Genomic DNA, 57,671 nt, shown 5'->3' with positions numbered 1-57,671 from the left:
GAATGTGTTTGCATGATATATATTTTTTGTTTCCACAAAAATACATACTCATTATGCTTTAATATACTGATTTACAGGTGTTTATGGTTGTTTTAATTGTGCTAATTGTTAAAACAACTAAACAACTAACCTATATTATTGGTTATTATAATGTTATTAATTTTTTCAGGAATTGCATTTTTTTTACCTAATGGGAATTTATTTTCATAACCTTTATTAGTCTTCATATAATAGTTATCAAAATTTGTTTGTGATTGAAATTCTTTTTTGTTTTTCAAGGCTATACAAAACGCTTCTTTTATTACAATGTTATCTTTTGAAGTATCTATATACCCATTAACAGTAAGGTAGCTAATAACGTTATTTATATCTTTTGGTTTGTATTCGTCTTTGCTAAATTCATCTTTTAAACAGTCTATAAATCTTATTTTTGTGTTTGGGTGCCAGTTTTTAATAATTAATTGGTCGGCTGGTAATCTTTCGGCTGTTTTGTTTCCTGGTCCTTTTTTATTTACCACTTCTCCAGGTTCAGCCGCTTTAATTTCTTTTATAGCATCTCTTATTAAGCTTTCGTAATAAAACCCACCATCTGAACGCATCAATTTATTATTCTTATGAGCATCTAAATCAAAATCAAACCCCTCTTCTATAAGTTCATTATAATCCTCTTTAGGTATAATTCTTATTTTGTGCTTTACTTTAGTTGCAATTTTAACCATTCCAACAATGGAATTAAATTTTTCAGCCTTTAAATCATATTTTTTTACATAGTCAATAATCTCATTAATAGTATTATCTATATCAATAACCAAAGATCTAAATTCATTATCACTAATTTGACTAACATCAATATCTTTTATACAACAATCATATAGTTCTGAAAGTTGGCCGTAAGCATCATTTGTATATGTTTTTGGATACATTTTAAGCACGTTTAAATAATTATTATACAATAGGCTTTCTTTGTCGTTTAAGTCTATTCCTTTGGCTGTTTTCTCCTTTGCCGTTTCTAAAATTTGTCCGTTATCCATTGCCTTATTGATTTGATGCGTTTTTAATTACTGTAAATTGTGGTATGTTTTTCGGTTTACTTTTTTTATTATTAAAACTGTCATACGCTCTTTTTGCTTTGGTATAATCTGGCCTAACTATATAATTTAAAAATTCTTTTTCTGTGGTGTGTCCTGTGAAATACATTAAGTCAGGTGTTGGGATTTCTCCATAATTTAGGGTTGCAAAGGTTCTGCGGCCGATATGGCTTGTTGTAACCTCCCATTTTTCATAATCTCCTATAACATCTCTATAATCGCTTTTAGTAGGATTCTTTTTTTTTGGCACTATGCAAATACGCTTTTTACCTTTGCAGATTGTATTTATGCCTGCTTTTTTGCAAACTAATTTTATATAATCATTATATTTTTGGTCTGAAATTCTACGGGGGAACTCTCCATTCCGTTTATCTAAAATATTTTTTATTTCATTTCTTACCGGTAGATACATTTCATGTCCTGTTTTTACTTGTGTAAATATTATAAATGATCTATTGCTTTCGTCTGTATTAATCATGTCTTTAGTGAATCTCATAAAATCTGAAATTCGTTGGCCTGAATAAATAGAAATTAATAGCCAGTCCCTAGCATTTTCTAAATAATCATGTTCAAGTGCCGCTTTTTCAATTTCTTCAATTTCTTCAATTTCAAAATAAATTTTAGGTGCTTTCTCGTTACTTATTTTAAATTCTTTATCTGTTAAAGAATCACTAGCTTCAACTCCTTTTTTTTGAGCATAGCGGCAAACTGTTTTAATTCTGTCAAATTCATTATTTTGAGTGTTAATAGAATATTTTAGTTTTTCTGAATAAGCTATATAGTCAGCCTTAAAAATATCGTTAACATCTTTTATTTTGTATTTCTTATTCGTGAATTTTTCAAGTTTTATTAATTTATTCTTAGTTGTTGTAAATCGTTTCTTTTGGCTTTCTTTTAAATTATTTAATGCTTTTTTATCCTCTAAATAAGAATCTATAAAGTCAACTAAAAAAATAGGATATACTTTTGTTTCTACTTTTGGAGCGTAATATTCTTTTAAGATATTGCTTAACCATTTTTTATCGCATGGTTTCGGTCTGTCTGTTTCGTATTGTTTAATTATAAAATCATCTAGTAAATCGGTGTCATTGTTTTTGCTGTCTAATTCATTTTTTTGATCTCCAGTTAAGTTACTACGTTTTTTATGTCTTGTAGTTTTCCAAAATTCCTTTGATACGTGAATATCCGTTTTTGCTTCAAACTGCGAAAAAGTACCATCACTAAATTTATCTTGTAAGCGAACTGTTAAAGCTGCTTTGTCTTTTTGTGAACGGTATAAAAAATAAACTCTAGCCATAACTTAAATATTGATATTATTGTTTAGTACAAAAATACATAAGTTGTACTAAAGTTGTACTAAAAACGTGTATTGTTTTGTATTTAGTTGAATTTATTTAAACTGTTTATATGTTAATAAGTCTTTGTTTATAGGGTTTTTCGGGTGTATAGTAGAATAAGTAGATATAAAACAATCGTATTTTTGTGTTCTCCCCGCCCGCACAGTAACAAAAAAAGCCGACTAATTTTTAGTCGGCTTTTTTGTGTTTAATAGTTTGATGTTTCGGTTTTTATGGCTTCAAAATAAAACCATATTGCATTACAAATTCGATGTGTTGAAATTTGTGGTGTTGCAAATTCTTCGGAATAAGATTACATATTAGAGCGCTTCATCTTAAATTTTCCTTTTTTGGTTCAATTAAAAATTTCACGTTTATAAGAAGGTATTTCTGTGAAATAAAAATAATAAGGCTAATTATCTTTTAAATATTCAATTTAAAACTAAAATTATTAACAAAAAGCTTCATTTGTTGTATAAAACGTTACATGTTTATTATGCCTATCGTTTAATTAGATGTATTTTTACGGCGCAAAATTTAGTGTTTTAAAAATTAAGTGTTTTGTCGACACTTAATTATTTTTTAATTACTACATTTGCATCATGCTATTTTATAACGGTTTTAATTGTTTTTGAAATAGCAAACCTATTAAAGTTAGAGTTATTAAAAATTAACCATAAATTTAAAATGAACAAACAAATTGATCAACGAGCAGCAGATAATATTAGAGCATTAGCTGTAGCAATGGTAGAAAAAGCGAAATCAGGTCATCCAGGTGGTCCAATGGGTGGAGGAGATTTTATGCACATCCTGTATTCAGAGTTCTTTAATTATGATCCAACAGACATGGAATGGGCGTTTAGAGATCGTTTTTTCATGGATGCTGGTCACTTATCAACCTTAATGTATGCACAATATTACCTATTAGGTAACTATGCAAAGGATGATGTTGCTAATTTCAGACAATGGGGTTCTATTACACCAGGTCACCCAGAAGTTGATGTAAAACGTGGTATTGAAAATACATCTGGACCATTAGGTCAAGGGCACACTATGGGTGTGGGAGCAGCAATTGCAGCTAAGTTTTTAGAAGCACGTTTTGGAGATTGGATGAATCATAAAATATATGGTTTTATTTCTGATGGAGGTATTCAAGAAGAAATTTCTCAAGGTGCTGGGCGTATTGCTGGGCATTTAGGGTTGAGTAACTTTATTATGTTTTTCGATTCTAACGATATTCAACTATCTACACCTACAGATGAGGTAACTACAGAAGATACCGCAATGAAGTATGAAGCTTGGGGTTGGAATGTAGTAACTATCGATGGCCATAACCACGATGAAATAAGAAAAGCATTAACAGATGCTAATAACCAAACTGAAAAACCAACATTAATTATTGGTAAAACAATAATGGGTAAAGGTTGTGTTACTGCAGATGGTAGCATGTTTGAAGGACATTGTGAATTACACGGACAGCCTATTGGAGCTACTGGAGCAGATTACGCAAAAACCTTAGCTAATTTAGGAGCAAATACTGAAAGTCCTTTTGATATTTTCGATGACGTTCAAGAATTTTATAAAAACTTAGTTGCAGAAAAAACAGCAAAAGCTGCTGAAAAGAAAGCAGAAATAGCAACTTGGAGAATAGCAAACGAAGCTTTAGCTACAAAATTAGATTTCTTCCTTTCTGGTGAGTTACCAGAATTAGATTTTGCTTCAGTAGAACATAAAGCAGGTTTAGCAACAAGAGCTGCATCTTCTGGTATTTTAGGGTACTTAGCCGAAAATGTAGAAAACATGATTGTTTCTTCTGCCGATTTATCAAACTCTGATAAAACTGACGGATTCTTAAAGAAAACGCACGCCCTTAAAAAAGGTGATTTCACAGGGGCGTTCTTACAAGCAGGTGTTGCTGAGTTAACCATGGCTTGTATAGCAAATGGTATTGCGCTTCACGGCGGAATTATTCCGGTTGTAGCAACATTCTTTGTGTTTTCAGATTATATGAAACCAGCTATTCGTTTAAGTGGTATTCAAGAATTAGGTGTAAAATATGTTTGGACTCACGATGCTTTTAGGGTAGGTGAAGATGGACCAACACACCAACCTGTTGAGCAAGAAGCTCAAATTCGTTTATTAGAAAAATTGAAGAACCATAGCGGAAACCCAAGTTTCTTAGCATTACGTCCTGCAGATTCTGCAGAAACAAGCGTAGCTTGGAAAATGGCTTTAGAAAATAAAAATACACCAACTGGTTTAATACTTTCTCGTCAGGGTATTAAAGATATCGAACCTCAAGGATCTTCAAGATATGAAGAGGCTTTAGCTGCAGAAAAAGGTGGTTATTTAGTAAAAGAAGTTGAAAATCCGGATGTAGTTTTAATTGCAAACGGGTCTGAAGTTGCTACATTATTTGCAGCAGCCGAAATATTAGAATCTCAAAATAACTTAAAAGTGAATATTGCTTCGGTAATTTCAGAAGGTGTTTTTAGATTACAATCTAAAGCATACCAAAACTCTGTAATTCCTGCTAACACGCCATTATTTGGTTTAACAGCTGGTTTACCTGTAAACTTAGAAGGATTAGTTGGCGCTAATGGTAAAGTGTTTGGTTTAGAGCACTTCGGTTATTCTGCACCAGCATCTGTACTAGATGATAAATTTGGTTTTACTGGCGAAAAAGTAAGTAACCAAGTATTAGAGTATTTAAAAACAGTTTAAAAATTAAAGTATACCGCACCTAAAACTTATTTATGTTTTAGGTGTAGTGTATTCAATTAATAAAACAATAACAACTAACAATATGAAATTTTTTATTGACACAGCAAATCTAGGTGAAATTGCAGAAGCACAAGCTTTAGGCGTTTTAGATGGTGTAACAACAAACCCGTCATTAATGGCGAAAGAAGGAATCACTGGTTCTGAAAATATTTTAGCACATTACCAAAAAATTTGTGATTTAGTAGATGGTGATGTTTCTGCTGAGGTAATCTCTACCGATTTTGATGGTATGGTAAAAGAAGGTGAAGCTTTAGCGGCTTTACACCCACAAATTGTAGTGAAATTACCTATGATTGCCGATGGTGTAAAAGCTTGTAAGTATTTCTCTGATAAAGGTATTAGAACTAACGTAACTTTAGTGTTTTCTGCAGGGCAAGCCTTATTAGCAGCAAAAGCTGGAGCAACATACGTATCTCCTTTCTTAGGTCGTTTAGACGATATTTCTACAGATGGTTTAAACCTTATCGATGAAATTAGAATGATTTATGATAACTACGGTTTTCAAACTCAAATATTAGCAGCTTCTATACGTCACACTATGCACGTAATTAACTGTGCTAAATTAGGTTCGGATGTTATGACAGGACCTTTATCTTCAATTACAGGTTTATTAAAACACCCTTTAACTGATAGTGGTTTAGCTAAATTTTTAGAAGATTACAATAAAGGAAATCAATAATAAACTGTATACTAATTTGTTGAATTTTTACTTTTAACTGAATGATTAAATCGAACAGCACAAATAGCAACATTCAGCAAATTAAGGTAGCAGTAGATTGTATTATTTTCGGATTTAATGATAACAAACTAGAGTTGTTGTTAATTAAAAAGAAAGAAAATCCCGAAAAGGGAAAATGGTCTCTAATTGGCGGTTTTGTTGGCTTCGATGAAGATTTGGACGAAGCTGCCAATAGGATACTATCCGATTTATCTGGTTTGCAAGATATTTATATGGAGCAAATTAAAACCTTCGGAAAGGTCGATCGCTGTTCGTTCGATCGTATTATATCTTCAACCTATAGCGCCATGATTTTAAAATCACGTTATACCGAGGATAAAATTAGCAAGTACAATGCACAATGGTTTCCAATAACGGAAGTTCCAGACCTTATTTTCGACCATAATGATATGGTTGATATTGCCATTAAAAGAATGCGTCGTAGGGTTAGAAACTTTCCAATTGCCTTCAATTTATTACCTCCAAAATTTACTTTACCACAATTGCAAGTGCTTTATGAGGGGATTTTAGATGAAGAATTAGACAAAAGAAATTTTCGTAGAAAAGTCGCTCAAATGAAGTATTTAGTGAGGCTCGATGAGAAAGATATGTCGGAGTCTCGAAGGGGAGCTTTTTTATATCGCTTTGATGAAACTTTATTTGAAAATGAACAAAACTTTAATCTGTAATTTAATTACAGATTTTTTTTTGGTTAAAACTGTACGTTTTTCTGTTACATAATTTTTATGATTTGTACAAATTATCAATAAGTTATACTTGTTTTAAGCTTATAGTTGAATAAAAAAAGTATACATCAGTACGGTTGTTTCAATTTTTTTTATGACATTGTAGCGCCTATTATTTTTCTTTAAGTAAAATAATGAAACATTAACTAAACCAAACTTTAAAATATTATGATGGCTATTATCTCTTTTGCAGGATTTACTTTGCTAGTTGCGCTTATTGCGTGGTGGTCAACACGAAAAACAGACGAAACATCTTCCGATGGTTACTTTCTTGGTGGCCGTAGCCTTACAGGGCCGGTTATCGCTGGTTCATTATTACTTACTAACCTATCAACCGAGCAAATTGTTGGAATGAATGGTGTATCATTTAGAGATGGTGCACCTATTATGGCATACGAAGTTTTAGCAGCTATTGCTATGGTTTTTACAGCTTTTGTATTGTTACCTAAGTACCTTAAAAGTGGTATTGCAACTATTCCTCAGTTTTTAGAAAATCGTTACGGTAAAACAACAAAAACAATTGTTTCACTTTTATTTCTTTTAGGGTATGCTATATCTATGTTGCCTACTGTTTTATACTCGGGAGCGTTGGCGTTAAATACCATGTTCGACATACCCGAAATGATTGGTATGGGGCCAGAAGCTACGCTTTGGGTTACTGTAATTTCTATTGGGGTTATTGGTAGTATTTATGCTGTTTTTGGAGGCCTTAAAGCTGTTGCAGTATCAGATTCTATTAATGCCGTAGGGTTAATTATTGGAGGTTCGCTAATTCCTATATTTGGATTAATGTATATTGGTGATGGAAACATGTTTACGGGGTTAGATACCTTAACAACTGCGCTTCCTGAAAAGTTTGATATTATTGGAGGGCCAGATTCTGATGTTCCTTTTTGGACACTTTTCACAGGTATGGTTATATTAAATTTCTATTACTGGGGAACCAACCAAGCTATTATTCAACGTGCCTTGGGTGCTAAGAATTTAAAAGAAGGTCAAAAAGGACTTTTAATAGCGGCTTTTATAAAAATATTAGGGCCAATTATTGTGGTGCTTCCTGGTATTATTGCTTATTATATTTTTAATGGCGATTTGGCAAATGCCGATGAAGCCTACCCAATGCTAGTGAAAAAAGTATTACCTGTAGCCTATATTGGTTTCTTTGCAGCAGTACTTTTTGGTGCCATTCTAAGTTCATTTAATAGTGCTTTAAATAGCTCTGTAACACTTTTTGGTTTAGATTTCTACAAGGAATATATAAATAAAGAAGCTACGGAATTACAAGTAGTAAAAGCCGGAAAAATATTCGGTATTATTTTAGCTATATTTTCTATAGGTATTGCACCTTTATTGTATGGTGTAGAAGGAGGTATTTTTACTTATTTACAACAACTAAACGGAACACATAGTGTGCCAATTTTAGCTATTGTAATTGTAGGTGTATTTTCTAAACGTGTTTCTGGGAAAGCTGCAAACATCGCTATATTAATTAGTGTAGTAACTTATTTAGTAACACTATACGGTATTGAACCAGACATTAGTTTCTTGCACTTAATGGGTATTCTTTTTGTGTTAACAGTGGTTGTTATGTTTGTAATTAGTTACTTTATTCCTAGAGAAACAGATTTCGTACAAGAATATACTAAGCAGGTAGATATTACAAATTGGAGGTACTTAAAACCAGTTGGTGCTATTGTTGTAGCTCTAGTTATTGCTTTATATGTTGCAATGTCTTAAAAATGAAATAAATCAAGGCTTTTAAACACACTCCGTTTAAAAGTTTAATGTCAATATGTAAAAACGCTTTAGTTTTTTTGAAAAGTTCATGTTAAGTGAATTTTGAAAAAAAAAATGAAGCGTTTTTCTATGCTATAGAGTGTCTTTTTTAGAGTTGAAAAACTCTTTAGAACGTCGTATATCGTTAAATAACGTTAGTAAAGGGTATAATAGACGACCAAATCAATTAATTTGTAACTTTGCATTCGAAGTAGTAAAAGTAAATGGATATAAACGATAACATAGAATCGCCTTTAAACGTAAAGATAAGTTTCAATAAATTGTTAAAACAATATGAAACTTTGGCATTGAGCACTGATCCTTTTTTGGCAAGTAAGGCCAATGGGGTTTTGGATGTTGCTAAGCAATATCCTGAGTTACGCGATGGTTTTAGTAGAGTTTCGTCTATTAAAGAAAGAGAAAAAGAGATTGCGTTTATTCTTCAAGATACGTTTAGTCCGTTACTAACGCACAACGAAATTAAAACAGCTTCGGCTCCTTTCAATGACGTGATTTTTAATGCCTCGGAGCGATTTAAAAACATAATAAAAACAGCTGGTGATGGGTTTCAACTTCAAATGAAGAACATGCCGCATGATGATATTTATGTTGGAGCTTGTACCATTATTTTAGGTTTTTGTCACGGGTTTAATATCAATTTTAAGCGTCCGTTTTATTACGAAATACCTGATGTTAATGGTATTATGCGTTATTACAAAATACTTTATAATGCCGATTTTTGCGAAATAACCCCTGGTGAAAATGCTCCAAAAATAACGCAAGCCGATTACGATGAGTTACTCGATAATTTTGACAACATAGCACTGTGGAAAGAGAAATTTCCACCAAATAGCTATACGTTCAAAGGATTTGTTATTTCTAATATTTTTGATGTTACAGACGATCAATCTATATCGAATATAAAATCGAGTTTGATTAGTAAAGACAAACGGAAACAAAATAGTTTTGTTGAAGGTTTTCAAGATATTTTTAGTTCGCTTTTCGGAATTAAGGATTTAAAAGTTGGTTTTTCTATCTATAATAAAGAAGAAGATGTTTTTGAGCGCATATACGGTTCTGGTATGCACAGTTATTTACTTGGTAAGAAAACCACGAAACAATGTACTAACGCTCTATGTAAATGGTCTTATGATAAACTACTAAAAGAATACAAACATTTTTCGGTATCCGATGTCGATAAAATGTTCGAGTTATCACAAGGCAAAGCTCCACACATTGCAAGTTTACATGAGCAAGGTGTTAAAAGTGCCATTTTTGCACCCATTGCAAATGATAAAGGCCTTATGGGTATTATCGAAATTGTTTCTACAAAAAAACAAGTTTTAAACAGTGTTAATGCAAATAAGTTAGAAGATGTGTTGCCTTATATTGTGTCTGCTGCAGAACGTAATATAGAAGAGGAAGCTAATTTAATTGAAGCTATAATTCAAAAAGAATGTACTTCAATTCACCCTAGTGTGCATTGGAGATTTGTAAAAGAAGCTAAGAACTTTATAAAATCGGAGATGCTTGGAGAACAAGCCGCTTTTAAAAAGATAGCTTTCGAAAATATTTATCCACTTTACGGTCAAATAGATATTAAAGGTTCTTCAGAAGCTAGAAATGAAGCTACAAAACAAGATTTAGCTTTACAATTAAGTGCTGCTAAAACTATTTTTGAGTATGCAGTAAAAATAGAGCCTTTACCAATTTACGATCAGTTTATTTTTCAGATTGATGAGTTTTTACTTGCTTTAAATGTACATTTTCAAGTAGATAGTGAACAACAAATATCAACGTTTTTCAAAAATGATATTGATTCTGCTTTAAAGCATTTGTATGTTATAGATGAATTGAAACCGCATTTAGATCTGTATTTTGAAACACTAGATGATAAGTTAGGGATGCTTTATAACCACCGTAAACAATATGATAATACGGTAACTTTAATAAATAAAGACATGGCATCTTTGCTTGATAAAAAGCAAAAAGATGCACAACGTATGTATCCGCATTATTTCGAGCGTTTTAAAACGGACGGCGTAGAGCACAATATGTATATTGGAGAATCGATAACCAAAGAGGACTCTTTCAACCCTATTTATTTATACAATTTACGCTTGTGGCAATTGCAAGTAATGTGCGAAATGGAAAATGATTTCTATCAAAAACAGCATAAATTCCCGGTAGCTTTAGACGTTGCTTCTATGGTTTTAGTTTTTAGTCAGCCGTTAACAATTAGTTTTCGAATGGACGAAAAACAGTTTGATGTAGATGGTACATACAATGCGAGATACGAAATTGTTAAAAAACGTGTAGATAAAGCTTTTATAAAAGGAACCTCTGAGCGTGTTACGCAAAAAGGGAAAATCAGTATTGTGTATTCTCAAAAGCAAGATGAATTGGAGTATTTAAGATATATTAAATTCTTGCAAGCAAAACATTATGTAGATACCGATGAGGAAATTGTAGAACTTGAAGATTTACAGTCCGTAACAGGTTTAAAAGCCATTCGTGTAAGCATACTTTATCATAGAAGTGAAAAAGATAAAGCGTTCTATACTTACAACGATTTAATGAAGGAAATTAAAGCTTAACTTCCTTCATTTTAATATTATACTGTGGTGGTTTTACTCTTTTTATAATGTCTGCCATACCATAAAAGTGCACCTGTAACGGGTAAGCTTGCGGTGAGTAAACTTATTATAAAAGCAATTATTTTTCCAACAATACCTCCAATTGCTCCTATGTGGATGTCATAATTCATACGAAGAATTTTATCAGGGACTTTAGCGTCAACATATTTTCCAAAAATGGCGGGTGTTTCTATTTCTTCTAAAGTATTTTGATCGAAAAATCTAAAATCAGAATCGTAAAATAAATCGTTACTGTTTGATACTTCTACATAAACGCTAGAAGAATCGGTTTTTGGGTAATGCAACTCAAAATTTTCTGCTTTTGGCGATTCTTTTCTAAGCTTCACCATTAATTGATCAATAGGTAATACATCAGCATCGTTATTGGCTAAACCACTTGTGTTTTCGGGTATTATAAATGCCGGAACTTTATCACCTCCTGTAGATACATAAACGACATATTTTAACCAATTATAAGACATTACAGATCCTGTAAAGGCCAAAACTAGGGCTAAGGAGCAGATGTAAAAACCAACAACGGTGTGTAAATCGAAGTTTTTACGCTTCCATCGGGTTGTTGATTTCCAGTCGAATTTTAAACGTTGTTTTAAGTTTTTACGTTTTTTAGGAATCCAGAGTATAAACCCAGAAATAATAATGAAAATAAATATTAAAATGGATGCGCCTACCACGTGTTCTCCAATGGCTTTAGGTAGCCATACTCGTGTATGTCCTTTTAGAATAAAAGCAAAGAAACCACTAAGGTGGTCGTCTACTTGAATAATGGCACCAGAATATGGGTTTAGAAATACACTTTGGTAAAATTCGGGTTCTGCATCGTAAAAAACAACTTCAATAGCATCATCTGCTTTTCCAAATACGCTCCCGTGAATGGTATTGTTTGGAAACATTTTTTCTGCAATTTTTTTAACTTCCGTTGGTGTTAAAAAAGTCTGGCTTTGCGGTGTAACTTTTTTGTAATCGTTATACTGGTTTTCAATTTCGGTTCTAAATGCCCAGCAGCAACCCGTTACGGAAACTATAAAAACGACTATGCCGGTAGCTAACCCTAATATTTTATGTAACGTTAATATGTGTTTTTTAAATGCCATAGTTATTTAATAAAAGGCAACTTTTTAGGGTTGCCTTTGTGTGTGTATGGTTAAAATTTGTAATCGAAAGAGGCTAAGAATGTTCTGTTTTGTTGCGGAGTTAAGGTGCTCCAGCCAGAGTAGTATTCTTCATCTGTGATGTTGTTTCCTTTAACACTTATTCTAAAGATGTCATTTTCATAATAAATTGAAGCGTTAAAAACCGTGTATGCTGGTAAAGTAAATCCGCCAGAGGTTGTGTAATCGTTCATGGTATTGTAGTCGCTAGAACCATTAAAACCTGCTCCAAAACCGAAGTTTTTAGCAAATCCTTGAGTAAATTGGTAATCACCCCAAAAGTTATATAATATATCTGCCCCAGCTTCTGCAGGGCGTAAGCCTATTAAATCTGATCTTGATGCTGATTTTGTAACTTCAGAATCATTAAAACTAAAACCACCACGTAAGTTTAAACCATTTACCGGGCTTGCGTTTACTTCTAGTTCAATACCGTTACTTTTTACGGTGCCATCTTGTTGTTTGCTAGCACCAAAGCCCATAACTTTATCGTCTACTGTAATGTTGTAGTAGTTTACGGTAGCTTCTAATCTATTGTTGAATAGATTGGTTTTTACACCAAATTCTAATTGATTGGCTTGTTCTAAATCGAAAGATTGTAACTGAGTGCCAGCTGTTGGATCGTTATCATCAATAGCTGTTAATTCTGGATTGATATACGAAAAACTGTTTTGGTAGTTCGCAAATACAGAAAGTTGATTTAATATAGGCTGAAATACAATTCCGAATTTAGGTGAAAATGTAGATTCATCATAAGCCTGATGATCATCCGACGGATCGTTTATATCACCTTTATATTCAAACCTGTCGTAACGTAAACTTGCCATAGCCGAAAGGCTAGGTGTTATGTTTAAAATGTTAGAAATATAGGCACCAAACACATTTTGTTTAGTTTCAATGTTATTTCTATCTAAGTTAGATAGAATAGCCTTTAAGTTATCTGCATTTACTTCTGGTTCAGAGAAAATTAAATCGCCTTGCGCATTTACGCTATGCAAATAGCCCCATCCTGAACTCTGATCTATTATAGTCGATTCTAAATAATCTACTCCAATTAATAGTTTGTTTTGTAAATCACCTATTTTAAAATCTCCAGTGAAATTTTGTTGTAGGTTCATGGTTCTTGTTTTTGCATCAGTATCTTGTGCGTACAAAGCAAAGTTAAGACTGTTTGCAGAATTGAATAAGTAAGTATAAAACCCATTAGATTTGGCAAGACCGCCGGCTACAATAGATTGAGAAGACCAGTTGTCTGAAATTTTATAAACAGCCTCACCTCTATAATTTTGTGTAATATTTTTAATAACGACATCGTTATTGGTTAACGATTTTTCTCTGTCGTAATTTAATTCTTCAACAGTATTAAATAGTAAAGGTGCGCTTCTGTTAAAGAATAAAAAAGTTTGGTTCGTTTGCTCGTTATCCGAAGCTTCATAAGCAAAATTCAAAGTCAGTTTATTATTTACTTTATATGAAATTGAAGGCGCTACAAAAACCGATTTTTTAAAGCCATAGTCTTGAAAACTGTTATCTTTTTGGTAACCTGCATTAAAACGAAATGAGACTTTGTCGCTGGCGCTTACATTAACATCTGCGTTTAATTTTCTAAAATCATTAGAACCTCCGGCTACAGAAATACTTCCGCCTGTACCACTATGAGGTTTTTTGGTTACAATATTTATTAGTCCACCGTATGAGGTGATCGAACTGCCAAATAAAGTTGCAGATGGACCTTTAATAACCTCTACACGTTCTACGTTTGATGGGTTTATAAAACCATTTGTAATTCCAGCAACACCATTAACCAATTGTGGTTGTACTGAAAATCCGCGGATTGAATAATAACCTGCGCCATCACCACTTCGTCCAGTAGACGACCATAGTTTGTTTACACCTACTGCATTCTTTAATGCATCTTCAAAATTATTAACAGACTGAGATACTAGTAATTGGTTGGTTATTGTGCTGTAAACTTGAGAGTTTTCAATGTTTTTAAGAGGCATTTTAGAAACATAGGCACTTTGTTTTCTTGCGAATTTGTTTTTACGTTTTGTGTCTAAAACAATTTCTTGTAAAAGCTCATTTCCTTCGTATAATACAATGTCACCTAAATCTAAAGTTCCATTGTTGGTTATTGAAAAAGGTATCTCTTTAGTTTTATAGCCTAAATATGATATGGATAGTATATAATCGCCATCGCTAATATTCGAAATTTCGAATGTACCATCTTGATCTGTTTGAGCACCCTTTATGGTGTTTTTAATAATGGTGTTAACTCCTAAAATAGGAGATGAAGTTGTGTTGCTAATTGTTCCTTTTATTGTTCCAGATTGCGAAAAAGTGAATATGCTAAGCAACAAAAAGGTAGTTAAAGTAAATGATGTTTTCATTTGTTTTTATTTAGACTTAATATAAATAATTAATATTTTCGTGCAAATATATGTGCTAGGTTGAATATAACCAAGCTATTTGTATTAATTCTAAATAAGATTGTTGAAAGGTCTTATTTCACTTTAATTAACTAAAGAAATAGACTACACGAGTATTCCTGCAGAGTAAAATGAAATAATAAAGGCTATAACGCTAACTATTATGCCTACCATAAAAACGGTATAGGTGAGTCTGAGTATTTTATATTTTTTATCTAAAACCAAGCCTAAAAAGTATAAATCTTTTTTCATTGATGAGTAGAGGTAGTCTCGATCTTGCATCATTTCTCCCATGGCCCATTCAAAGTCCTGAAGGCTCATTTTATGGAAATTTCCGAAGAATAATAAATTTACTTTTTTATTGGCAACATCTTCTTTGGTAAACTCTCCTCTAGTTACATTAGGTCGCGTAGCCATAATAGATAAAATAATGGAAGCCACTGTAAACAATATAAAGATTATGGTTGGTGTAATAAGATAATCGTTAGAAGGTTTGTCTAGTTTTGAAGCTAAATTAGAAAGCACCAAAGAAACAATAATAGCATTTACAGATAGTAAAATATTGGCTTTAGTATCGGCAATATTACTAAGGGTAATATGATTTTTTAGGGTCACTCTAAACATGGTTTCGATACCACGTTCTGGTAATTCTATTTTTTCTTTTTTAAACTTTAATTCGGCTTTTTTCTGAGCAAGTTTACCTGTATCTAGTTTAATTTTTTTCTTTCTATTAATTAAACCAGCGAGGTTTTTTCCTTTACGTTTTTCCCAGTTTGCGGCAGCTTCATTTGTGAAAAAACGATGTTTTGTGCTTAAAAAATCAATGTTTTCTTCTAGCCAATCGCTTTCGGATATTTTATAATCACTAATAAGTTCCCATTCTTTTCGAAGTAATTCCGAAGTATCGGTGTAATTTTTACTTCCAATATGTGCGCAATCGGCATCTTTTATAATTTTTTCAGGCAATGTACTAGGAACAACTCCCATTTTGGTTGCCATAATAATATTAGATACAGCAACAATATCGTCTTCGCTTACGCCTTTGGCTTTAAGGAATTCTTTAGCTATTAGCACGCTCGCTTCCTCGTGGTTGTTTTTGTCCTTAGTATATCCGGTATCGTGAAACCAGGCAGCTATGATGAGTAATTCTTTTTGTTTATCGTCAATTTTTATCAATTCTGCTAATTCAGTAGCTTTGTTTACAACAAGTTGCGTATGTGGAATGTTGTGGTAGGTAAACTCTGGAGTTAACTTTTCATTGAGAAGGTTGATAACAAATTTTTCAGCTTCAGCTATAAGCATATGTAAAACGTGTAAAAAGATTATTTAGTAAAAGTACGAAACTTTAAAAGATCAAAATATAATTACTATAGTAACGCTATTATTTGTCGTAAATTTAGTGAATGCTTTCATATTAAGGTGATCTGCGGAAATAGTAAGGTTTTTGCCTAATTTTCGACTAAATTTTTATATCAAGCGTATATAAATTAAATAAAAGAAAGGAATAGAATATGCTAACTTGGAAAGATATTATTAGTTTTTCGGTTAACGGAAATCCAACACCAGATAAGCGTGTTGAAAAAACGGAAACTGAATGGAAGGCTCAATTAACACCTGAGCAATTTAGAGTAACACGATTAAAAGGAACCGAGAGCCCACATAGTGGAGCGCTTTGTACTGCTCATGATGCTGGTAAATATAATTGCGTGTGTTGCGATACACCTCTTTTTGATTCTACAATAAAGTTTAGTTCGGGAACGGGATGGCCGAGTTTTACACAGCCTATAAAAGAAAACGCTATTAAATACGAGCGTGATACCACTTATGGTATGGTTCGCGTTGAGGTTATGTGTAATACTTGCGATGCACACTTAGGGCATATATTTCCCGATGGGCCCGAACCTAGTGGTTTACGCTATTGTGTAAATTCGGAATCTATGCAATTAGAAAAAGCATAGTTGTAACAAAACACCTGTTTAGTTTTTACTAAGCAGGTTTAAATTTAAAATAAATGCAAAGCAAAAATATACAATTAGCCACACTTGGTGGTGGTTGCTTTTGGTGTACAGAAGCCGTTTTTCAGGAGGTAAAAGGTGTAGAGAAAGTCGTTTCTGGTTATGCAGGCGGTAATGTGCCTGGCCATCCAACATATCGAGAAATTTGTTCGGGTTTAACGGGGCATGCAGAGGTAATCCAATTAACTTTCGATGCTAACGAAATTTCATATGTAGATTTATTAACTATTTTCATGACCACTCACGACCCTACAACTTTAAACAGACAAGGAGCAGATAGAGGGACACAGTATCGTTCGGTAATTTATTATCATAATAACGAGCAAAAGGAGTTAGCAGAAGTGGTTTTAAAAGAAATGGATCCTTATTTTGAAGATTCGATAGTTACCGAATTAACAGAGCTTCCTAAGTTTTTTGAAGCTGAAAAGGAACATCAGAATTACTATAGAGATAATGAAACACAAGGGTATTGCAGTTTTGTAATTACTCCTAAATTGGCTAAATTACGAAGTCTACACGCCGATAAATTAAAAAAATAATGCCTTTTCAGTACACACTGAAGAAAAATATAGATTCTATATTAAGCATTAAAATGAGCACACCATGAAACTGAATATAAAAGATACTTTTACTAAGCAATTACCTGCCGACCCGAAGTTAGAAAACACAAGACGACAGGTGGAAAACGCATGCTTTTCGTTTGTAACACCAAAACAAACAGCAAAGCCAGAATTGTTACATGTATCTCCCGAAATGTTTGATAGTTTAGGGTTAACAGATACGGATGCTAAAAGCGATACGTTTTTAAAAGTAATAACAGGTAACGAAGTTTACCCAAAAACAAAGCCTTTTGCTATGTGCTATGGTGGACATCAATTTGGTAATTGGGCAGGTCAATTAGGTGATGGTCGTGCTATTAATTTATTTGAAGTAGAACATAATAATAAACATTGGGCCATACAGTTAAAAGGGTCTGGTGAAACACCATATTCTAGAACGGCTGATGGTTTGGCAGTGCTGCGGTCTTCTGTTCGGGAGTATTTGTGCAGCGAGGCCATGTTTCATTTAGGCGTGCCAACTACGCGAGCATTGTCTTTAGCATTATCTGGCGATCAGGTTATGCGAGATATGCTTTATGATGGTAATGCGGCTTACGAAAAAGGAGCTATTGTTTCACGTGTTGCACCTAGTTTTTTACGTTTCGGAAGTTTTCAAATATTAGCCGCTAGAGGCGATACTGAAACTTTAAAGACACTTACAGATTATACCATCTCTAACTTTTTTCCTGAGTTAGGTAAACCTTCAAAAGAAACTTATATCGCTTTTTTTAATGAGGTTGCACAGCGCACTCTAAAAATGATTGTAGATTGGCAGCGTGTTGGTTTTGTACACGGTGTAATGAATACCGATAATATGTCTATTCTTGGTTTAACCATAGATTACGGGCCTTACGGTTGGTTAGAAGATTTTAATTATGGATGGACACCAAACACTACAGATAGCCAACATAAAAGATATCGTTACGGAAACCAGCCTAATATGGGACTTTGGAATTTATACCAACTCGCTAATGCACTTTATCTTTTAATTGAAGATGTAGAGCCGCTGCAAGCTATTCTTGATGGATATCAAACTGGGTTTGATGAACAATCTTTTGCCATGATGCGTAATAAATTAGGGTTTGAAGAGGAAGATGAAAATGATAAAATTTTAATTCAGCAATTAGAAGAAAACCTTCATTTAACAGAAACGGATATGACGATTTTTTTCAGGAATTTAAGTGACTTTTCAGAAGAAAATCCTTCCGAAGGTATTTCAATCATTAAAGATGCTTTTTATCATTTAAATGAAGTTGAAGGTGAGATTGAAACCAAATGGCAGGCTTGGTTTGAGGCTTATGCCAAACGTTTAAAAGATGAAACAGCTTCTTCTGAAGTCCGAAAAACCAAAATGAATGCTGTAAATCCGAAGTATGTTTTACGAAATTATATGTCGCAGTTAGCCATTGATGATGCTGATAAGGGCGATTATAAATTAATAGATGAATTGTTTAATCTTCTAAAGAAACCATACAGCGAGCAACCTGAAAATGAAAAATGGTTTGTAAAAAGACCCGAATGGGCACGCCATAAAGTGGGATGTTCCATGTTGTCTTGTAGTTCATAATAATAGTAATTAAAAGAAAAAAAGTAAATGCAATTAGGTTTAGGAACAGCAGCTTTAGGAAGGCCACAATATATTAATGTGCGTCAAGATGCTACAAATACGTCTAATTTAGAGATGTTTAAAAAAGAAAGTTTTTCTGTTTTAGAAGAAGCTTATCAATCGGGGGTTCGGTATTTTGATACGGCGCCAGGTTATGGTTTAGCCGAGCAGTTACTTATAGATTGGTTGGCAATAAAAACTGATGATACTATAAAAGTAGCCACAAAATGGGGTTATACATATACTGCAAACTTTAATCCCGATGCTAAAGTTCATGAAGTAAAGGAGCATAGTTTAGAGAAGTTAAAGGAACAATGGCAGGTTTCTAAACAATTATTACCATACTTAAAAGTCTATCAAATTCATTCAGCAACTTTGGAAACAGGTGTTTTGGAGAATGAAGCTGTTTTAAATTATTTATCTTACTTAAAAAATACGCATCATATTAAAATGGGTATTAGCACAACGGGTGCAAACCAAGTTGAGGTTATTAAAAAAGCACTGGATGTAAAAGTAGATGGCGAGAATTTGTTTGATATTTTTCAGGTAACTTATAATTTGTTGGATCAAAGCTTAAAAGAGGTTTCTAGTCTTTTACAGAAAGAAAACAAAACTGTTGTTATTAAAGAAGCTTTGGCTAACGGGCGCGTTTTTAGAAATAAAAATTACCCGAATTATAATGATATGTATATGGCGTTAGAGCGTTTAGCACAAGTGCACGATGTTGGAATAGATGCTATTTGTTTGCAATACGTAGCGCAAACTATTCCTGGGAGCAAGGTTTTAAGTGGAGCAAGTAGTAGTGAACAAATACAAGAGAATTTAAAAATGAATGGGTTTGTATTATCTCAATTAGAATTAGACGAACTTTCTGGTTTTAAGGTAGACGGTACTCAATATTGGGCAGAGCGCAAAGCGTTGCAGTGGAACTAATTTAAATGAATACCTATACAAAAATAGCTTTAGGAGGTGGTTGCCATTGGTGTACCGAAGCTGTTTTTCAGGCTTTAAAAGGTGTTGCGAAAGTCGAACAAGGTTATGTCGCTTCTGTGGAGGAGAATACATCGTTTTCCGAAGCCGTAATTATTCATTTTAATGAAGCTGTTATAGGCTTAAGTGTATTGATAGAAATTCATTTACATACACATAAAAGTACAAGCAATCATTCGATGCGAGATAAGTACCGATCGGCTATTTATTATTTTTCCGAAGTACAAAAAAAGAAGGCGACCGATATTTTAAATGGCTTTAAAAATACTTTTGAAGAAGAAATTATAACTGAAGTTTTACCCTTTTCGGAATTCAAAGCGTCACGCGAGGCTATTCAAAATTATTACAAAAAGAATCCTGAAAAACCGTTTTGTAAACAATTTATTAATCCGAAATTAAAGCTATTGGTAAATAAATTTTCAAAACATTTAAATAAAAATTAAGGAGTTTGATTTTCAAACGACTGATACTCAAAATAAATTCATGAAAAGTACTAAACTAAAAATTCAGAATAAAAAAGGCTTAGCATTGCAAGCACAGTTAGAGTTGCCTGCAAACCAAAAACCGAATCGTTACGCTATTTTTGCTCACTGTTTTACTTGCACAAGTTCGTTAAGTGCGGTAAAAAATATTAGTAGAGCTTTAACTAATTATGGTTTTGGAGTCCTTCGTTTTGATTTTACAGGTTTAGGAAGAAGTGAAGGAGAGTTTGCGGATAGTCACTTTTCTGCAAATGTAGAAGATTTAATAGCGGTAAGTGAATATATGGCTGCTAATTATGAAGCACCATCTTTATTAGTTGGGCATTCTTTAGGTGGAGCAGCGGTGCTTTCTGCGGCGGCTAAATTAGATAATGTAAAAGCTGTAGCTACTATTGGGGCGCCATCCACGGTTGGGCATGTTACTCATTTATTCTCGCATGGTTTAGATAATGTTAAAGAAAAGGGCGAAGTTGAAGTAAATATTGGAGGAAGACCTTTTAAAATTGATAATGATTTTGTTGAAGATTTTGGAAAAACAGATTTGCCTTCTGTTGTTAAAAATTTACGCAAGCCTTTACTAATTATGCATTCGCCAACAGATAATGTGGTGGGTATTAAAAATGCCGAAGAACTTTATCTCCAAGCGCAACATCCTAAAAGTTTTGTAACTTTAGATCATGCCGACCACTTACTTTCAAAATCTAACGATAGTAATTATGCTGGCAACATGATTGGAACTTGGGTGCAACGTTATTTTGAACCTCAAGAAAATGATATGTTAGAGACCAACGGCGAGCAACTTGTTGGGCATTTAAACCTAACGGAAGATAATTTCACAACCAATATACAAACCAAAAACCATAGCCTAATTGCTGACGAGCCTGCTTCTGTTGGTGGTGACGATTTTGGACCATCACCTTACGAATATTTAAATGCTGGTTTGATTGCTTGTACGGCCATGACATTAAAAATGTATGCCGAACGTAAAAAATGGGATCTGCAAGAGGTTTTTGTTTATGTTACACATTCTAAAAAACATAGTGATGATTTAGGTTTAGAGCAAGAAAAACCTGGATATTTAGACCATATCACTAAAAAAATAAAGTTAATTGGTGATTTAGATGAAAAGCAAAAAGCACGATTAAAAGAAATTTCGTCGCGTTGCCCTGTGCATAAAACTTTGGCTGGTGGTGTTGTTTTTGATACCACGTTAATCGAAGACTAAGTGCCTTTAATAAAACATAGGTATATTTCATTTCTTTCGCTTTCATCACAATAAAGTAAAAAGGGTTTTCTTAAGTTATATCAACGAGATTCTCTTTATAATCAATTATTTTTGCAGAAATTAATATCATTAATTATGACTAAAACTTTACGCTACATTACATTATCCCTCTCAGTGTTTTTTATTAATGCTTGCGCAACTTATAAAACTCAAATTAATGATCTTAGCGATGCCAAGTTTCCTAATAAGGAAATTATTTATTCGTTTTATTTAGTAGGCGATGCGGGAAATTCACCAATAGGTTCCGAGTCTACGGGATTAAAAGCCTTTAGAGAAGAAATTAATAAAGCTTCCGAGCAAAGTACTGTATTGTTTTTGGGTGATAATGTGTATCCTAGAGGCTTGCCTAAAAGCGGAGATAAAGGCCGCGAGTTTGCTGAATATCAATTAAAAATTCAGACCGAAGCTGTTAAAGGTTTTAAAGGTGAAACTATTTTTATTCCTGGAAATCACGATTGGTATAGCAACGGATTAAAAGGGTTAAAGCGTCAAGAAAAGTATATCGAAGATGCCTTAGGGAAAAACACGTTTTTACCAGAAGATGGCTGCCCTATTGAAAAGGTAGAGATTTCTGATGAGGTTGAAATGATTATTATTGATACCGAATGGTATTTGGCTAATTGGGATAAACACCCGACAATTAATGATGATTGCGAAATAAAAACACGCTCTCGGTTTTTTGAAGAATTAGAAAGCTTAATAAAAAAGGCTCGCGGAAAATCGACTATAATCGCCATGCATCACCCAATGTTTACTAATGGTTTACACGGAGGTGAGTACGATTTTAAATCGCATATGCAGCCATTACCAATTTTGGGAACATTAAAAAATGTATTACGAGAAACTATAGGTATATCGCCAGAGGATATTCAAAATAAAAGATACAACGAGTTACAGAAACGTGTAGTAACCTTAGCGCAAGAGAATGATAAGGTTATATTGGTTTCTGGTCACGAGCATAATTTACAATATTTCGAAAAGTATAATTTAGCACAAATAGTAAGTGGTGCAGGTTCTAAATCTACACCTACTCATAATGTTGTAGATGCATTTTCGGCTAGTGTTCCTGGTTATGCGAGGTTAGATATCTTTAAAGATGGTTCGTCGTTTGTTAGATTTTATTCAGCTGAAGAAAATAAAGTTATTTTTCAAACCGAAGTTCATGGTCCAGATAAAAAAATAGATGAGTCTGCCTTCGAAGATTCATTTATAAAAACGAAAAAAGCATCGATTTATAGTGACGAAGAAGTTGATAAAAGTGGTTTCCATAAAGCTATTTGGGGCGATCGTTATCGTGAGTTCTATGGCACAAAAATAGAAGCACCTGTAGTAAATTTAGACACTATGTTTGGTGGATTAACACCATCTAGAAAAGGTGGCGGGCACCAATCCAAATCACTTCAGTTAAAAGATAAAACGGGCAAACGCTACGTTATGCGTGCGCTTAGAAAAAGTGCTACAGTTTATCTACAAGCCATGGCTTTTAAAGATCAATATATCGCTGATGAGTTTGACGATACGGTAACCGAGAGTGTTCTATTAGATTTTTACACAGGGTCGCATCCTTATGCGCCTTTTGTAACAGGCACATTGTCTGATGCTATTGATTTGTTTCATACCAATCCAACTATTTATTACGTGCCTAAGCAAAAGGCTTTAATTGGTTTTAATGATGATTTTGGTGATGAGTTGTACATGATTGAAGAACATGTATCCGACGGTCATGGAGATGTTGCAAGTTTTGGTTTTGCGAATAAAATTGAAAGTACCGACGACTTAATGAAAAAACTTCGAAAAGACGAAAAGTATAAAGTAGATGAAGCATCATATTTAAGAGCACGTTTATTCGATATGGTTATTGGCGATTGGGATAGACATAGAGACCAATGGCGTTGGGCAGAATTTGAAAATAAAGAAACAGGAGAAGTTATTTATAAGCCTATTCCGAGAGATCGTGATCAGGCCTTTTCTATAATGGGTGATGGCGGATTAATGCAAGTTGCTACTAGAATTATTCCTTCATTAAAATTAATGGAAGGTTTTACTGATGATATTAGAAATATAAAAGGTTTCAACTTCAGTCCATATTCTTTAGATATGACTTTCTTAAACCAAACAGGTAAAACGCAATGGGAGGAGCAAATTAAATTCATCCAAAATAATTTAACAGAAGCCGTTATTGATGATGCTTTTACGCATTTCCCGAAGGAAGTACAAGGTGAAACGGTTACCGAAATGAAACGAGTGCTTTTAGAGCGTATTAAAAATTTACCAACTTTTGGTATTGAGTATTACAAGTTGCTTAATGAGTGTGCGGTTGTTACCGGAACTGATAAAGATGATTTATTTGAAATTGAAAGATTACCTAACGGTGAAACAAGATTAACTGCTAGTAGAATTAAAAACGGTGAAAAGGGTATTGTAATTTTTGATAAAACATATTCTAAAGACGATACTAAAGAAATTTGGATTTATGGTTTAGATGATGAAGATGAATTTCATGCTTTTGGAGAAGGCGATCACTTAATTAAAGTGCGTTTAATTGGTGGGCAAAACAACGATACTTATAATATTGAAAATGGTAAGAAAGTTGTTTTTTACGATTATAAATCTAAGAAAAACACCATTAAGTTAAACAACGGTAAAGATAAATTAACCGATGATTATGACACGAATGTGTACGATTTCGCTAGGCTTAAAAGTAGCACCAATCAATTTGTGCCAGTTATAGGAGCGAATCCCGACGATGGTTTAAAAATTGGTTTTTTAAATACCTTAACGCACTACGGTTTTGAGAGTAATCCTTTTAGTTCTCAACACAGCATTGGAGCGTCGTATTATTTTGCAACTAGTGGTTTTGATTTTGAATATACAGGCGAGTTTTCTAATGTAGTAGGGAAATGGAATTTAGGTGTAAATGCTAAATTTACAAGCCCTAATTATGCTGTTAACTTCTTTGGTTACGGTAATAGTACACCAAATTTAAACATCGATAATGAGGATGCCTTTGGCTTAGATTATAACCGTGTAAAGTATAGTACGCTCTCTTTTGCGCCTTCTTTAAACTGGCGAGGTAAAATGGGTGGTCATTTTAAAGTAAGCCTAAGTTACGAGGCTATAGAGGTAGAGGAGTCTACAGATCGATTTATCAATACATTTTATGTTGAGAATGGCGCTGATAACCATAAGCAATTTGCTGGAGTAGATGCCTTATATACTTTTCAGAGTAAAGATAATGAGGCCTTTCCAACCATGGGAATGCAAACAAGTTTACAAGCAGGTTATAAAACAAATATAGAAGCTTCTAGAGGTTTTGGATATTTAATTCCAGGACTTGGTTTCGATTATAAATTAATTCCTAGCGGACAATTGGTTTTAGCTACACAATTAAAAGCGCATCTTATTTTTGGTGACGATTTTGAGTTTTATCAAGCAGCAAGTTTAGGTGGAGATAATGGGTTACGAGGTTATAGAAATGAAAGGTTTTCTGGTAAAAACGCATTCTATCAAAGTACAGATTTACGTTTAAACTTAACTAAGCTTCGTACTAGTTTATTGCCGCTACACATTGGGGTTTATGGAGGTTTCGATTATGGTCGTGTGTGGATTGATGATAATCTAGCTCTAGACAACAATACCGCCTTTAATTCTAACAGATGGAACACTTCTGTTGGTGGCGGTGTGTTTGCAAATGCTGCCAATATTATGACGTTAAATTTATCGGCCTTTAATAGTAACGATGGTTTACGTTTCGCTTTTAAAGTTGGTTTTGGTTTCTAAATATTAGTTTAAGCTAAATTCATATAAATTACCGTCGCTTCCATGTGCTTTTTCGTCGGTAATGTATAGCGTGTTATTGTCTTTAAAGCAAATACTCTCTTTTTGAGATACGCGGCCGTCAAGCGGAATTTCTTTGGAAGTTCCGTTAAAAAAATCGTCGCCTTTAAAGTCTGTAAATACCCATACAGATTTTGGGCTTAACAACACGATAGACTTTCCGTTGTTACTAATATCTGCTGATGTAATCCAGCAATCCATATCGCTGCAAGTATTAAATGTGCCTAAAAGTTCAGCAACATGTTTGCCTTTTTTTGCAGGAACTTTATAAAGCGATGTTTTTCCAAAATCGTTTTTTACGCGGCTTTTAGTAAAGAGGTAAAAGTTGTTGTTATGATAGAAAAAAGCTTCGCAATCAAAATATAAATTTTTGTTTTTAGGAGGGAATTTTTCTTGGTTGGGATAAGAGAATGAAATACGATCGATATCAACCTTTCCTTTATCATTCAGCGCTGTTTTTTTGACTTTTAGAATTGCTAAGTTTTTACGTTTACTATCGTTATTTCCAAAATCACCAATGTAAAGATTGCCTTCTTCATCAGAGGTTAAATCTTCCCAGTCATGGTTTTTTGCATCTATTTTTATTTCTTCTTTAATATTGCCTTTGGCTGAAACCCCGTAAAGTTTTGGTGAATTTCCGCCGTCGTTAAGCATCCAAATATAGTCTGAGTTTAATGTGGTTTCTGCTCCAGAAACTTCATCTAAAGATTTTGATAACTCCCCTAGAAATTTAATATTCTTGTTTTGGCAACCTGCACTAAAGATTAATAATGATATTATAAGTTTGTTCATCTGAGCTTTAAAATTTAAATGGTAAATTTACTGAGTTTTTTAAACTTATGAAGGAATACAATGTTATAATTATTGGCGGAGGCGCTGCGGGTTTTTTTAGTGCTATTAATATTGCGGAACAAAATCCGGATTTAAAAGTGGCTGTTTTAGAGCGTGGTAGCGAAGTGTTAACCAAGGTTAAGGTCTCTGGTGGTGGACGCTGTAATGTGACGCATGCTGAGTTTATGCCCCAGGAATTAGTAAAAAACTATCCGCGAGGAGAAAAAGAATTACGAGGTCCTTTTCATCAATTTATGACAGGAGACACCATAGAGTGGTTTGAAAACAGAGGTGTGCCTCTTAAAATTGAAGATGATGGACGTATGTTTCCTGAAAGCAATTCTTCGCAAACCATTATCGATTGTTTTTTAAGTGAAGCTGAAAAGCATGGTGTCGAGGTTTTAAAAAATCATGCTGTAAAATCAATAAAGCATTTAGAAGCTCATTATAAAATAGAAACAACACAAGGTGATTTTTCAGCTGAAAAAATTGTGATTGCAACAGGAAGTAATCCTAAAATTTGGAAACTTTTAGAAAGTCTAGGTCATACGGTTGCACAGCCTGTGCCGTCGCTGTTTACGTTTAATATTAAGGACGACCGTATTATCGATATTCCTGGTGTTGTCGCTTTAAACGTTGAGGTAACCGTTGTAGATACTAATTTGTGGAGTGAAGGTCCGTTGCTTATTACGCATTGGGGTATGAGTGCGCCTGCAATTTTAAAGTTGTCGGCCTTTGGAGCTATAGAATTAGCTAAAAGAGATTATAAGTTTGCTATTGAAGTTAATTTTATTCGTCAGGATTTTGATACTTGCATGGATGCTTTAAAAACCTTAAAACTCGATTTAGCCAAGAAAACCGTATTTAAATCTACACAGTTCGATTTACCAAAACGCCTTTGGCATAAATTAGTTTTAGCATCTCAAATGACGGAAGATACCCGTTGGGCAGATTTGAATAAAGTGCAATTAGAAGCTTTGGCTGGTCAACTTACTGCAGCTACGTTTCATGTAGATGGAAAAAGTACGTTTAAAGAGGAATTTGTAACGGCAGGTGGTGTAAACTTAAAAGAAGTGAACTTTAAAACTTTTGAAAGTAAGCAACACGAAAACCTTTATTTTGCTGGGGAAGTTTTAAATATTGATGCTGTAACTGGTGGTTTTAATTTTCAGAATGCTTGGACAAGTGGTTTTATTGTGTCTAAGGCGATAACTGGTTTGGGTTAGAAATAACGCATTGTTTTGCGAGCGTGTATAGTTTTCGGAAAGGATGATGTGATTTCTCCTATGGTCGAAATGAGGCGGATAAATTGAGTTAGCTTGGTAGATTTTGAAAACTTATTTCTTGAACTTACTCAAAATACCTTTCCAGCGTAGATTTCGAATAAACCCACCTTCTTCAACGGAAACTAAAGGTGTAATGTCTTCTTTTTTAGCTTTAAAATAGCCTGACATATAATCTTTAAATAAAGCGAAACTTCCTTTTTTGTAAGCAAGTTTTACTGCGGAAATTAAAGTAATTGTAAAACCATAACGCATTTTGTACATGGCTTCGCCTTGGAGATATTTGGAAGCTTTGTTATAGCTAATTCCTGTAGGTTTTAGATGTTTTACATGCAGAGATTCATCAGTTACAAGTTCCCAACCATAATATTTAGCAAGTAACTCATCAACGGTATCCCAACCCATAGATGGTTTTAGTTTCCCTATTTGTAAGAAACAAGATTTTCGATAAGCTTTTAAAGCACCGCGAATATGGTCTTTATTGGTTAAGTTTTCTAAAACCCAATCGTTGTTTTTTTCTATGTAACAAAATCCAGCTGCCATACCAAGTTTAGTATTCGCTTTAAAATGCGTAGAAATTTGTTCTAAATAGTTCTCAGGAAAAATTAAATCGGCATCAAATTTACAAATGATATCGTAATGTTCATCTAAAACTTCAAAACCTTTATAAAAAGCATTTATAATTTTAGAGCCTGGTAAATGTGCTTCGGAAGATTGATTGTTTACTAAAGTAATAAACGGATATTTTTCCGCGTAAGCGCTAACAATATTTCCTGTATTATCAGTTGAGTTATCATTAACAATCACTACGCGTTTTGGTAACAGAGTTTGAGTTACTAAAGATTCTAAAGTGAGCCCGATAGAGCTTTCTTCGTTGTGCGCAGGGATTATTATATGGATGTTCAACCGTTTAAAATTTAAGATTCAAAGTTAAACTTATTTATTTCGATTTAGAATGGAATAGCCTAAATTCTTTCAGCATAAACAATATAGTAACGCGGTGTAAATCGTCTTAAAATAGGGCGGATTCCTATTTTTTTAGGTGGGTTTGTCCATTTTTTACGATCTATAATTTTCCAACCGGCTTTCTTTAAAAGCCAATCGAATTGCCAATCTTCAAACTCGTGGTAATGACGGTCGAGCATATCTGTTTTACTTCTGTATGCTGAAGAAAACCACAATTTTAATGGTACGCTCGCTACTAGTTTATCACCTTTAATAGCTTTTAAAGCCGTGTAAGGAGAAAGTAAATGTTCGAAAATTTCGAAAGCAGTTACAACGCTAGCTTCTGTGTTTGTAATGGTTGAGGTGTCTTCATCTAAATCTTCTCCTTTGGTGTTTTCTACTGAAAAACCATGCTCTTCCATTATTTTAGTAAACGGGTTTACAACGCCTAAATCTAAAATAGTTTCGGAGTTTGAAACATGTTTTTTTAAGAACTCTATAGTATGTTTAAAACGTTTATTAGGAAAACTGTTTTCGTACATTTTTAATGTTTATAAACAATAGCATTAATATTCATGCCAGCACCAACACTAGCAAAAAGAATGATATCACCTTTATTAATTTCTTGATTTTCCAATTGACCTTTTAAGATAATATCGAATAATGTAGGTACAGTAGCCACACTAGAATTCCCTAATTTAGCTATAGACATTGGCATAACACCTTCTGGCATCTCTAAATTATAGAGTTTGTAGAAGCGTTTTACAATTGCCTCGTCCATTTTCTCGTTGGCCTGGTGTATAAGTATTTTTTTTACATCTTTTATGTCTATACCAGCTTCATTTAAACACGATTTCATGGCTAGTGGCACGTTTGTTAATGCAAATTCGTAAATTTTACGACCATACATTTTTATATAGCGACGATCTTCTTTTATTTCAGGGTTATTGGTTTCTCCAAAATAAATGTAATGTGCTTCGTCTAAAGAATATGTAGCAGATTTATGATTGATAATACCACCTTCTTCGGTGGTAGCTTCAATAACAACAGCTCCAGCTCCATCACCGTAAATCATAGAGTCACGATCGTGCGGATCTAGAATTCTAGATAAAGTTTCTGCGCCAATAACTAAACATTTTTTAGCAATACCAGCTGTAATAAAAGCATGAGCTTGTATAACACCTTGTATCCAGCCTGGGCAACCAAAAAGTAAATCGTAGGCAACACAGTTTGGGCTTTTTATGCGTAATAAATGTTTAACACGAGAGGCCATACTTGGTACGGTATCACTCTGGATACTATCATGACGTACATCGCCGTAATTATGAGCGACGATAATATAGTCTAGATCTTCTCGATTAATTTTAGCGCTTTCAATGGCTTTTTCGGCCGCGAAAGAAGCTAGGTCTGATGTGTTTAAGTGACTTTTTGCATAACGACGTTCGTCTATACCTGTAATGGCTTTAAATTTCCTAACGATAACTTCGTTTGGAGCGTTTATAACGGTGCCATCACTATTTAAAAATTCGTTACTGTGAAAATTTTCGTTTTTTTCAACATTATCAGGAATATAGCTTCCTGTTCCGGTGATTTTAATATTCATATGCTACTAATTCTTAATTGAAAAGGACTGCAATAAGAAGTCCTCTTTACATCTCCATTTCTTTAGAAAAATACGCAGTAGTTTTAAGGCTTGCGTATTTTTTTTAGTTATATAAAGCCAAAAAATGTTATTCAATTTTGAGTTAATTCAATAACGAAAAAGACATAAAATTGCCGATATGGTTTATATATCGGCAATATAAAATCTTATTAAAAAAGATATAATTTATTTTCTATTATTTTACGATGTTCAAAGGGTGTTTACGCCTCCATATAAGCCTCTATAGGTGTACAAGAACATATTAAATTACGGTCACCGTAAGCATCATCTACACGACGAACGCTTGGCCAGAATTTGTTTTCTCTTACGTAATCTAGCGGAAATGCTGCTGTTTCGCGCGAGTAAGGAAAAATCCATTCGTCTGCCGTAATCATATCTAATGTGTGTGGTGCATTTTTTAAAACGTTGTTATTATCGTCTTTAGATACACTGTCTATTTCCTTTTTTATTGAGATCATAGCGTCACAAAAACGATCAATTTCAGCTTTACTTTCACTTTCTGTAGGTTCAATCATTAATGTTCCTGCAACTGGAAAAGAAACTGTTGGAGCATGGAAACCATAATCCATTAAACGTTTCGCGATGTCACTAACCTCAATACCGTTTGCTTTAAATGGACGACAATCTACAATCATTTCGTGAGCTGCACGTCCGCGTTCTCCAGAATATAATGTGTCGAAATTACCTTGTAAGCGTTGTTTGATATAGTTAGCGTTTAAAATGGCTATTCTAGTCGATTCTGTTAAACCTTCTGCACCTAACATTTTAATATAACCGTAAGAAATTAAGCAAGCTAAAGCAGAACCAAAAGGCGCTGCAGAAATAGCAGTAATGGCATTTTTTCCGCCTGTTTTTACAACAGGATTTCCTGGTAAAAATGGTACAAGTTGTTTGGCAACACAAATTGGACCAACACCTGGGCCACCACCTCCATGAGGGATAGCAAATGTTTTGTGTAAGTTTAAGTGACAAACATCGGCACCAATATTACCTGGGTTTGTTAAACCTACTTGTGCGTTCATGTTTGCACCATCCATATAAACTTGTCCGCCGTTATCGTGAATAAGTTGTGTAATTTCTTTAATAGCCGACTCGTAAACACCATGTGTAGATGGGTAAGTAACCATTAAGCAAGATAAATTATCCTTATGTAATTCCGCTTTTTCGCGTAAATCGTCTACATCAATATTTCCTTCTGCTGTAGATTTTGTTACAACCACTTTCATGCCAGCCATAACAGCACTTGCAGGGTTTGTTCCGTGTGCAGAAGAGGGTATTAAACAAATATTTCTGTGATGATCGTTACGAGATTCGTGATATGCTTTAATTACCATTAAACCAGCAAATTCACCTTGGGCACCAGAATTTGGTTGTAGTGATGTTGCTGCAAAGCCAGTAATTTCGGTAAGTTGATCTTCTAGTTCTTTAATTACTGTTAAATAACCTTTGGCTTGTTTAGCAGGAACAAATGGGTGAATGTTTGCCCATTTAAAAATACTTAACGGTAGCATTTCCGCGGCAGCGTTAAGTTTCATGGTACAAGAACCTAAAGAAATCATAGAGTGATTTAATGATAAATCTTTACGTTCTAGTAATTTTATATAACGCATTAATTCGGTTTCTGAATGATGTGTATTGAAAATATCACTAGTTAGAAATTCCGATTGACGCTGAATTTTTTCTTCAATATTATTTGAAGATTCAATAGAAGAAATTTTAATTGTTTTTTTATTTGCAGCCTTAGCAAATACAGAAATTAAATAGTTTATATCTCTAATTGAAGTGGTTTCGTTTATAGAAATAGTAACGGTTTTGCTATCTGGGTAGTATAAGTTCACCTTTTTCTCGGTGGCTACTTTCTTTATTTTTTTTGCTTTCGTTTTTATTTGAAGTGTATCGAAATAAGAAGAGTTAACTTGTTTGTATCCTAATTTTTCTAACGCTCCAGCCAACATAGCGGTTTTGTTATGTACTTTATTAGCAATATGCGTTAAGCCTTTTGGACCATGATAAACGGCATACATACTTGCCATAACGGCTAAAAGTACTTGTGCTGTACATATGTTTGATGTTGCTTTATCTCGCTTAATATGTTGCTCGCGTGTTTGCAAAGCCATACGTAAAGCGCGGTTGCCATTAGCATCTTTAGTAACACCAATAATACGACCTGGAAGATCACGTTTGTAAACTTCTTTAGTCGCAAAGTAAGCGGCGTGAGGACCTCCGTAACCCATTGGGATTCCGAAACGTTGTGTAGTTCCAAGAACAACATCTGCACCAAATTTACCTGGAGCTTCTAGTTTTACTAAGCTTAAAATATCGGCAGCAACGGCTACTTTTATTCTGTTATCATTCGCTTTTGAAATAAAAGATTTGATATCTGTAATTTGACCATCTTTTCCTGGGTATTGTAAAATAGCACCAAAAAAGGCGTCGGAAAAATCAAAATCTTCTTCTGCACCAACAACAAGTTCAATACCAATTGGGTTCGATCTTGTTTGTAGTAAAGACAGTGTTTGTGGTAATATGTTTTCTGAAACAAAAAACTTATTTACTCCTGCTTTTTTCTGATCACGTTCTCTAACTGCAAATAGTAAGCTCATAGCTTCAGCAGCAGCTGTACTTTCATCAAGCAGCGATGCGTTTGCAATTTCCATTCCTGTTAAATCAATAACCATGGTTTGGTAATTTAAAAGCGCTTCTAATCTACCTTGAGCAATTTCTGCTTGGTAAGGTGTGTAAGCCGTGTACCAACCTGGGTTTTCTAATATGTTACGCTGGATTACTGCAGGTAAGATATTAGGATGATAACCTAAACCAATATAAGTTTTATAGGCTTTGTTTTTTTTGGATAACTCATGAATGTGAAGTAAATACTCATGTTCTGTCATTGGTTCGTCCAAATCCAAACCTTTTTTTAAACGAATATCATCTGGAATGGTTTCGTAAATAAGCTGATCTAAAGAATCGGCACCAATGGTTGTTAACATTTTATTTTGGTCATCTGCTCTAGGACCAATATGACGCAAAGCGAAAGCGTTTGTATTCATTACAGTTACAATTTGTTATAGATTTCGCAAAAATAAATAATAATTGATGTTTATTATGGAAGAAAGGAGAAAGTTTTTAACCATTTACATGTGTTATCAACAGTTTGTTTATTTTTACGGCATGAGGCTCTTAAAGCAATTTTTTAATTTCTATTTGAATAGCAGTATTCACGTGGCTTTGTCTGTGTATGCGCTTACTTATGTTACACTTTTAGAGTTCGGTTTTTCTTATGAAAAAAATGTGCTTTGCTTTGTGTTTTATGCGTCAATTACTGGATATAATTTTGTTAAGTATTTTGGAGTGGCCAAATTTCATCATCGAGGCCTCGCAAGTTGGTTAAAAGCTATTCAGATTTTTTCGTTTTTTGCCTTTATTTTAATGTGCTATTATGGATTACAACTTAGCTTTTTTACTTTGTTGGGTATTGCAGGGTTTGGGGTGGTCACTTTTTTATATGCGATTCCGTTTTTGCCAAAACGTTTTTTTTTAGATCAGCAGAATAATTTACGTAGTATTGGCGGGCTTAAAATTTACTTAATTGGCCTAGTTTGGATGGGTGTAACGGTGTGTCTTCCTGTAATAGAAAATAAATATACAGTAGATACCGACGTGATTATAACAGCTATACAGCGCTACCTTTATGTATTGGTGCTTATGCTGCCTTTTGAAATTAGAGATTTACAATACGATAGTTTAAAACTATCTACCGTACCTCAAAAAATAGGTATTAAAGGAACTAAGTTAATGGGTATGGTTCTGTTGGTAGTGTTTTTTTTATTAGAGTTTTTTAAAGATGAAACGCATCAAATAAAAATAATGGTATTACTAATATTATCGATACTTACAGCAGTATTTTTATTGTGGTCTAGCAAAAAACAAAGTATTTATTATGCTTCGTTTTGGGTAGAAGCTTTACCTGTTTTTTGGCTAGTACTTATGTTGTTTTTCGACTAATGTAACTGTTCTTTTAAAGCTTTTTCTAAATCTTTTTTCATGTCTTCCTTACATTTTGGGTCTAAGCATTCTAGCTCAGCAGCTTCAATACGTTTAGTTAACTTAGCGTTGTTTTTAGAATAGCCTCTGCATGCTTTGCAGTATATTAAATGCAGATTCAGCTTTATCTTTTCTAATAAAGATGCTTCTTTATATTGCGATTTGTCGCAAACGTGGTTTGCTTCGTCGCAGGGCATGAATATGTTTATTTTTTTACTCATAATTAAAACCAATTTTCTTTTAAGCAATCGGCCATAGCAGTTCGTGCTCGGTGGATAATTACCCATAGGTTAGACGCAGTGATATTAAGTTCATTACAAATCACCTCAGTTTCATAATTTAATACTGTTTTCATTTTAAAAACGTTGGCCTGTTTCTTTGGTAATTTACTTAAGCAATTATGTATAGCGTCGCCTAACTCACTGTTTTGCATGCTGTCTTCGGCTGTTTTATCGAACGGGTCGGCAACACGTTCTTCGAGCCAGTCGCCTTCAGATTCTGCATCGTTATATTGAATTCTAACTTCTGCTTTTCCTTTATTTGAGTTTATTTTTCGGTAATGATCAATGATTTTTCGTTTTAAAATGGAAATCAGCCAAGTGCGTTCACTTGCTTCTCCTTTAAAGTTTTTCATTGATTTTAACCCTGCCAAAAATGTGTCTTGCACCAAATCTTGAGCGATTTCTCTATCGCTTACGCGGGTTACTGTGTAGTTAAACAAGTAATCTGCGTATAAATCGATCCACTTATCGGGATGTATTTCGTGTTTGGGCATAGTGTACAATTTTCACCAAAAATAAGGTAAAAAAATGAATTTATTATTTGGTGCAACTAATAATGTAATAACCAAAGCTTTTAAAGTGTAATCCAGAAAGTAAGGCGTAAAAAGATCCTTTTAGGTTATGTAGGCTTTCTCGTTTTAATGTTTTTGATGCGAATAGTTTTTTTAAGATGAAACCTGTGATAGCAAAAGGAACGTGTAATACAGAAGGCGCAACTTTAAATGATGTGTTTTCTATTTTAATGTCTTTAAAACCTTGCTCTGTTAGCTTGTTAACCATGTTTTCGATGGTTTCTAACTTTTCTAAACTCCAATGATCACAAAGGCTTTTGTAAGCAAGCTTGCTGGTATGTTGTAATGTTGAAGCTTGTTTTTTTAAGAAAGCATCGGCAATGACCAATCTTCCATTTGGTTTTAAAACGCGATAAGCTTCTTTAATAGATTTATCACTATGTCCAGAATGGCAAAAGCTTTCTATGGCTAAGGCCGCATTGAATGTGTTTGAAGGAAATGATGTGTTGTTATAATTTTCTTTTAAAATGTTTCCTCTATAATTTTTAAGAAGCATGTTTCCTTGTTGCATTTGAAATTCTGATAAGGTAACTCCAAAAGCAGATAAGTTTTTTTTATTTTTTAAAGCATAACGCATGGTGCCTCCCATACCGCAGCCCATATCTATTAATGAAGCTTTTTTATTAGTTAAGTTCAATCTTTTTATTACTTGATTATTCATTTCGTTTAACATAGAATCTCTCTTGAAGGGATTTGTTTTAAAAGGAATAAAATACCCAAAGTGCATGTTGAAATCTTTGCTCCAAAATTCGTAGTCTTCGGTAGCTTCGTTATAGAAATCAATCATCTCTATACGGTTCGTTTCAGGGCTTTTTTCTAAATTAATGGTTGCGGTAGTCATAGGTTTTGTTATTGAAGTTGAACTTTAGTGTTTGCTTTTAAAGACTGTCTAGATTTGCTTCTTCCTCTAAAAAAGAAATATAAATTTAAGAACAGTATCACGCCTAGATAGATAGAAAAGGCGCCTATTTTTTTACTTAATATTTCAATGATTGATTGGTAAGTAGGGCCTTCTTGTGCTTGATAAGTTATTTTTAGAATTAACATAGCCCAACCTATATTGATAAGATAAAAACCTATTTCGAATAATTTGTTTGTTGCCAATGCGATGTCTTCTTTGCCTTTAAAAATATCAATCATAAAGAGTTTTCCATTTTTAAATAGCATTTTGGAAACGTAGATTGTTAAGGCGATAACAATTGGTAAATAGATTAAGTAAGCGATAATAATTTTAGAATTTTCCATGATGTATTGATTTTGATTTTACAAGAAAGGTGAGCCAAAAAACATTGTTGTAGTGTAAAATGGCTAACCCGAGAATAATGATGCCTAAGCGGTAGCTTAGCGAGTTAATAATTTGAATTATTGAATTTAATTGTTCCCAATATGCAATTGAGAAAATGGCATAACCAAGGTTAGTGAGATAGTAGCCAATAAGTAAAATGTTGTTTATGTTTTTTACCAGTTGGGTGTTTTGTTGAAATAAATGAATGAGGTATATTTCTCCGTGCGTGTAGAACAACCAACCAATTTTTATCATGATAAAAAAGATGATGGGGAGGTAAATGCTATATGTAAGAAGATTATAATTCATTTTCTAAACATTTTAAACTTTCAGAAATTACTGAAAGTATTATTTAAATTTTTTTTATTTGATGAGTTTCAATAATGATTTAGTGATCCAAGTTTGTTCTTGGTTTACAATTTTATTCATCATCGCATCAGCAGTTTCAGCTAAATCATGCAAAGCTTTGGTTTGTTTAATAAGTTCTCTTGTTTTTTCAGTACCATCATCTTTTATCGAGGATACGTCTTTTAAAACTTTAATAACAGGCTTTATTTCACGACGGCTACGTTCTTTTGCAATATGTCTGGCAAGTTCTTGTACATCTTTTTCAGTAGAAAAATACTCCTTACGTTCTCCTGGAATAAGCTCTTTTGTAACAATACCCCAATCCATAAGTTGACGCAAATTCATGCTTGTGTTACCACGGGAGATTTTGAGTTCCGCCATAATTTCTTCCATGGATAAGGGTTTAGTAGAAATAAAAAGCAAAGATTGTATTTGCGCCATAGCTTTGTTTATGCCCCAAAGTGTGCCTAAACTTCCCCATGTGCTAATAAACTTATCTTTTGCTTCTTGGTATTCCATACCGCAAATATATATAATATTTCTGAACTTTCAATAATTATTGAAAGTTTATTTTTGCTGATCAAAATTATTTAACCGTATCCTTCGTCTTTTTCTTTAAGAAACCACCAAGTACATTTTTTACAGCATTTGTAGTGTTATTGCTAGGTGTGGTTTGAGTAGAATCTGTTTTAGTTGTTTTATTGCCAATAATACCTCCTAAAACATCTTTAACAGCATTAGTTTGTTCTGTTTTAGTAGAGTCTGTTTTTGTTTTATTACCATTAATAATACCACCAATTAGGTCTGTAACTTTGTCTTTTCCTTTATTAAGAAGTTTTTGTTTTTCTATTTCAACAAGTTGTTTTGTTAGGTTGGTAACACCACTTGTTAAATCGGTTTTTACAGTCGGACTCGTGTAAGACCCGCCAATATTTGCAGTAACCGGAATGGTAATGTTGTTAGCCTCTTCGCTATCAATTTTACTAATAAGCGATGTAATATCCGAGCCGAGGTATTTTGCTGGCACATTAAAAATAGCGTTGTAATTTAATGTTTGATCAAAACCATGAGCACCAGAAACGGTAATGGCAATATCTTTATATTTTAAATCGAAAGGTTTTACGCTTACTTGCCCATTGGCAAATTCTAACTTGGTTTTTAGATCTTTTAAATCGAGTTTGGTAAAGTCTATAAAGCTTAACGAGTTTTCAAGTTTACTTAAAAGGCCGCTTTCGTTTTCAGATAGGTTTGTTGTTAATAATTCTGCTAGTGCATTACCCGAAACGGTGCTTAAATTTGGAGCAAAATCTTTATCTAAACTTCCTGATAAATTAATAGTTGTGTTTAGTTTTCCTTGTAAAATTTTGGCAATAGGAGCCAGGTTTTGAAGTAGTTCTAAACCCTTAAAAGATTTTGAAATATCGAAATCGTTAGCGCCTAAGTTAAAATTAAATGTAGGTGTTTCTGTTTTAGTTGAAACGTCTCCTGAGATTGAAAGCGCTCCATCAAAAATACTTGATGATACGTTGCTTAACGTTGCAGCTTCATCTTTAATTAATAATTTCCCTTTAACATCGGTTAACGTTAAATTATCATAAATTACGGTTTTAGCATTGGCGTTTATAGTGCAATCTAAAAAAGCAGGGATTTTTAAGGCTTCCGTTTCTGTTGGAGTTTGTGTTTTTGTTTCGGTTGAAGCTGTTTCGCTTTCCGACATAAAATCACTCATTTTAAAAAGGTTCGAATTTAAATCGAAATTACCTTTTAGTGTAGTATCACTAAGTACAAAACCTAGTAAGTTGTTTATAGTTCCGCTAGCATTTAAATCACTTTCACCTGTTTTTGCTTTAAAATGATTTAGTGAAACGGTTTGAGGATTAAAGGTTAAATCTGCTTCTGAAATTTCTAGAGGGTTTGCCATATCTTCAGAAGTATATACAAAATTACTAAGGCTAGCAGTTCCGCTACTTTTAATGCGTTCAAAGGCATTAGTTTCAATCGCATTCATATCAAAAGCCGTGCTTAATTTTGCTTTTAAAATACCTGTAAGTGGACTTGCTAATTCAACAGGGTATGCTTTTGTGATATTAGCTAAGTTTAAAACACCGTCTAAATTGGCACTTACAAGCATGTTTTTAGTTATGTTTTTTATGCTGGCAGACGATTTAAAAACATCGTCGTCTATTTTAAAGTTCAAGGTTTTTATATCAACAAAAGTGTCGTCTAAAAAACCTGTTGTGTTTTTTATAGAGGTGTTAATTACAATGTTTGTTACGCTTTTTGGTAAATCGGGATATTTAAAAGACGCATTGTTCGAGGCGATATTAATATCTAATTTAGGAATGGTTTTATCAGAATTAATACCTTTTACAATACCATTAATAGTAAAGTCTCCACTAGTTTGTACGCCATCTAAACTGCCTGAATACGTTTCTGGAATTAAGGCTAAGAAATTTTTGAAATCAGATTCTGGGTTTTTAAATGTTAAATCGATATTCTGACCTTCATCTAATAACTGAACAAAACCATCAAATTCTATTGGTAATTTATTGATGTAGCCTTTATTTTCTTTAAAAGTGTATTTGCTATTTGTTAAGTCTAAATCTATTAAAGCATCAAGTTTTATGGCATTATGGTTTAGGTAATTTGTGCCGTCCATGGTGAAGCTAACATTGGCTTCTGTTTCAGTATCGAGTTCCGATGTTTCTCCCGAAAAAGTTCCGCTTCCGGTATGGTTTAGCTCTGAGATTTGCATCATCATTTTAGAACTTTCATCTATATAATCAAAACCACTATTTTTTATGCTGTATTCGTCTATGCTGAAAGTAAAACTGCTGCCAGTCGTGTCTGTTGTTGTTTCAGTTTCGCTAGCTTTGGCAATATCGTAATTGGTTTGTCCTTCTGCATTGGTTTTTAAAGTAATCATTGCTTCATCTACAAAAATGCTATTCACAACAATAGGCTCTTCACCTGCTGTTTTAAATAATTCGGGTATAGACACGGTAAACGCAATAGATTTTGCTGCTACCAAGGTGTCGCCTTTAAAAGGTTCAAAATTGGTAATAACAAAATCGTTTATACCAACGTGGGCCTCAGGAAAGTTACGGATAAAGCTTAGGCTTACATCGCTAAATTCTACTTGAGCATTTACATTATCATTTATAAATTGTTTTACAATGCCTTGAATTTTTCCTTGGAAAACAAAAGGAATCGTGATTAATAATATAAGTACGGTAAGTATGGTAAAACCGGTGATTTTTAAAACTTTCTTCATAATGAGCTGTTTGTAAAAATATTTACGTAAAAAACGTGTTAGGGGATGAAATTAAGGGCGGATTTAAGTTAATTTTAACGCAATTCTAAAGTAAATCTATTTCTTGGTTTATTTTTAAATTGAATCGTTTTCTAAACAAAAATACGCCTAAATATAAAAAAGGAGTATCTAAAAATGCAATAATCACTTTAAAAAGAAAACCACTTAGTAGTAAACCCAAAAAGCGATCCCAGGCAATAATTTCGAAAATGCAAAGCAATCCAACTACGGTAAAGGTGTCAATAAATTGAGATAAGAAGGTTGAAAAGTTATTCCGAAGCCATAAATGTTTGCCTTTTGTAAGTCGTTTCCAGAAATGATAAATTTGAATATCTATAAATTGAGCAAATAAATAAGCCATCATGCTTGCAAATACAGCTAAAACAGTATTGCCAAATACGGTGTTAAACATGTTGTTTTTTACTGGAGACCATGGTGTTGCGGGAACAATGCTAGAAACATAAACAATTAAAAGTGAGAAAAACGAAGCGAAAATTCCGGCTGTTACAATTTGGTTGGCGCGCTTTTTCCCATAAATTTCACTTATTAAATCGGTGATTAAGAAAGTAATAGGGTAGGGAAGTATGCCAACAGAAACTTCGAAAAGTTTAGATCCAAAAATTTCAACATCAAAAGGATGCCAGTAAAAAAATTTCTGAAAAATAAGATTAGAAACTACTAAAGAGGTAATAAATAAGGCTCCCAAAAGCATGTAAATTCGTTGGGCAGCGAGTTTGTCTTTTAAAGTCATATAAAGTTGTGAATAAATACCTCGTGTAAATATACAATGAAACCATTTAGTTTTCATTATTTTGCCGATACTTATGACGAAACCAAGAACATTTCATATTGCATTAGGAAGTAATAAAGGCGATAAATTTAAAAATTTGCAAAACGCCGTCGATGCTATTTATCAACAGATAGGTAGTGTTAAGTTGATTTCTAAAGTGTATAAATCGCCAGCTTTTGGTTTTGAAAGTGAAGATTTTTTAAATTGTTGTTTGGTTTTAGAGAGTGATTTAGAGCCACAATATGTTCTAGATCTGTTGTTAACTATTGAAACAGATTTAGGAAGAACACGAAAATTAAAAGATGCTTACGAAGCTCGAATAATAGATTTAGATATTGTTTTATTTGAAGATGAAATAATAAACACTGAAACGTTGCAGGTACCACACCCAGAAATGCAAAAACGAAAGTTTGTTTTATTGCCGCTTAACGATGTTGCTGCAAAAGTGAAACATGCTAAACTTGGAAAAACAGTAGCTGAGTTATTGGCAGCTTGTAAAGATGATTCGGTTTTGGAGCCCATAAATATTTGGTTAAAAAACCCAACTAAATCGCTCGATTTTTCTAAATACAATTACATCGCTATTGAAGGAAATATCGGTGCAGGTAAAACCAGTTTGGCTAATAAAATAGCGCAGGATTTTAACGCGAGACTGCTTATGGAGCGTTTTGCAGATAATCCGTTTTTACCTAAGTTTTATAACGATGCGCAGCGTTATGCTTTTACTTTAGAGATGTCTTTTCTAGCTGATAGATATCAACAAATCTCAGAAGATTTGGCACAACTCGATTTGTTTAAGCAATTTGTAGTGAGTGATTACGATGTTTTTAAATCTCTTATTTTTTCTAAAATCACCTTAAATAACGACGAGTATGGTTTGTACCGGAAGTTGTTTTATTTAATGTATAAAGATATCCCAAAGCCGGAATTGTACATTTATTTATATCAAAATACTGAGCGTTTACAGCAAAATATTAAAAAACGCGGACGCGATTACGAACAAAATATAGCAGACGATTATCTTGAAAAAATTAACTCGGGTTATTTAGAGTTCTTAAAAAGCCAGAAGAATTTTAATGTAAAAATTATCGATATTTCTAATCGAGATTTTGTTGCAAATAGAAGTGATTACCTTTGGGTTTTAGGTGAAATTTGTGAGTAGAGTATTTAGAATTTTTTTTAATTAAAACATCTCAAGCAACTTCGTTACAATACGTCCTTTGTGTTGCTCTAAATTATATTCTCCGAGTATAGTTTCTGTTTTAATCTTTAAATTAAAAGGTGCTTCTAATAAGTTAACTCCACTATTCTGTTTCAGCCTGATACCTTGTCCAGAAATAATATCTTTATTGGGTTTAAAGTCGCCTAGAGGTAAGTGTTCTGTGAGTATAATGTATTTGTAATTCGTTAATTTTTCTACTACATTTTTTATTTCTGCATTAGATAAATGCTGTAATACTTGGCGAACAATAATACAGTCGCTCATTGGAAGTTCATCTTTAGCAATATCTAGACAATGGAATTCTAAATTGTTAGCTTGATGTATTTGTTTATTTCTTTCAATAAGGTTTTCTACAATATCTATAGCAATATATTTTTTGGTGAATTGCGTAAGTTGTTTGCCAATATTGAAATCACCACAACCTAAATCGCAGACTGTTAAATTTTTGTTGTGCGATTCTAAAAAAGCAGTTAAAACATCTAAATACGGATTTACTATATCAGGGTTGTGAGAGCCAGATCCAGAATAGAAATCGAATTCACTGCCGCCCCAAAGGTTCAATTCGTAAATCTGATTCATGGCATCTTTTGTTGGCCATGGTTTTTTAGCTTTTTTGGTCACCTCTTTAAAGTTTTTCAGGTTTCATTATAACAAAAATGCAAACTAAATTTTTGTAACCCTTAATAAATCAGGTTTTCAAAAACTTAGTTTGCACTATGCGTTTAATTTAAAAAAAGAAGTTTTTATTTTTCTTCCTTGTTATGTGTTTCTAGCCAAGCTTCTCCGTCTTTATCAACAAAGAAATCCATCCAAACATAATACATTTCATTATCCGCTTCTACACTCACCGAGTGGCTCGAACCTCTCGGAATGTGTAATAAAGAGTATTCAGGAAAATCAACCTGAGCTTCATCGGCATAAACAACACTGTTATTATCCGTAAGACCTAAAAATAATTGCTCTAGCATGCCGTGTACGTGCGCACCAACTTTGTCCGGGCCAATAGTTCTAACTGTCCCCATAGCCACTCTTGGTATGTACTTGTTAGGTAATATAGTTCTACTTGTTGTTTGCGGACTTTTAATAGGTTCCGTATACGATTCGCAATCGGTAAACTGTTTAAAGTAAATAGTGTCTACGTTTTCTTTCGGGAACGTTTTAATATCTACAATATCTAATTCCGTTTGTAAAACCGATATTTTAAGATAATGTAGTGTTTCGTTCTCATTAGCTTTAAATTCAATATCATCAACATTGTTCGGTAACATAATAGTTTCCGGTACAATCTCGTAAGTTTTACCACCAGAAGTTAATGTTGCATTACCAGTTATAAATAAATAAATGGTTTTGTGCGTGTCATTAATATCTACCTTTTGGGTAATATCGCTATTAATGGTAATGTGTTCGGTAGTGACACCGTCAATCTCATCGGTTAAAATGTTTTTACTTTGTTCTTGCTGGTCTTTTTGCATGTCCATATCAAGATGCTTGATAGGGATTTCTTGCGCGTAAACTGCAGCGGCAGCGAAAAGAAGCGCTGCTAAAATGGATAATTTTAAATTAATTTTCATTGTTAGTTAAATTGGTTTACCAATTTACTAAATATATTCCAAACAACAACACCACAACTCACAGAAATGTTTAAAGAATGTTTTGTGCCGTACTGCGGAATCTCAATAACCACATCACTAGCGCTAACCACATTTTGTGCTACACCCTTAACTTCGTTACCAAAAACAAGTGCGTATTTCGTATTCTCCTCTGGAGTAAAATTGTTAAGCATGGTTGCATTTTCAGCTTGCTCAATGGAACAGATTTTTACTTTATCTGCTTTAAGTTTTTCAACCAAATCCATGGTGTTTTCAACGTGTTCCCAAGCTACGGTGTCCGTGCTTCCAAGTGCAGTTTTATGTATGTCTTTATGTGGTGGCGTTGCGGTAATACCACAGAGGTAAATTTTCTCAACTAAAAAGGCATCACTGGTTCTAAACACCGAACCAATATTATTTAAGCTTCTAATATTATCTAGAACAATAATAATAGGTGTTTTTTTAGCCTCTTTAAAAGCATCAACACTCAGTCTGTCTAGTTCGTTGTTTTTTAATTTACGCATGGTACATTGTATGTTTTTTATTTCCGCGAAAGCGAAAACCTATCTAAATTTTAACGTGTTTATTTCTTTTGGCGTTCCCCAAGGGTCGGGCTTGCACTACTCGCTTTTTTGTGTTGCATAGGTGCAACCACACAAAAAGAGCTCAAACAGGCCGTTTAATCCCTAACGCGCCATTGTTGTGTGCTTACTCCGTTCTAATATTCGGTTTAATAAATAACAATCGTGAATTTGTGAACAAATAGCAATAACTTCTATGGTTTCAACTTCAAAAAAAATAGAATAATAGTTACTTTAGCAAACTTACTAAAACAGAAAACCATTGGCAACAAAAAGTAAAAAAGTAACACCGTTAATGAAACAGTACAACGCCATCAAGGCTAAATATCCTGATGCTTTGTTGCTGTTTAGAGTGGGCGATTTTTACGAAACCTTTGGTTCCGATGCTGTAAAAACAGCAGGAATTTTAGGTATTATTTTAACCAAGCGTGGTGCAGGTAGCGAAAGCGAGATTGAATTGGCTGGTTTTCCGCACCATTCATTAAATACTTATTTACCTAAACTGGTAAAGGCCGGCGAGCGTGTTGCTATTTGCGACCAGCTCGAAGATCCAAAGCAAACCAAAAACATTGTAAAGCGTGGTGTAACCGAGTTGGTAACACCTGGTGTGGCTTTAAATGATGAGGTTTTAGTGTCTAAATCGAACAATTTTTTATGTTCGGTTTATTTTGATAAAAAATATATAGGAATTTCGTTTTTAGATATTTCTACCGGTGAGTTTTTAACATCGCAAGGTAATGCGGAGTATATCGATAAATTACTTCAAAATTTTAACCCCAGTGAAGTTTTAGTTTCTAAACAAAAACGCGCTAAGTTTAATGAAACCTTTGGAGAAGATTTTCATACCTTTTATTTAGAAGATTGGGTATATCAAACTGATTACGCCTACGAAACCTTAATAAAACACTTTGATACTAAAACATTAAAAGGTTTTGGTATAGAAGATTTGTATGAAGGGATTATTGCTTCGGGTTCTATTTTGCATTATTTAGGAGAAACTCAGCATCATAAATTACAGCATATTACGTCTATTTCGCGTATTGCGGAAGATGATTATGTGTGGATGGATCGTTTTACCATTCGTAATCTAGAACTTTATAATTCTACAAATAATAATGCCGTAACCCTTTTAAACGTTATAGATAAAACTATTTCGCCAATGGGTGGTAGGCTTTTAAAACGTTGGTTGGCTTTGCCATTAAAAAATGTGGCAAAAATAAAACAACGCCATGAAGTGGTTAAGTTTTTAACAACAGAAGATGTTACGCTGCAAACCATTCAAAACCACATAAAGAGTATTGGAGATTTGGAGCGCTTAATTTCTAAAGTGGCTACAACTAAAGTGAATCCGCGAGAGGTTATTCAACTTAAAAATTCATTAGAAGCTATTGTGCCAATAAAAACGTTGGCTACCAATTGCGATAACGAATCGTTGAAAATTATTGGAGATACGTTGCAGAGTTGCGAAGTGCTTCGTGCTAAAATTATAGAAACTCTAAATGAAGAGGCTCCTGTAAATGTTTTAAAAGGAAATAGTATTGCCGAAGGTTTTTCTAAAGAATTAGATGAGTTACGAGCGCTTTCTACTTCTGGAAAAGATTATTTAAACGGTATGTTGGCCCGCGAAAGTGAACGTACCGGTATTACATCGCTTAAAATAGCATCAAACAATGTGTTTGGTTACTATATAGAGGTGCGAAATACGCATAAAGATAAAGTGCCAGAAGAATGGATTAGAAAACAAACTTTGGTAAATGCCGAACGTTATATTACTGAGGAGTTAAAAGAGTACGAAGCCAAAATTTTAGGTGCCGAAGATAAAATACAAGCCATTGAGCAAAAACTATTTGCTGAATTGGTAAGTTGGATGAATCAATATATAAAGGCTGTTCAACAAAACGCTTATTTAATAGGGCAAATAGATTGTTTATGCGGTTTTGCACAGTTAGCAAAAGATAATAGTTACATCTATCCTGTAATAGATGAGTCTCACGATTTAGAAATTAAGGAAGGTCGTCACCCTGTAATTGAGAAACAATTGCCTATTGGTGAAGCTTATATTGCCAACGATGTGTTTTTAGATAGAACCACACAACAACTTATCATGATTACTGGGCCTAACATGTCTGGTAAGTCGGCTATTTTACGTCAAACAGCACTTATTGTGCTCTTGGCTCAAATGGGAAGTTTTGTGCCTGCAAAAGAAGCTAGAATAGGTTTGGTAGATAAAATATTTACTAGAGTAGGTGCTAGTGATAATATTTCGATGGGTGAATCTACTTTTATGGTAGAGATGAACGAAACGGCGTCTATTCTAAATAACATATCTGAACGTAGTTTGGTGCTTTTAGATGAAATTGGACGTGGTACAAGTACATACGATGGTATTTCTATTGCTTGGGCTATTAGTGAATACTTGCACGAGCATCCGGCAAAACCTAAAACGTTATTTGCAACACATTACCATGAGTTGAATGAAATGACAGAAACTTTTGGACGCATTAAAAACTTTAATGTTTCTGTAAAAGAATTAAAAGACAATGTACTTTTCTTGAGAAAGCTAGTTGAAGGCGGAAGTGCACATAGTTTTGGTATACATGTGGCAAAAATGGCGGGTATGCCTCAGCAAGTTTTACACCGTGCGAATAAAATTTTAGAGAAATTAGAGAAGTCGCATTCTAGTGAAGAACTCACAAATAAAGTAAAATCGATGCAAGACGATATGCAGCTCAGTTTTTTTAATTTAGACGACCCATTACTGGAAAATATAAAAGACGAAATATTAGATATTGATATTGATACACTTACACCGGTAGAAGCGCTTATGAAACTGAATGAAATTAAGCGAATGCTGGTGAAGAAAAAGCAGGTTTAAAAAGTTTTTTAATTTTTTTTTGAAAAAGGCTTTGGTAATCCAATAAAAGTCTTAAATTTGCAACCGCAATAGCAATATTGCTCGTTCATTAAAAGACTGCGAAAGTAGCTCAGGGGTAGAGCATCACCTTGCCAAGGTGGGGGTCGCGGGTTCAAATCCCGTCTTTCGCTCTGAGAATTTTTGCTTTAAAATATTCCAATGCTGAAGTGGTGGAATTGGTAGACACGTTGGACTTAAAATCCAATGTCCATTAGGACGTACGGGTTCAAGTCCCGTCTTCAGTACAAAAGCCTTATCTTTTATTAGATAAGGCTTTTTTTATGCGCCATATTTAAAATAACATGTTTTTTAAACGTATTGTAAAAGAGGTTGTGTAAGCGGGTTTTACTTCCGATAGTAAGTCCATTGTCGCGCTACAGAATATAGGTAGCGCAGTTAGGCTCTAAATATGTGTGTTTAGGTTTTAAAAGTTGTTTAATAAGAAGTGTGAATCGCTAATTAAACACCTAATCGTTTCATAACGGTATCCTTATAGGTTTCTCCAACAGGAATACGCATGTCTGCCACCAAAATTTTAGATTTTTGAATAGCTTTTATGTGTTCTATACTCACAACGTAAGATTTATGAACTCTTATAAATTTTGAAGGAGGAAGTTTGTCTAATATGTCCTTAAAACTAGATAAGGTTAATATGGGTTTTTGAGTATCTGAGGTGTAAATTTTAATATAATCTTTTAAGCCTTGTAAATAAATAATCGTGTCTATGTTTATTTTAATGTTTTCATATTCCGATTTAACGAAAATAAAATTATTAACCGCAACAGGTGCTGCTGTTTCTGTTACTTGCGGACTTACAACTACTTTATTCTCCAGCTCATACTTTTCTTTTGCACGAGAAATGGCTTTTAAAAATCTATGAAACGGAATAGGTTTTACTAAATAATCTGTAGCATTTAAGTTAAAACCATCTAGTGCGTATTCTGGATATGCCGTTGTAAATATAAATTGTGGCATATTGTCAATTGTTTTTACAAGATCGATACCGGTTAAGTTTGGCATTTCAATATCTAAAAACACTAAATCTACTTGGTGTTTGTTTAAAAGAATAATGGCTTCTAGTGGGTTTGTGCACTTTGCGACAATTTCTATACCGCCAACTTGCTGCACATAAGATTCTACTACATCAATAGCTAGAGGTTCGTCGTCTATAATTACACATTTCATCTTAAATAGTTTTACTAGAGTTTTAACGTCAAATTTACAACAAACTCATTATCGATTTCTTTAATAGTTAACCAATGACTGTCTGGGTATAGTAAACTCAAGCGGTCTTTTGTGTTTTGTAATCCAATTCCAGAACTAGTTTTATCGTTCTTTCTACTGCCTATCAAGTTAATACATGTAAATTGAAGTTCATCATCTTTAACATAAATTTCAATTTTAATTTTAGTGTGTCCTTTAAAATCGGTGCCATATTTAAAGGCGTTTTCGATAAAAGAAATAAGTAAAAGTGGTCTTATTTTTTGGCTGTTAATTCCGCCATGAATGTTTATGGTAACATGTTCGTTGTTGGCAATACGTAAACGCTGAAGTTTTAAATAATTTTGAACATAGTCGAGTTCGTTACTTAGTAATACAAAATCTTGATTGGTTTGGTACAACATATATCTCAACAATTCAGAAAGTGTGATAACGGCTTCTGGTGCGTCGTTAGATTTTTTTGTAGTGAGCGAATAGATGCTGTTTAAAGAGTTAAATAGAAAGTGAGGGCTAATTTGATTTTTCAGAAAATGTAATTCTGATGACGATTTTTGCGCCTCTATTTGTTTTGTCGTTATTTCATTGCTGCTCCATTCGGTATACATCCTTATTATAGTGCCAATCGCTAATATTAAAAAGCTGTTAATAGCAATCATGGCGCCTTTTAGTCCCCAGAAAAAATGTCTGGACCTGGCACCTCTATAAGGCATAGGGCCTCTGTTGAAAACATTATAATTTTTATTAAACTCATAGTTTAGTTCTCTAAACAAGAAGGTGAAAAAAGCAATAAAAACAATAGCACAAAAAATATATAGACCTGTTTTTTTATGAAGTAATAACCTTGGGACTAATATTAAATAGTTGAGGTAGAATAAAATAATATTTATTACAAAAAGAGAGCTATTGCTGAAGTTTATTAAATCTTCTCCCGGTCTGGACTGAATTAAATGCATAAAAACAAAAATGGTCCATATAGAGATATGAAGCATAATTTGTTTCCGGCTCTTTACGCCAAAAAAAGAAGATTGTATTGTTGTTTCCATTTAATTGTTACAGTTAAGTGCTATGTTTAACTGGTTTAAGTTTTCTAGCGTTATCTGTGGATTTTCTTTATTATATAGTTTTTTACTAACCAATTGAGCCACACTATTTGCATCTTGCTCTGTGCAAAACGTTTTGTTTAATTGAACGGCTGGAATGTATTCTTGTTTAATGAGTAATTTGGAATTATAATTTATTTGATATCCAAAACCATTTTCAACTTTAAAAACTTCAGTCTTATAAGGGTTAGATGTTTCAAATATATCGGAATTAGCCATATACAATCCACTAGTTAGCACCAAAGCTACCACTAAAACTAATATTATTTTTCTTCTAAACATTATTTATATTTTTTTTAAACAAGAAAAACCAAAGTAATTGCTATAAAATAATGAGCAAGTTACTTTGGAATTTAACTAATGGATGATATAAAATTTGCTATTAATCTTCATCATCATAATCATCCTGAGGGAACACTTCGAATGTATCATCTAAGTACAAAGTACCTGTTTTTCCTAAGCTTACAAAAGCACGGCTTCCTGTAGAAAAAGCAACAGCGTCTTGTCTTGCAGTAGCTTCTAGGTTTGTAATTTCTTCCCAATCGTCATTAATTGGGTCGTACTCCCAAATAGAGGTCATGGCTCCACCGTAATAACCAGTAGCAATATATCCTAATCCACCCATGCTAAAACCTACAGCGTTAGAGCGTACTACATTGTAATCATCGTCATCGTCTAAATCGGTTAAGCTAGACCAAACTTCAGTTGTAGGATCGAAAACCCAGAAATCAGTTTTGTAAGCACCGTTGCTAACTCCTGTACCTAAGTAAACTTTATCATCTATAGTAAAGGTTGTTGCATCTCTTCTTTTATCGCCGCCAAAACCTACAAGTTCGCTCCATGTATCGGTTCCTGGAGTGTATTTCCAAAAATCTTTTAAATCGTTATCGCCATCATAACCTGTACCAACATAGCCATTACCGTTAACGCCAAAACTTACAGCAGCACGTCTAACACCACCACCAAAGTCTGCTATTTGCGACCATGAGTTAGAGGCAACATCATATTTGTAAAAATCACTTAATTCATCTAAACCATCATAACCAACACCAATGTAACCATCGCTGTCAATTTCCATTCCAGAAGCAGAACTACGTGCGCTACCAGGAAAACTTGCTTTTTGAGACCAATAGTTTCCTTCAATATTATATTGCCAAAAATCGTTTAAGTAATCGTCTCCATCATATCCAGTACCCATGTAGCCTAAATTGTCTATCACAAAACTAGCTGCATTACTTCTTGGAACACCATCAAAAATTGAGCGTTCTATCCAGTTCCCTCGTTCTTCGTCATCATCATCGCTACTGCAACTTACAAATAGACCTATAAAAACACCTAAACCTAAAAGGACTTTTAATTTATTTTTCATAATTCGTTATCTCTTCTTTTTGTTAATCTTTTCAGCAAAACTATCTGTTACTAGCGCCATATAAAAACATAATTGATATTCTCGGGATTAGTCTATACCAACACGGCTATTTTCTAGACCAACGGGCTTCTACCGTGTTGGTCGGTTAAATCAGGCTATTGGCATACTAAAACAAGGCCTTTGTATAACATGTTTTATTTAAATGAAGTGTTTATTTAGGTTCGCATAAAAAAAGATTTTATATGAAAATGAAACAGTTCTTTTCTGTGTCATTAATTTTTATGGGCCTAGCATTTTTTATGGCTTGTGAAGGAGATGATACCGCAGTTCCCGTGGGAGAAGATTGGATAAAAGTAGATACTAAAGTCTATTTTATCGATTCTATGACGGTAAATGCTTCTACTTTTAAGTTCGATTCTATTGCGGTTTCTAATACGAGTAGACTTTTAGTTGGTGCTTATACCGATGACGTTTTCGGGAAAACTAAAGCAAAAAGTTATTTGCAATTGGCATACCCTTTTGAAAGTATTGATAATGAGGCAATTTACGATTCTATCGCGCTAATTTTAAAGTACGACAACTACTTTTATAACGACACTACACAAACGCAAACCATTAACGTTTTTAATATTTTAGATGATATTAAAAGTGATGATGATTATTTTTATAACACAACCAATTTTGAGGCTAGTGAAACGGCTATCGGAACAAAAACATTTCAGCCTTACCCAATAAAAGAAGATTCGCTTCATATTACTATTAGCGACGTTTTTGGAAAGGAGTTATATGAAAAAATAAGAGATAATGAAATCACTACGAGCGATGAGTTTTTAAATCAATATAAAGGACTTTTAGTAAGTCCAGACGATAACAACACGAGTGTTTTAGGATTTGCGACTAGTAGTTTTTTACGCTTATACTACTCGGAAGATGATGAGGTTGAAGTTGAGGATAGCCAGACTATGGAGTTTTACTTAAACTCTACCAACAGCTTTCATAATGTTTCTAGCGATTATACCGGAACTTATTTTTCAGATCTAGAAAGTGAAGAAACACAACTTTTTAGTACAGATACCGATGATAATAGTTTTTCACAATCGGGGACAGGTTTAGCAACTCGAATTGATATTCCTTATGTGGAACGAATTAATGATATTGAAGGAAATGGAAGCATTTTAAATGCCAGTTTAAAGATTTCTATTAAGCAAAATTCATCTACCGATAACTTATCTATTCGCGATTCGTTAAGTGTATTTTTAATTGATAGAAAAGGCGATATTTACAGCACGCTTACCAATGCTGCGGGTGAAACTACTTATGGTCTTTTAGAGGCTTATGATGAAGAATTTAAAACCTTAACCTATTCTATTCCTGTTACGTATTTTCTAAACTTAAAGTTAGATGCCACGTATAATGATAATTTATATTTAGCTATTTACGGACAAGATTTCAATCAATCTGTAGATCGCTATATTTTTAATGGAGAAGAAACTTCCAGCGACGATTTAAAACTGAAACTAGAATTAACTTATGCCATTTATGAAGACTAAATATATAGCACTTTACACCGTTTTACTTGTTTTTTCTGGTCAGGTTTTTGCTCAATCTAATGCCTTATCGAGTTCGCCTTATTCACTTTATGGCTTAGGCTTAACCAACGATATTGGTACAGGTAAAATAAATGGTTTAGGAAAATCGGGCATTGCCATACCATCAAGCACGTTTATAAATAACTCGAATCCAGCATCATTTGGGGCAATTCCTAAAAATGCGTTTTTCTACGACTTTGGTTTTAAAGGAGAAACAAATATCTCGGCAGAAGGGGCAAGTTCTAATTCTAGTATTACAGCCAATTTTTCCAACATTGGTATTGCTTTTCCTATTAACGAGAAATCAGGATTCGGTATAACCTTAATTCCGTTTACAAGTGTGGGATATACCATTTCTGGAATAGAAAGTTATATTGAGGGTAGTACAAATTTGTTTAACACAACGGTTGAAGGTGAGGGAGGAATAAACGATTTAAAGATGAATTACGGTTACTCGTTAACCGATAATTTTAGATTAGGAATAACTGCATCTGCACTTTTTGGAAAAATTACAGAAACAGAAACCAACTATATTTTTGCAGACAGTTACAGTTCTATTTTAATAGATGAAGATAATCGCTATTCTGGACTACGTTTAGGTGCAGGATTTCAATATGATATAGCCAAAAATCTCTCCGTTGGTGGGGTGGTCAATTTACCAGCAACACTTAGCGGTGATACAATTGGGACAACCACCATTTCCACCGACGTTACTACCGAGATTTTTGAAACCGATTCTGATTTAGATGACTTTAAGTTGCCTTTAGAATTTGGTTTTGGTTTGCAAACTACACTTCAAGAGGCTTTTACGGTGAGTTTAGATTATAAGAAAAGTTTTTGGGATGATACTAATCAATCAGATCAAATAGGAACTTTTGTAGATCAGGATTTCTTCGGAGCTGGTTTACAATTTAAGAGTACAGGAAATCAATTAAAGTTTTTTAATCGCTTGGAGTATCGCGCAGGGTTTAATTACGATAACGGAAATATTGAAATAGATAATACCCGAATTAGTAATTCTGCGATAAACTTTGGTATTGGTGTGCCATTAAAACGTGATACAAGTTCTATGATTAATTTTAGTTATTCTTATGGAAATAAAGGCACTATTTCAAGCGGTTTAATTAAGGAAAATTACCATTTATTTTCTATAAACTTAAGTTTAGAAGGTATTTGGTTTCAGAAACGTAAAATCTATTAAAAGGCTTCTTTTATCGTTTTTTATTAGGAAGGTACATCAGGAAATTCTACTTCAATTTATAGGTTGCATATTTAAGCGCAAGCTTACTTAATAGCAAAAAAATGCACAAAGACAACTACTGCCTTTGTGCGTTTTTTGTATATATAATAAGGTTCTAGAAGTTAAAACCGAAGCTTCCTGTAACTCCAAACTTTCTAGCGTCTGGATATTCAACTTCATTTAAATAATTACCTCTAAAATTAAAGTCTATTCTAAATACTTTAAAAATGTTTCCAATACCAAAACCATATTCGTAGTATGGCTTTTTAGATGGCGCTGCTAACGGAATGCTGTTTGGTAAGCCTGTGTTGCTTAATGCAAAGTTCTCATCAGATAGCTCACCTATAACACCACGGAAACTCACTATTTCTCTTAAATTTAGTTTACGTAAAAACGGGATTCTAGAAAATAAACGTCCGTTAAAATTATGTTCTAAATGTACAGATCCATAAGTGTCTGAAACAAACTCGTAAAAGTCCAATTGAGAAAAGGTATTGTATATTGAAAAATACGATTGGTTTCCTGGAATAACGCTTAATAAACCTAATGGTACTTCACCAAAGGTTTTACCAGCTTCTACCGTTGTGGTTAAGCGGCCAAAGCCACCAATTTGCCAAGGTTGAATATATGAAAACTGAAGTTTAGTGTAGTTAAAATCACCATCGAATATGGCTTTATCTCCACGTGTTATTTGCGCAAAAAGACGTGCGTAATCATCGTTAGCATTTAAACGCTCTACACCAAAACCTGTCATTTTTCGCTTAGGGAAATAAGACATTGATAGAGACGATTCGAACTGTTTAATTTCCGATTCCAATCCATCAGGCGTATTGTAATCTAAACTAAAAGTTGGCGATGCCGACTCTAAAGTACGGTAGTTACCGCCTAACCTAAAAATAACATTGCGCCATGGTTCTGCTTCAACAGCTAAACTGGTTAAGTTTATAGAGGTTAACTTATCGTTAGTGCTAGTGCCTACTACAGAAGATGATGCTAAGCTTCGTCCTAAAACATCAGAACTTGTGGTTAAGCTCGCCCCAATTTGTTCTACATCGCGTCTGTTTCCTCCGGAAATAATTAAACGACTCTTTTTATCAACTAGCCATTTTCCAGAAATGCCATACTTTACTTTGTCATCTCTAAAACCATAAGCCATAAAACCTTCTAAACGCCATAAATCGTTTTTTCCAAAATAGGTTCTACCACCTGCACGCAAGCGTAAACCTTCAACTTCATTAAATCCAAAAGTTGAAAATATTGGTCCGTAATCTAAAGGTAATGAGTTAAACTCGATATAACCTGAGGTTAAAATACTTCCTAAGTTATATAGGCGTTTAAATTTTTTAACTGTTTTTAAAGTATCGAGCATTTTGTAAACACCTTGCTCATCTTTATTTAAACTTTCTAAACGATTTTCCGACCAGAAGGTATCATCACGATCGTAAACATCTTTATCGAAATTGTAAACTTCAACATCGTAGAATTTTTTATCTTTCTCTTTATCAAATACGTAATTGTTGTACAAAGTAGTACGCTTTCCGTAAACACCACGCGATTTCTCTTTTTTACTAAAAGCAAAATCACTCATCATGTAGTCACGTTTTACTAAAAATAAAGAATCGTTTAGTACTTCAAATTCTTGTTCAATGTAAATGTCTTTTACCCAGTTTATATTTGCGCTTTTTGAAGCTTGTAAATTAATTTCTTTAATAGCATAGGTAGTATCGGCAACCCAAAAATCTCCTTTAAAAGTCAGTTCGTTTTTTCTACGCGGATAGTAAATAATGTTGTAACACCATTTATTATCAATAAAGGAGCTATCGGATAACACATAGTTGTAAGTGTTAATCCCTGTTTTAGATAAAGGACTTACAAAACTTTTATCGAAAAACTTAAGGTAGTTATCGTAAACATTAAAGTCGTTATAAAGGTCGTCTACAAAATCGATTATTATTTGGTTATCACTAAACCCAGAGTTTTTGTTTCCTTTTAAATCGTTTTTTTCTTTGTTTATAATATTGTCGCCATAAACGGTAGATACAGCTTCGTTTATAAACATAGGTAAATAGGTTTTACCTGTAACATTAGAAGTGTCGACTTGGTCGAAAACAAATTCCATACCTCTAAATAGCTTACTTTTAATTAAGGCGCTGTCTATGGTGTTAATATCGAATTCTACTTTTTCGTATTTATCGTATTGGTATTGTTTAAACTGTTTTAAGCCATTGCTACGTTTGTTTTCCCAAATTTTACGAAGTAAATCTATGGCGGGGTTGTTTTTTTTAGATTGCTTGCCTGTAACAATCAATACTTGGTCTAGAGCAGAGGCTTCTTCTTTTAACGTGAAATTTAAGTCGTAATTTACTCTTTTAGCTAAAGGTAAATCTAGAGTTTCGTAACCTATAAAGGATACAATAAGGTTACTCCAAGTTTCGTCAGATTCTAAATAGAATTTGCCGTTTTCATCGGTTATGGTTCCTTGGGTCGATCCTTTAAATAAAACGTTAGCAAAAGATACGGGCTCTTTATATTCATCAAAAATATAACCGCTCACTTTGGTTTGCGCTGCTATGGAAAGCAATCCAAAAAAGAAAAATATTAAAACTAATTTCGTTTTCATTAGGGGCATTTAGTATGTTTCATTTAAAAGAAGCTAATAGTCTGTCTGTAACAGCGTTCCTTTCAAAAAAACGAATATGTTATTTTATTATACGAAAAAACTTCACTAACAGTTGTGCTAATGAAGTTTTAATAACGTAAAATATGTTGTTTTATTTGTATAAAACTTTTTTCACAGCCTTTATAACCTCGTCTTTATTCGGTAACCATTCTTCTAAAAGAACAGGAGAATAAGGTGCAGGTGTGTCTGCGGTGTTTATTTTGATAATTGGAGCGTCTAAATAATCGAAAGCTTCACTTTGTACTAAATAAGTAATTTCAGTAGCAACACTTCCAAAAGGCCATGCTTCTTCTAAAATAACTAATCTGTTTGTTTTCTTAACAGATTCTACAATTGCTTTTCTATCCATTGGACGAACGGTACGTAAATCGATAATTTCACAAGAAATACCTTCTTTCTCTAATTCGTCTGCAGCTTTATAAGCTTCTTTAATAATTTTACCAAAAGATACAATAGTAACATCGGTACCTTCACGCTTGATGTCGGCAACACCTAATGGAATAATGTATTCGCCTTCTGGCACTTCACCTTTATCACCATACATTTGCTCACTTTCCATAAAAATAACCGGATCGTCGTCGCGAATAGATGCTTTTAAAAGTCCTTTTGCGTCATAAGGATTAGATGGTACAACAACTTTTAAACCAGGTGTGTTAGCGAACCAGTTCTCAAAAGCTTGTGAGTGTGTTGCTCCTAATTGTCCTGCAGAACCTGTTGGTCCACGAAAAACAATAGGGCAGTTAAATTGCCCACCAGACATTTGTCTAATTTTTGCTGCGTTGTTTATAATTTGATCAATTCCTACTAAAGAGAAGTTAAATGTCATGTATTCTACAATCGGGCGGTTACCTGTCATGGTAGAACCAATTGCTATACCTGCAAAACCAAGCTCTGCAATTGGTGTATCAATAACACGTTTTGCTCCAAACTCATCTAGCATTCCTTTCGATGCTTTGTAAGCACCATTATATTCAGCTACTTCCTCGCCCATTAAGTAAATGCTTTCGTCACGACGCATTTCTTCACTCATGGCTTCACAAATGGCTTCTCTAAATTGAATTGTCTTCATTCTATCTATTTTAAATCAAGTTGCTAAATTAAAAATTTTCTACGAGAAAAATATTGTTTTTTTCACTTTGATTTATGGAAATTTTCAAGTCGGAAGTAAGTGCTGTGTTTTTTTATCAAATTAACAGAAGAAAAACGTTTTTAGATGAAACTCAAGAATGAGAAAAGGAGATTATTGCGGATTGCACTAAGAAGGATGGAATAATCTTCACTTTAATAAGGTGTTTTAAATCATGATTGCTTCAG

The 57,671-nt window shown here is 33.6% G+C and carries 45 protein-coding genes and 2 tRNA genes (1 of these 47 only partly in view); 20 read left to right on the top strand and 27 right to left on the bottom strand.

Translation table 11 applies throughout. From position 1 onward, the window contains the following. The 3 genes from DFQ06_RS08980 to DFQ06_RS08970 form a co-directional block, all read right to left on the bottom strand. Positions 1 to 14, bottom strand: partial view of a helix-turn-helix domain-containing protein gene (locus DFQ06_RS08980; protein ID WP_133967321.1) — the start only. 274 nt of this gene lie to the left of the window's left edge; 14 of the gene's 288 nt are visible here — the first part of the coding sequence; the start codon lies at positions 12 to 14; its stop codon lies beyond the left edge, outside the window. Positions 15 to 125: 111 nt separating this feature from the next. Beyond that, positions 126 to 1,031 carry a hypothetical protein gene (locus DFQ06_RS08975; protein WP_133967319.1) on the bottom strand — a complete coding sequence of 302 codons (906 nt, stop codon included), beginning with the start codon at positions 1,029 to 1,031 and terminating at the stop codon, positions 126 to 128. Positions 1,032 to 1,035: 4 nt separating this feature from the next. After that, positions 1,036 to 2,385 (bottom strand): phage integrase SAM-like domain-containing protein, encoded by a 1,350-nt coding sequence (locus DFQ06_RS08970; RefSeq protein ID WP_133967317.1) that lies wholly within the window; start codon positions 2,383 to 2,385, stop codon positions 1,036 to 1,038. A 727-nt stretch (positions 2,386 to 3,112) separates the two neighbouring features. Here DFQ06_RS08970 and DFQ06_RS08965 point away from each other — a divergent pair. The 5 genes from DFQ06_RS08965 to DFQ06_RS08945 all read left to right on the top strand — a co-directional run bounded on the left by DFQ06_RS08965 (position 3,113) and on the right by DFQ06_RS08945 (position 11,046). Next, a complete protein-coding gene (locus DFQ06_RS08965) occupies positions 3,113 to 5,149 on the top strand; it encodes a transketolase family protein (protein WP_133967315.1) in 2,037 nt (678 codons plus the stop codon). Between the two features lie 82 nt (positions 5,150 to 5,231). After that, entirely contained in the window at positions 5,232 to 5,888 is a 657-nt protein-coding gene (gene fsa, locus DFQ06_RS08960) for a fructose-6-phosphate aldolase (protein WP_042502600.1), read from the top strand. A gap of 41 nt (positions 5,889 to 5,929) precedes the next feature. Beyond that, positions 5,930 to 6,616 (top strand): NUDIX hydrolase, encoded by a 687-nt coding sequence (locus tag DFQ06_RS08955; protein ID WP_042502602.1) that lies wholly within the window; start codon positions 5,930 to 5,932, stop codon positions 6,614 to 6,616. A gap of 228 nt (positions 6,617 to 6,844) precedes the next feature. Further along, a complete protein-coding gene (locus tag DFQ06_RS08950; protein WP_074937181.1) occupies positions 6,845 to 8,410 on the top strand; it encodes a solute:sodium symporter family transporter in 1,566 nt (521 codons plus the stop codon). A gap of 263 nt (positions 8,411 to 8,673) precedes the next feature. Beyond that, the gene (locus tag DFQ06_RS08945; protein ID WP_042502604.1) at positions 8,674 to 11,046 is read left to right on the top strand and encodes a hypothetical protein; all 2,373 of its coding nucleotides are present in this window, start codon (positions 8,674 to 8,676) and stop codon (positions 11,044 to 11,046) included. A 17-nt stretch (positions 11,047 to 11,063) separates the two neighbouring features. On the opposite strand, the gene DFQ06_RS08940 is transcribed toward DFQ06_RS08945, so the two are convergent. From DFQ06_RS08940 to DFQ06_RS08930, 3 genes are all read right to left on the bottom strand, one after another. Continuing rightward, positions 11,064 to 12,197: a PepSY-associated TM helix domain-containing protein gene (locus DFQ06_RS08940; protein WP_133967313.1), complete on the bottom strand. Its 1,134-nt coding sequence runs from the start codon at positions 12,195 to 12,197 to the stop codon at positions 11,064 to 11,066. A 50-nt stretch (positions 12,198 to 12,247) separates the two neighbouring features. Next, positions 12,248 to 14,644, bottom strand: a complete 2,397-nt coding sequence (locus tag DFQ06_RS08935) for a TonB-dependent receptor (protein WP_133967311.1) — start codon at positions 14,642 to 14,644, stop codon at positions 12,248 to 12,250. 144 nt (positions 14,645 to 14,788) lie between these two features. Beyond that, positions 14,789 to 15,985 (bottom strand): Pycsar system effector family protein, encoded by a 1,197-nt coding sequence (locus DFQ06_RS08930; RefSeq protein ID WP_042502606.1) that lies wholly within the window; start codon positions 15,983 to 15,985, stop codon positions 14,789 to 14,791. A 209-nt stretch (positions 15,986 to 16,194) separates the two neighbouring features. Here DFQ06_RS08930 and msrB point away from each other — a divergent pair, with 209 nt between their 5' ends. The 7 genes from msrB (at position 16,195) to DFQ06_RS08895 (ending at position 25,440) form a co-directional block, all read left to right on the top strand. Further along, positions 16,195 to 16,641, top strand: coding sequence for a peptide-methionine (R)-S-oxide reductase MsrB (gene msrB, locus DFQ06_RS08925; RefSeq protein ID WP_074937013.1), 447 nt, complete (start codon positions 16,195 to 16,197; stop codon positions 16,639 to 16,641). A gap of 53 nt (positions 16,642 to 16,694) precedes the next feature. Then, the gene (gene msrA / locus DFQ06_RS08920) at positions 16,695 to 17,237 is read left to right on the top strand and encodes a peptide-methionine (S)-S-oxide reductase MsrA (protein WP_042496614.1); all 543 of its coding nucleotides are present in this window, start codon (positions 16,695 to 16,697) and stop codon (positions 17,235 to 17,237) included. 64 nt (positions 17,238 to 17,301) lie between these two features. Further along, positions 17,302 to 18,864, top strand: a complete 1,563-nt coding sequence (locus DFQ06_RS08915; RefSeq protein ID WP_074937015.1) for a protein adenylyltransferase SelO — start codon at positions 17,302 to 17,304, stop codon at positions 18,862 to 18,864. A 27-nt stretch (positions 18,865 to 18,891) separates the two neighbouring features. Then, positions 18,892 to 19,836, top strand: a complete 945-nt coding sequence (locus DFQ06_RS08910) for an aldo/keto reductase (RefSeq protein WP_133967309.1) — start codon at positions 18,892 to 18,894, stop codon at positions 19,834 to 19,836. 5 nt (positions 19,837 to 19,841) lie between these two features. Continuing rightward, positions 19,842 to 20,336 (top strand): peptide-methionine (S)-S-oxide reductase, encoded by a 495-nt coding sequence (locus DFQ06_RS08905; RefSeq protein ID WP_042496619.1) that lies wholly within the window; start codon positions 19,842 to 19,844, stop codon positions 20,334 to 20,336. A 40-nt stretch (positions 20,337 to 20,376) separates the two neighbouring features. Next, on the top strand, positions 20,377 to 21,600 hold the full coding sequence (locus DFQ06_RS08900) for a bifunctional alpha/beta hydrolase/OsmC family protein (protein ID WP_133967307.1): 1,224 nt from the start codon (positions 20,377 to 20,379) through the stop codon (positions 21,598 to 21,600). A gap of 135 nt (positions 21,601 to 21,735) precedes the next feature. Next, the gene (locus DFQ06_RS08895) at positions 21,736 to 25,440 is read left to right on the top strand and encodes a metallophosphoesterase (RefSeq protein WP_133967305.1); all 3,705 of its coding nucleotides are present in this window, start codon (positions 21,736 to 21,738) and stop codon (positions 25,438 to 25,440) included. 3 nt (positions 25,441 to 25,443) lie between these two features. On the opposite strand, the gene DFQ06_RS08890 is transcribed toward DFQ06_RS08895, so the two are convergent. Continuing rightward, on the bottom strand, positions 25,444 to 26,289 hold the full coding sequence (locus DFQ06_RS08890; protein ID WP_162857638.1) for a hypothetical protein: 846 nt from the start codon (positions 26,287 to 26,289) through the stop codon (positions 25,444 to 25,446). 47 nt (positions 26,290 to 26,336) lie between these two features. Here DFQ06_RS08890 and DFQ06_RS08885 point away from each other — a divergent pair, with 47 nt between their 5' ends. Further along, positions 26,337 to 27,554 carry a BaiN/RdsA family NAD(P)/FAD-dependent oxidoreductase gene (locus DFQ06_RS08885; RefSeq protein ID WP_133967303.1) on the top strand — a complete coding sequence of 406 codons (1,218 nt, stop codon included), beginning with the start codon at positions 26,337 to 26,339 and terminating at the stop codon, positions 27,552 to 27,554. A gap of 111 nt (positions 27,555 to 27,665) precedes the next feature. Here the strand turns inward: DFQ06_RS08885 and DFQ06_RS08880 are convergent, their stop codons facing one another. The 4 genes from DFQ06_RS08880 to gcvP all read right to left on the bottom strand — a co-directional run bounded on the left by DFQ06_RS08880 (position 27,666) and on the right by gcvP (position 33,269). Beyond that, positions 27,666 to 28,517, bottom strand: a complete 852-nt coding sequence (locus tag DFQ06_RS08880; RefSeq protein WP_133967301.1) for a glycosyltransferase family 2 protein — start codon at positions 28,515 to 28,517, stop codon at positions 27,666 to 27,668. A 59-nt stretch (positions 28,518 to 28,576) separates the two neighbouring features. Then, positions 28,577 to 29,098, bottom strand: a complete 522-nt coding sequence (locus tag DFQ06_RS08875; RefSeq protein WP_133967299.1) for a methyltransferase — start codon at positions 29,096 to 29,098, stop codon at positions 28,577 to 28,579. A 2-nt stretch (positions 29,099 to 29,100) separates the two neighbouring features. After that, the gene (locus DFQ06_RS08870; RefSeq protein WP_074937032.1) at positions 29,101 to 30,159 is read right to left on the bottom strand and encodes a 3-oxoacyl-ACP synthase III family protein; all 1,059 of its coding nucleotides are present in this window, start codon (positions 30,157 to 30,159) and stop codon (positions 29,101 to 29,103) included. Positions 30,160 to 30,419: 260 nt separating this feature from the next. Then, positions 30,420 to 33,269 (bottom strand): aminomethyl-transferring glycine dehydrogenase, encoded by a 2,850-nt coding sequence (gcvP, locus tag DFQ06_RS08865; RefSeq protein ID WP_133967297.1) that lies wholly within the window; start codon positions 33,267 to 33,269, stop codon positions 30,420 to 30,422. A gap of 55 nt (positions 33,270 to 33,324) precedes the next feature. On the opposite strand from gcvP, the gene DFQ06_RS08860 reads away from it, so the two are divergent. After that, positions 33,325 to 34,224, top strand: a complete 900-nt coding sequence (locus tag DFQ06_RS08860; protein WP_235833516.1) for a UbiA prenyltransferase family protein — start codon at positions 33,325 to 33,327, stop codon at positions 34,222 to 34,224. Here DFQ06_RS08860 and DFQ06_RS08855 read toward each other — a convergent pair. The 7 genes from DFQ06_RS08855 to DFQ06_RS08825 all read right to left on the bottom strand — a co-directional run bounded on the left by DFQ06_RS08855 (position 34,221) and on the right by DFQ06_RS08825 (position 40,813). Continuing rightward, entirely contained in the window at positions 34,221 to 34,484 is a 264-nt protein-coding gene (locus DFQ06_RS08855) for a hypothetical protein (RefSeq protein WP_042496631.1), read from the bottom strand. The genes DFQ06_RS08860 and DFQ06_RS08855 overlap by 4 nt on opposite strands. Before the next feature lie 2 nt (positions 34,485 to 34,486). Beyond that, the gene (locus tag DFQ06_RS08850) at positions 34,487 to 35,038 is read right to left on the bottom strand and encodes a sigma-70 family RNA polymerase sigma factor (RefSeq protein ID WP_133967295.1); all 552 of its coding nucleotides are present in this window, start codon (positions 35,036 to 35,038) and stop codon (positions 34,487 to 34,489) included. Between the two features lie 43 nt (positions 35,039 to 35,081). Then, the gene (locus tag DFQ06_RS08845) at positions 35,082 to 35,957 is read right to left on the bottom strand and encodes a methyltransferase domain-containing protein (RefSeq protein ID WP_074937037.1); all 876 of its coding nucleotides are present in this window, start codon (positions 35,955 to 35,957) and stop codon (positions 35,082 to 35,084) included. A gap of 8 nt (positions 35,958 to 35,965) precedes the next feature. Further along, entirely contained in the window at positions 35,966 to 36,361 is a 396-nt protein-coding gene (locus DFQ06_RS08840) for a hypothetical protein (protein WP_133967293.1), read from the bottom strand. 403 nt (positions 36,362 to 36,764) lie between these two features. Further along, positions 36,765 to 37,268 carry a GbsR/MarR family transcriptional regulator gene (locus DFQ06_RS08835; protein ID WP_042502621.1) on the bottom strand — a complete coding sequence of 168 codons (504 nt, stop codon included), beginning with the start codon at positions 37,266 to 37,268 and terminating at the stop codon, positions 36,765 to 36,767. A gap of 67 nt (positions 37,269 to 37,335) precedes the next feature. Then, positions 37,336 to 40,023, bottom strand: a complete 2,688-nt coding sequence (locus DFQ06_RS08830; RefSeq protein ID WP_133967291.1) for an AsmA-like C-terminal region-containing protein — start codon at positions 40,021 to 40,023, stop codon at positions 37,336 to 37,338. 85 nt (positions 40,024 to 40,108) lie between these two features. Further along, positions 40,109 to 40,813 carry a queuosine precursor transporter gene (locus DFQ06_RS08825; protein ID WP_133967984.1) on the bottom strand — a complete coding sequence of 235 codons (705 nt, stop codon included), beginning with the start codon at positions 40,811 to 40,813 and terminating at the stop codon, positions 40,109 to 40,111. Positions 40,814 to 40,886: 73 nt separating this feature from the next. Here DFQ06_RS08825 and folK point away from each other — a divergent pair, with 73 nt between their 5' ends. Further along, the gene (gene folK, locus DFQ06_RS08820) at positions 40,887 to 42,014 is read left to right on the top strand and encodes a 2-amino-4-hydroxy-6-hydroxymethyldihydropteridine diphosphokinase (RefSeq protein WP_133967289.1); all 1,128 of its coding nucleotides are present in this window, start codon (positions 40,887 to 40,889) and stop codon (positions 42,012 to 42,014) included. A 21-nt stretch (positions 42,015 to 42,035) separates the two neighbouring features. On the opposite strand, the gene DFQ06_RS08815 is transcribed toward folK, so the two are convergent. From DFQ06_RS08815 to DFQ06_RS08805, 3 genes are all read right to left on the bottom strand, one after another. Beyond that, the gene (locus tag DFQ06_RS08815) at positions 42,036 to 42,695 is read right to left on the bottom strand and encodes a class I SAM-dependent methyltransferase (protein WP_231961833.1); all 660 of its coding nucleotides are present in this window, start codon (positions 42,693 to 42,695) and stop codon (positions 42,036 to 42,038) included. A 122-nt stretch (positions 42,696 to 42,817) separates the two neighbouring features. Beyond that, a complete protein-coding gene (locus DFQ06_RS08810; RefSeq protein WP_042502629.1) occupies positions 42,818 to 43,645 on the bottom strand; it encodes a cupin domain-containing protein in 828 nt (275 codons plus the stop codon). Positions 43,646 to 43,647: 2 nt separating this feature from the next. Beyond that, the gene (locus DFQ06_RS08805) at positions 43,648 to 44,187 is read right to left on the bottom strand and encodes an RNA methyltransferase (protein ID WP_133967287.1); all 540 of its coding nucleotides are present in this window, start codon (positions 44,185 to 44,187) and stop codon (positions 43,648 to 43,650) included. 319 nt (positions 44,188 to 44,506) lie between these two features. On the opposite strand from DFQ06_RS08805, the gene mutS reads away from it, so the two are divergent. The 3 genes from mutS to DFQ06_RS08790 all read left to right on the top strand — a co-directional run bounded on the left by mutS (position 44,507) and on the right by DFQ06_RS08790 (position 47,403). Continuing rightward, the gene (gene mutS / locus DFQ06_RS08800) at positions 44,507 to 47,119 is read left to right on the top strand and encodes a DNA mismatch repair protein MutS (protein ID WP_133967285.1); all 2,613 of its coding nucleotides are present in this window, start codon (positions 44,507 to 44,509) and stop codon (positions 47,117 to 47,119) included. Positions 47,120 to 47,217: 98 nt separating this feature from the next. Continuing rightward, a tRNA-Gly gene (locus DFQ06_RS08795) sits at positions 47,218 to 47,289 on the top strand. Between the two features lie 30 nt (positions 47,290 to 47,319). Beyond that, positions 47,320 to 47,403, top strand: a tRNA-Leu gene (locus DFQ06_RS08790). A 214-nt stretch (positions 47,404 to 47,617) separates the two neighbouring features. Here the strand turns inward: DFQ06_RS08790 and DFQ06_RS08785 are convergent. From DFQ06_RS08785 to DFQ06_RS08770, 4 genes are all read right to left on the bottom strand, one after another. Continuing rightward, positions 47,618 to 48,343 carry a LytR/AlgR family response regulator transcription factor gene (locus tag DFQ06_RS08785; RefSeq protein ID WP_074937047.1) on the bottom strand — a complete coding sequence of 242 codons (726 nt, stop codon included), beginning with the start codon at positions 48,341 to 48,343 and terminating at the stop codon, positions 47,618 to 47,620. Between the two features lie 14 nt (positions 48,344 to 48,357). Next, positions 48,358 to 49,422 carry a sensor histidine kinase gene (locus DFQ06_RS08780; RefSeq protein ID WP_042496664.1) on the bottom strand — a complete coding sequence of 355 codons (1,065 nt, stop codon included), beginning with the start codon at positions 49,420 to 49,422 and terminating at the stop codon, positions 48,358 to 48,360. Next, entirely contained in the window at positions 49,423 to 49,761 is a 339-nt protein-coding gene (locus tag DFQ06_RS08775; protein WP_052415201.1) for a DUF4907 domain-containing protein, read from the bottom strand. 100 nt (positions 49,762 to 49,861) lie between these two features. Further along, entirely contained in the window at positions 49,862 to 50,848 is a 987-nt protein-coding gene (locus DFQ06_RS08770) for a Kelch repeat-containing protein (RefSeq protein WP_133967283.1), read from the bottom strand. Positions 50,849 to 51,090: 242 nt separating this feature from the next. Between DFQ06_RS08770 and DFQ06_RS08765 the strand changes: the two genes are divergently transcribed. Together DFQ06_RS08765 and DFQ06_RS08760 are read left to right on the top strand one after the other, a co-directional pair. Further along, positions 51,091 to 52,398 carry a DUF4270 family protein gene (locus DFQ06_RS08765; RefSeq protein ID WP_081959047.1) on the top strand — a complete coding sequence of 436 codons (1,308 nt, stop codon included), beginning with the start codon at positions 51,091 to 51,093 and terminating at the stop codon, positions 52,396 to 52,398. Beyond that, positions 52,388 to 53,638 carry a BamG family beta-barrel-assembly machinery protein gene (locus DFQ06_RS08760; protein ID WP_133967281.1) on the top strand — a complete coding sequence of 417 codons (1,251 nt, stop codon included), beginning with the start codon at positions 52,388 to 52,390 and terminating at the stop codon, positions 53,636 to 53,638. Before DFQ06_RS08765 ends, DFQ06_RS08760 begins: the two co-directional genes overlap by 11 nt. 154 nt (positions 53,639 to 53,792) lie before the next feature. Here the strand turns inward: DFQ06_RS08760 and DFQ06_RS08755 are convergent, their stop codons facing one another. Both DFQ06_RS08755 and DFQ06_RS08750 read right to left on the bottom strand, forming a co-directional pair. Continuing rightward, entirely contained in the window at positions 53,793 to 56,297 is a 2,505-nt protein-coding gene (locus tag DFQ06_RS08755; protein ID WP_133967279.1) for a DUF5686 and carboxypeptidase-like regulatory domain-containing protein, read from the bottom strand. A gap of 151 nt (positions 56,298 to 56,448) precedes the next feature. After that, positions 56,449 to 57,426 carry a pyruvate dehydrogenase complex E1 component subunit beta gene (locus tag DFQ06_RS08750; RefSeq protein ID WP_042496679.1) on the bottom strand — a complete coding sequence of 326 codons (978 nt, stop codon included), beginning with the start codon at positions 57,424 to 57,426 and terminating at the stop codon, positions 56,449 to 56,451. Positions 57,427 to 57,671: the final 245 nt, after the last annotated feature.

Source organism: Algibacter lectus, from assembly GCF_004368925.1.
Classification (GTDB): Bacteria; Bacteroidota; Bacteroidia; order Flavobacteriales; family Flavobacteriaceae; genus Algibacter; species Algibacter lectus.
This window is presented reverse-complemented; position numbering and strand designations above follow the sequence as displayed.

Bases quoted from the DNA above. Each gene is read 5' to 3' on its own strand.
- DFQ06_RS08875 (WP_133967299.1), bottom strand. From the start codon at position 29,098: ATGTACGAAAACAGTTTTCCTAATAAACGTTTTAAACATACTATAGAG.
- msrA (WP_042496614.1), top strand. From the start codon at position 16,695: ATGCAAAGCAAAAATATACAATTAGCCACACTTGGTGGTGGTTGCTTT.
- gcvP (WP_133967297.1), bottom strand. From the start codon at position 33,269: ATGAATACAAACGCTTTCGCTTTGCGTCATATTGGTCCTAGAGCAGAT.
- DFQ06_RS08915 (WP_074937015.1), top strand. From the start codon at position 17,302: ATGAAACTGAATATAAAAGATACTTTTACTAAGCAATTACCTGCCGAC.
- DFQ06_RS08830 (WP_133967291.1), bottom strand. From the start codon at position 40,023: ATGAAGAAAGTTTTAAAAATCACCGGTTTTACCATACTTACCGTACTT.
- DFQ06_RS08765 (WP_081959047.1), top strand. From the start codon at position 51,091: ATGAAAATGAAACAGTTCTTTTCTGTGTCATTAATTTTTATGGGCCTA.
- DFQ06_RS08885 (WP_133967303.1), top strand. From the start codon at position 26,337: ATGAAGGAATACAATGTTATAATTATTGGCGGAGGCGCTGCGGGTTTT.
- DFQ06_RS08770 (WP_133967283.1), bottom strand. From the start codon at position 50,848: ATGAAAAATAAATTAAAAGTCCTTTTAGGTTTAGGTGTTTTTATAGGT.
- DFQ06_RS08870 (WP_074937032.1), bottom strand. From the start codon at position 30,159: ATGAATATTAAAATCACCGGAACAGGAAGCTATATTCCTGATAATGTT.
- DFQ06_RS08835 (WP_042502621.1), bottom strand. From the start codon at position 37,268: ATGGAATACCAAGAAGCAAAAGATAAGTTTATTAGCACATGGGGAAGT.
- DFQ06_RS08970 (WP_133967317.1), bottom strand. From the start codon at position 2,385: ATGGCTAGAGTTTATTTTTTATACCGTTCACAAAAAGACAAAGCAGCT.
- DFQ06_RS08950 (WP_074937181.1), top strand. From the start codon at position 6,845: ATGGCTATTATCTCTTTTGCAGGATTTACTTTGCTAGTTGCGCTTATT.
- folK (WP_133967289.1), top strand. From the start codon at position 40,887: ATGACGAAACCAAGAACATTTCATATTGCATTAGGAAGTAATAAAGGC.
- fsa (WP_042502600.1), top strand. From the start codon at position 5,232: ATGAAATTTTTTATTGACACAGCAAATCTAGGTGAAATTGCAGAAGCA.
- DFQ06_RS08840 (WP_133967293.1), bottom strand. From the start codon at position 36,361: ATGGAAAATTCTAAAATTATTATCGCTTACTTAATCTATTTACCAATT.
- DFQ06_RS08805 (WP_133967287.1), bottom strand. From the start codon at position 44,187: ATGCGTAAATTAAAAAACAACGAACTAGACAGACTGAGTGTTGATGCT.
- DFQ06_RS08900 (WP_133967307.1), top strand. From the start codon at position 20,377: ATGAAAAGTACTAAACTAAAAATTCAGAATAAAAAAGGCTTAGCATTG.
- DFQ06_RS08905 (WP_042496619.1), top strand. From the start codon at position 19,842: ATGAATACCTATACAAAAATAGCTTTAGGAGGTGGTTGCCATTGGTGT.
- DFQ06_RS08965 (WP_133967315.1), top strand. From the start codon at position 3,113: ATGAACAAACAAATTGATCAACGAGCAGCAGATAATATTAGAGCATTA.
- DFQ06_RS08910 (WP_133967309.1), top strand. From the start codon at position 18,892: ATGCAATTAGGTTTAGGAACAGCAGCTTTAGGAAGGCCACAATATATT.
- DFQ06_RS08825 (WP_133967984.1), bottom strand. From the start codon at position 40,813: ATGACTTTAAAAGACAAACTCGCTGCCCAACGAATTTACATGCTTTTG.
- DFQ06_RS08975 (WP_133967319.1), bottom strand. From the start codon at position 1,031: ATGGATAACGGACAAATTTTAGAAACGGCAAAGGAGAAAACAGCCAAA.
- DFQ06_RS08845 (WP_074937037.1), bottom strand. From the start codon at position 35,957: ATGACTACCGCAACCATTAATTTAGAAAAAAGCCCTGAAACGAACCGT.
- DFQ06_RS08930 (WP_042502606.1), bottom strand. From the start codon at position 15,985: ATGCTTATAGCTGAAGCTGAAAAATTTGTTATCAACCTTCTCAATGAA.
- DFQ06_RS08935 (WP_133967311.1), bottom strand. From the start codon at position 14,644: ATGAAAACATCATTTACTTTAACTACCTTTTTGTTGCTTAGCATATTC.
- DFQ06_RS08850 (WP_133967295.1), bottom strand. From the start codon at position 35,038: ATGCCCAAACACGAAATACATCCCGATAAGTGGATCGATTTATACGCA.
- DFQ06_RS08945 (WP_042502604.1), top strand. From the start codon at position 8,674: ATGGATATAAACGATAACATAGAATCGCCTTTAAACGTAAAGATAAGT.
- DFQ06_RS08855 (WP_042496631.1), bottom strand. From the start codon at position 34,484: ATGAGTAAAAAAATAAACATATTCATGCCCTGCGACGAAGCAAACCAC.
- DFQ06_RS08750 (WP_042496679.1), bottom strand. From the start codon at position 57,426: ATGAAGACAATTCAATTTAGAGAAGCCATTTGTGAAGCCATGAGTGAA.
- DFQ06_RS08775 (WP_052415201.1), bottom strand. From the start codon at position 49,761: ATGTTTAGAAGAAAAATAATATTAGTTTTAGTGGTAGCTTTGGTGCTA.
- msrB (WP_074937013.1), top strand. From the start codon at position 16,195: ATGCTAACTTGGAAAGATATTATTAGTTTTTCGGTTAACGGAAATCCA.
- DFQ06_RS08860 (WP_235833516.1), top strand. From the start codon at position 33,325: ATGGAAGAAAGGAGAAAGTTTTTAACCATTTACATGTGTTATCAACAG.
- DFQ06_RS08810 (WP_042502629.1), bottom strand. From the start codon at position 43,645: ATGAAAATTAATTTAAAATTATCCATTTTAGCAGCGCTTCTTTTCGCT.
- DFQ06_RS08785 (WP_074937047.1), bottom strand. From the start codon at position 48,343: ATGAAATGTGTAATTATAGACGACGAACCTCTAGCTATTGATGTAGTA.
- DFQ06_RS08780 (WP_042496664.1), bottom strand. From the start codon at position 49,422: ATGGAAACAACAATACAATCTTCTTTTTTTGGCGTAAAGAGCCGGAAA.
- DFQ06_RS08940 (WP_133967313.1), bottom strand. From the start codon at position 12,197: ATGGCATTTAAAAAACACATATTAACGTTACATAAAATATTAGGGTTA.
- DFQ06_RS08760 (WP_133967281.1), top strand. From the start codon at position 52,388: ATGAAGACTAAATATATAGCACTTTACACCGTTTTACTTGTTTTTTCT.
- DFQ06_RS08755 (WP_133967279.1), bottom strand. From the start codon at position 56,297: ATGAAAACGAAATTAGTTTTAATATTTTTCTTTTTTGGATTGCTTTCC.
- DFQ06_RS08955 (WP_042502602.1), top strand. From the start codon at position 5,930: ATGATTAAATCGAACAGCACAAATAGCAACATTCAGCAAATTAAGGTA.
- DFQ06_RS08890 (WP_162857638.1), bottom strand. From the start codon at position 26,289: ATGAACAAACTTATAATATCATTATTAATCTTTAGTGCAGGTTGCCAA.
- DFQ06_RS08895 (WP_133967305.1), top strand. From the start codon at position 21,736: ATGACTAAAACTTTACGCTACATTACATTATCCCTCTCAGTGTTTTTT.